60 protein-coding genes (1 of these 60 running past the window's edge) are annotated in these 54872 nt (G+C 63.1%); 32 read left to right on the forward strand and 28 right to left on the reverse strand.

Annotated features, from left to right (window positions below; translation table 11 throughout):
- The first annotated feature begins 51 nt into the window (after positions 1 to 51).
- From BVH06_RS21765 to BVH06_RS21835, 15 genes are all read left to right on the forward strand, one after another.
- Entirely contained in the window at positions 52 to 2319 is a 2268-nt protein-coding gene (locus BVH06_RS21765) for a beta-agarase (protein WP_075935776.1), read from the forward strand.
- A 48-nt stretch (positions 2320 to 2367) separates the two neighbouring features.
- The gene (locus BVH06_RS21770) at positions 2368 to 3513 is read left to right on the forward strand and encodes a serine hydrolase domain-containing protein (protein ID WP_075935777.1); all 1146 of its coding nucleotides are present in this window, start codon (positions 2368 to 2370) and stop codon (positions 3511 to 3513) included.
- A gap of 86 nt (positions 3514 to 3599) precedes the next feature.
- Positions 3600 to 4433 carry an OmpA family protein gene (locus tag BVH06_RS21775; RefSeq protein WP_075935449.1) on the forward strand — a complete coding sequence of 278 codons (834 nt, stop codon included), beginning with the start codon at positions 3600 to 3602 and terminating at the stop codon, positions 4431 to 4433.
- Between the two features lie 48 nt (positions 4434 to 4481).
- Positions 4482 to 5129, forward strand: a complete 648-nt coding sequence (gene pdxH / locus BVH06_RS21780; protein WP_075935450.1) for a pyridoxamine 5'-phosphate oxidase — start codon at positions 4482 to 4484, stop codon at positions 5127 to 5129.
- A gap of 45 nt (positions 5130 to 5174) precedes the next feature.
- The gene (locus BVH06_RS21785) at positions 5175 to 6281 is read left to right on the forward strand and encodes a sugar diacid recognition domain-containing protein (RefSeq protein ID WP_075931347.1); all 1107 of its coding nucleotides are present in this window, start codon (positions 5175 to 5177) and stop codon (positions 6279 to 6281) included.
- Between the two features lie 145 nt (positions 6282 to 6426).
- Positions 6427 to 7785, forward strand: coding sequence for a GntP family permease (locus BVH06_RS21790; protein ID WP_075931346.1), 1359 nt, complete (start codon positions 6427 to 6429; stop codon positions 7783 to 7785).
- A gap of 54 nt (positions 7786 to 7839) precedes the next feature.
- Complete coding sequence (locus BVH06_RS21795) at positions 7840 to 8982, forward strand: glycerate kinase (RefSeq protein WP_075935451.1); 1143 nt, start codon at positions 7840 to 7842, stop codon at positions 8980 to 8982.
- A gap of 187 nt (positions 8983 to 9169) precedes the next feature.
- Positions 9170 to 9634 (forward strand): hypothetical protein, encoded by a 465-nt coding sequence (locus tag BVH06_RS21800; RefSeq protein WP_070887912.1) that lies wholly within the window; start codon positions 9170 to 9172, stop codon positions 9632 to 9634.
- A 467-nt stretch (positions 9635 to 10101) separates the two neighbouring features.
- Positions 10102 to 12894, forward strand: a complete 2793-nt coding sequence (locus BVH06_RS21805) for a monovalent cation/H+ antiporter subunit A (protein ID WP_075931344.1) — start codon at positions 10102 to 10104, stop codon at positions 12892 to 12894.
- Complete coding sequence (locus BVH06_RS21810; protein ID WP_075931343.1) at positions 12894 to 13220, forward strand: Na+/H+ antiporter subunit C; 327 nt, start codon at positions 12894 to 12896, stop codon at positions 13218 to 13220. The genes BVH06_RS21805 and BVH06_RS21810 overlap by 1 nt, the downstream gene beginning before the upstream one ends.
- Complete coding sequence (locus BVH06_RS21815) at positions 13220 to 14722, forward strand: monovalent cation/H+ antiporter subunit D (protein ID WP_075935452.1); 1503 nt, start codon at positions 13220 to 13222, stop codon at positions 14720 to 14722. The genes BVH06_RS21810 and BVH06_RS21815 overlap by 1 nt, the downstream gene beginning before the upstream one ends.
- On the forward strand, positions 14719 to 15222 hold the full coding sequence (locus tag BVH06_RS21820; protein WP_075931341.1) for a Na+/H+ antiporter subunit E: 504 nt from the start codon (positions 14719 to 14721) through the stop codon (positions 15220 to 15222). Before BVH06_RS21815 ends, BVH06_RS21820 begins: the two co-directional genes overlap by 4 nt.
- Positions 15207 to 15476 (forward strand): K+/H+ antiporter subunit F, encoded by a 270-nt coding sequence (locus BVH06_RS21825; RefSeq protein WP_013792415.1) that lies wholly within the window; start codon positions 15207 to 15209, stop codon positions 15474 to 15476. Before BVH06_RS21820 ends, BVH06_RS21825 begins: the two co-directional genes overlap by 16 nt.
- 13 nt (positions 15477 to 15489) lie before the next feature.
- Complete coding sequence (locus tag BVH06_RS21830; RefSeq protein ID WP_075931340.1) at positions 15490 to 15822, forward strand: Na+/H+ antiporter subunit G; 333 nt, start codon at positions 15490 to 15492, stop codon at positions 15820 to 15822.
- Positions 15823 to 15916: 94 nt separating this feature from the next.
- Positions 15917 to 16426, forward strand: coding sequence for a GNAT family N-acetyltransferase (locus BVH06_RS21835; RefSeq protein ID WP_075935453.1), 510 nt, complete (start codon positions 15917 to 15919; stop codon positions 16424 to 16426).
- Here the strand turns inward: BVH06_RS21835 and BVH06_RS21840 are convergent.
- A complete protein-coding gene (locus BVH06_RS21840; RefSeq protein WP_075935454.1) occupies positions 16420 to 18039 on the reverse strand; it encodes an NAD(P)/FAD-dependent oxidoreductase in 1620 nt (539 codons plus the stop codon). The genes BVH06_RS21835 and BVH06_RS21840 overlap by 7 nt on opposite strands.
- A gap of 186 nt (positions 18040 to 18225) precedes the next feature.
- On the opposite strand from BVH06_RS21840, the gene BVH06_RS21845 reads away from it, so the two are divergent.
- Complete coding sequence (locus tag BVH06_RS21845; RefSeq protein WP_075931337.1) at positions 18226 to 18855, forward strand: DUF998 domain-containing protein; 630 nt, start codon at positions 18226 to 18228, stop codon at positions 18853 to 18855.
- Between the two features lie 91 nt (positions 18856 to 18946).
- A complete protein-coding gene (locus BVH06_RS21850; protein ID WP_075935455.1) occupies positions 18947 to 19837 on the forward strand; it encodes a universal stress protein in 891 nt (296 codons plus the stop codon).
- Here the strand turns inward: BVH06_RS21850 and rlmF are convergent.
- Complete coding sequence (rlmF, locus tag BVH06_RS21855) at positions 19834 to 20826, reverse strand: 23S rRNA (adenine(1618)-N(6))-methyltransferase RlmF (RefSeq protein ID WP_075935456.1); 993 nt, start codon at positions 20824 to 20826, stop codon at positions 19834 to 19836. The genes BVH06_RS21850 and rlmF overlap by 4 nt on opposite strands.
- A gap of 178 nt (positions 20827 to 21004) precedes the next feature.
- On the opposite strand from rlmF, the gene BVH06_RS21860 reads away from it, so the two are divergent.
- On the forward strand, positions 21005 to 21472 hold the full coding sequence (locus BVH06_RS21860; RefSeq protein ID WP_075935457.1) for a bacteriohemerythrin: 468 nt from the start codon (positions 21005 to 21007) through the stop codon (positions 21470 to 21472).
- 172 nt (positions 21473 to 21644) lie between these two features.
- On the opposite strand, the gene BVH06_RS21865 is transcribed toward BVH06_RS21860, so the two are convergent.
- From BVH06_RS21865 to BVH06_RS21895, 7 genes are all read right to left on the reverse strand, one after another.
- Positions 21645 to 23474, reverse strand: coding sequence for an SLC13 family permease (locus BVH06_RS21865; RefSeq protein WP_075935458.1), 1830 nt, complete (start codon positions 23472 to 23474; stop codon positions 21645 to 21647).
- Positions 23475 to 23504: 30 nt separating this feature from the next.
- Positions 23505 to 23801 (reverse strand): helix-turn-helix domain-containing protein, encoded by a 297-nt coding sequence (locus BVH06_RS21870; RefSeq protein WP_075935459.1) that lies wholly within the window; start codon positions 23799 to 23801, stop codon positions 23505 to 23507.
- Positions 23802 to 23812: 11 nt separating this feature from the next.
- Positions 23813 to 24262, reverse strand: a complete 450-nt coding sequence (locus BVH06_RS21875; protein WP_075935460.1) for a hypothetical protein — start codon at positions 24260 to 24262, stop codon at positions 23813 to 23815.
- A 45-nt stretch (positions 24263 to 24307) separates the two neighbouring features.
- Positions 24308 to 27139 (reverse strand): valine--tRNA ligase, encoded by a 2832-nt coding sequence (locus tag BVH06_RS21880; protein WP_075935461.1) that lies wholly within the window; start codon positions 27137 to 27139, stop codon positions 24308 to 24310.
- 125 nt (positions 27140 to 27264) lie between these two features.
- Positions 27265 to 27672, reverse strand: coding sequence for a DNA polymerase III subunit chi (locus tag BVH06_RS21885; protein WP_075935462.1), 408 nt, complete (start codon positions 27670 to 27672; stop codon positions 27265 to 27267).
- 9 nt (positions 27673 to 27681) lie between these two features.
- The gene (locus BVH06_RS21890; protein ID WP_075935463.1) at positions 27682 to 28101 is read right to left on the reverse strand and encodes a DNA polymerase III subunit chi; all 420 of its coding nucleotides are present in this window, start codon (positions 28099 to 28101) and stop codon (positions 27682 to 27684) included.
- Between the two features lie 123 nt (positions 28102 to 28224).
- Positions 28225 to 29715 carry a leucyl aminopeptidase gene (locus BVH06_RS21895; RefSeq protein WP_075935464.1) on the reverse strand — a complete coding sequence of 497 codons (1491 nt, stop codon included), beginning with the start codon at positions 29713 to 29715 and terminating at the stop codon, positions 28225 to 28227.
- A 145-nt stretch (positions 29716 to 29860) separates the two neighbouring features.
- Between BVH06_RS21895 and lptF the strand changes: the two genes are divergently transcribed.
- Both lptF and lptG read left to right on the forward strand, forming a co-directional pair.
- Positions 29861 to 30973: an LPS export ABC transporter permease LptF gene (gene lptF, locus BVH06_RS21900; RefSeq protein ID WP_075931328.1), complete on the forward strand. Its 1113-nt coding sequence runs from the start codon at positions 29861 to 29863 to the stop codon at positions 30971 to 30973.
- A complete protein-coding gene (gene lptG / locus BVH06_RS21905) occupies positions 30966 to 32027 on the forward strand; it encodes an LPS export ABC transporter permease LptG (protein ID WP_075931327.1) in 1062 nt (353 codons plus the stop codon). The genes lptF and lptG overlap by 8 nt, the downstream gene beginning before the upstream one ends.
- Before the next feature lie 48 nt (positions 32028 to 32075).
- Here lptG and BVH06_RS21910 read toward each other — a convergent pair whose 3' ends face one another.
- From BVH06_RS21910 to BVH06_RS21920, 3 genes are all read right to left on the reverse strand, one after another.
- Entirely contained in the window at positions 32076 to 32579 is a 504-nt protein-coding gene (locus BVH06_RS21910) for an RDD family protein (RefSeq protein WP_075935465.1), read from the reverse strand.
- A gap of 99 nt (positions 32580 to 32678) precedes the next feature.
- Positions 32679 to 32891, reverse strand: a complete 213-nt coding sequence (locus tag BVH06_RS21915; RefSeq protein ID WP_003284681.1) for a cold-shock protein — start codon at positions 32889 to 32891, stop codon at positions 32679 to 32681.
- A 1020-nt stretch (positions 32892 to 33911) separates the two neighbouring features.
- Complete coding sequence (locus tag BVH06_RS21920) at positions 33912 to 34910, reverse strand: alpha/beta hydrolase (protein WP_256575240.1); 999 nt, start codon at positions 34908 to 34910, stop codon at positions 33912 to 33914.
- Between the two features lie 757 nt (positions 34911 to 35667).
- On the opposite strand from BVH06_RS21920, the gene BVH06_RS21925 reads away from it, so the two are divergent.
- Positions 35668 to 36663 (forward strand): site-specific integrase, encoded by a 996-nt coding sequence (locus BVH06_RS21925; RefSeq protein ID WP_075935467.1) that lies wholly within the window; start codon positions 35668 to 35670, stop codon positions 36661 to 36663.
- Here BVH06_RS21925 and BVH06_RS21930 read toward each other — a convergent pair whose 3' ends face one another.
- From BVH06_RS21930 to BVH06_RS21945, 4 genes are read right to left on the reverse strand one after another with little or no spacing between them, the layout of a single operon-like run.
- Complete coding sequence (locus tag BVH06_RS21930; protein ID WP_075931323.1) at positions 36664 to 36978, reverse strand: hypothetical protein; 315 nt, start codon at positions 36976 to 36978, stop codon at positions 36664 to 36666.
- Positions 36978 to 37283: a hypothetical protein gene (locus tag BVH06_RS21935; protein WP_075935468.1), complete on the reverse strand. Its 306-nt coding sequence runs from the start codon at positions 37281 to 37283 to the stop codon at positions 36978 to 36980. Before BVH06_RS21935 ends, BVH06_RS21930 begins: the two co-directional genes overlap by 1 nt.
- Positions 37280 to 37837, reverse strand: coding sequence for a phage protein NinX family protein (locus tag BVH06_RS21940; protein ID WP_075935469.1), 558 nt, complete (start codon positions 37835 to 37837; stop codon positions 37280 to 37282). The genes BVH06_RS21935 and BVH06_RS21940 overlap by 4 nt, the downstream gene beginning before the upstream one ends.
- Positions 37834 to 39555 (reverse strand): DNA cytosine methyltransferase, encoded by a 1722-nt coding sequence (locus BVH06_RS21945; RefSeq protein ID WP_075935470.1) that lies wholly within the window; start codon positions 39553 to 39555, stop codon positions 37834 to 37836. The genes BVH06_RS21940 and BVH06_RS21945 overlap by 4 nt, the downstream gene beginning before the upstream one ends.
- Before the next feature lie 71 nt (positions 39556 to 39626).
- Here BVH06_RS21945 and BVH06_RS21950 point away from each other — a divergent pair, with 71 nt between their 5' ends.
- Positions 39627 to 40244, forward strand: a complete 618-nt coding sequence (locus BVH06_RS21950; protein WP_075935471.1) for a hypothetical protein — start codon at positions 39627 to 39629, stop codon at positions 40242 to 40244.
- An 8-nt stretch (positions 40245 to 40252) separates the two neighbouring features.
- Here the strand turns inward: BVH06_RS21950 and BVH06_RS21955 are convergent, their stop codons facing one another.
- The 12 genes from BVH06_RS21955 to BVH06_RS22010 all read right to left on the reverse strand — a co-directional run bounded on the left by BVH06_RS21955 (position 40253) and on the right by BVH06_RS22010 (position 46955).
- The gene (locus BVH06_RS21955) at positions 40253 to 40828 is read right to left on the reverse strand and encodes a phosphohydrolase (RefSeq protein ID WP_075935472.1); all 576 of its coding nucleotides are present in this window, start codon (positions 40826 to 40828) and stop codon (positions 40253 to 40255) included.
- Positions 40825 to 41997, reverse strand: coding sequence for a phosphohydrolase (locus tag BVH06_RS21960; RefSeq protein WP_256575241.1), 1173 nt, complete (start codon positions 41995 to 41997; stop codon positions 40825 to 40827). Before BVH06_RS21960 ends, BVH06_RS21955 begins: the two co-directional genes overlap by 4 nt.
- The gene (locus BVH06_RS25575) at positions 41994 to 42719 is read right to left on the reverse strand and encodes a hypothetical protein (RefSeq protein WP_139315705.1); all 726 of its coding nucleotides are present in this window, start codon (positions 42717 to 42719) and stop codon (positions 41994 to 41996) included. The genes BVH06_RS21960 and BVH06_RS25575 overlap by 4 nt, the downstream gene beginning before the upstream one ends.
- A 62-nt stretch (positions 42720 to 42781) precedes the next feature.
- Positions 42782 to 43612, reverse strand: coding sequence for a YfdQ family protein (locus tag BVH06_RS21970; protein ID WP_075935473.1), 831 nt, complete (start codon positions 43610 to 43612; stop codon positions 42782 to 42784).
- A gap of 41 nt (positions 43613 to 43653) precedes the next feature.
- The gene (locus BVH06_RS21975; RefSeq protein WP_075935474.1) at positions 43654 to 43998 is read right to left on the reverse strand and encodes a hypothetical protein; all 345 of its coding nucleotides are present in this window, start codon (positions 43996 to 43998) and stop codon (positions 43654 to 43656) included.
- A gap of 37 nt (positions 43999 to 44035) precedes the next feature.
- Positions 44036 to 44305: a pyocin activator PrtN family protein gene (locus BVH06_RS21980; protein ID WP_075935475.1), complete on the reverse strand. Its 270-nt coding sequence runs from the start codon at positions 44303 to 44305 to the stop codon at positions 44036 to 44038.
- Positions 44302 to 44658 (reverse strand): hypothetical protein, encoded by a 357-nt coding sequence (locus BVH06_RS21985; protein WP_075935476.1) that lies wholly within the window; start codon positions 44656 to 44658, stop codon positions 44302 to 44304. Before BVH06_RS21985 ends, BVH06_RS21980 begins: the two co-directional genes overlap by 4 nt.
- Positions 44655 to 44945 (reverse strand): hypothetical protein, encoded by a 291-nt coding sequence (locus BVH06_RS21990; RefSeq protein ID WP_075935477.1) that lies wholly within the window; start codon positions 44943 to 44945, stop codon positions 44655 to 44657. The genes BVH06_RS21985 and BVH06_RS21990 overlap by 4 nt, the downstream gene beginning before the upstream one ends.
- A gap of 10 nt (positions 44946 to 44955) precedes the next feature.
- On the reverse strand, positions 44956 to 45492 hold the full coding sequence (locus BVH06_RS21995) for a hypothetical protein (RefSeq protein ID WP_075935478.1): 537 nt from the start codon (positions 45490 to 45492) through the stop codon (positions 44956 to 44958).
- Complete coding sequence (locus BVH06_RS22000) at positions 45489 to 45845, reverse strand: hypothetical protein (protein ID WP_075935479.1); 357 nt, start codon at positions 45843 to 45845, stop codon at positions 45489 to 45491. Before BVH06_RS22000 ends, BVH06_RS21995 begins: the two co-directional genes overlap by 4 nt.
- A complete protein-coding gene (locus BVH06_RS22005) occupies positions 45842 to 46039 on the reverse strand; it encodes a hypothetical protein (protein WP_075935480.1) in 198 nt (65 codons plus the stop codon). The genes BVH06_RS22000 and BVH06_RS22005 overlap by 4 nt, the downstream gene beginning before the upstream one ends.
- A 91-nt stretch (positions 46040 to 46130) precedes the next feature.
- Positions 46131 to 46955 carry an XRE family transcriptional regulator gene (locus tag BVH06_RS22010; protein ID WP_256575242.1) on the reverse strand — a complete coding sequence of 275 codons (825 nt, stop codon included), beginning with the start codon at positions 46953 to 46955 and terminating at the stop codon, positions 46131 to 46133.
- A 554-nt stretch (positions 46956 to 47509) separates the two neighbouring features.
- Here BVH06_RS22010 and BVH06_RS22020 point away from each other — a divergent pair.
- The 10 genes from BVH06_RS22020 to BVH06_RS22065 form a co-directional block, all read left to right on the forward strand.
- Complete coding sequence (locus BVH06_RS22020) at positions 47510 to 47995, forward strand: phage regulatory CII family protein (RefSeq protein ID WP_075935483.1); 486 nt, start codon at positions 47510 to 47512, stop codon at positions 47993 to 47995.
- Complete coding sequence (locus BVH06_RS22025) at positions 47988 to 48203, forward strand: TraR/DksA C4-type zinc finger protein (protein WP_075935484.1); 216 nt, start codon at positions 47988 to 47990, stop codon at positions 48201 to 48203. The genes BVH06_RS22020 and BVH06_RS22025 overlap by 8 nt, the downstream gene beginning before the upstream one ends.
- On the forward strand, positions 48196 to 48381 hold the full coding sequence (locus BVH06_RS22030; protein ID WP_075935485.1) for a hypothetical protein: 186 nt from the start codon (positions 48196 to 48198) through the stop codon (positions 48379 to 48381). Before BVH06_RS22025 ends, BVH06_RS22030 begins: the two co-directional genes overlap by 8 nt.
- Complete coding sequence (locus BVH06_RS22035; RefSeq protein ID WP_075935486.1) at positions 48381 to 48614, forward strand: hypothetical protein; 234 nt, start codon at positions 48381 to 48383, stop codon at positions 48612 to 48614. The genes BVH06_RS22030 and BVH06_RS22035 overlap by 1 nt, the downstream gene beginning before the upstream one ends.
- The gene (locus BVH06_RS22040) at positions 48611 to 51382 is read left to right on the forward strand and encodes a bifunctional DNA primase/polymerase (protein ID WP_075935487.1); all 2772 of its coding nucleotides are present in this window, start codon (positions 48611 to 48613) and stop codon (positions 51380 to 51382) included. The genes BVH06_RS22035 and BVH06_RS22040 overlap by 4 nt, the downstream gene beginning before the upstream one ends.
- Before the next feature lie 348 nt (positions 51383 to 51730).
- Entirely contained in the window at positions 51731 to 52306 is a 576-nt protein-coding gene (locus BVH06_RS22045; RefSeq protein WP_075935488.1) for a hypothetical protein, read from the forward strand.
- A gap of 283 nt (positions 52307 to 52589) precedes the next feature.
- Positions 52590 to 52949, forward strand: a complete 360-nt coding sequence (locus tag BVH06_RS22050; protein WP_075935489.1) for a putative holin — start codon at positions 52590 to 52592, stop codon at positions 52947 to 52949.
- Positions 52942 to 53271, forward strand: a complete 330-nt coding sequence (locus BVH06_RS22055) for a phage holin family protein (protein WP_075935490.1) — start codon at positions 52942 to 52944, stop codon at positions 53269 to 53271. The genes BVH06_RS22050 and BVH06_RS22055 overlap by 8 nt, the downstream gene beginning before the upstream one ends.
- A gap of 125 nt (positions 53272 to 53396) precedes the next feature.
- A complete protein-coding gene (locus BVH06_RS22060) occupies positions 53397 to 53906 on the forward strand; it encodes a hypothetical protein (RefSeq protein ID WP_075935491.1) in 510 nt (169 codons plus the stop codon).
- Positions 53842 to 54872, forward strand: partial view of a phage terminase large subunit family protein gene (locus tag BVH06_RS22065; RefSeq protein WP_218189504.1) — the 5' portion only. 1006 nt of this gene lie beyond the right edge of the window; the window shows 1031 of its 2037 coding nt (coding positions 1–1031); its start codon is at positions 53842 to 53844; the stop codon falls past the right edge of the window. The genes BVH06_RS22060 and BVH06_RS22065 overlap by 65 nt, the downstream gene beginning before the upstream one ends.

Genomic DNA, 54872 nt, shown 5'->3' on the forward strand with positions numbered 1-54872 from the left:
AAAGTTCTGTCACTGTGCATCGCTGCAGCCCGTCCTCGACATCCCTTGGCGATGCGGCGTCTGGCGCTGGTCACGCTGCTCGGCCTGCCGGCTCTGGGCCATGCGGCCGATCGCCAGGAGCTGTTCAACTTCGTGCGGCCCATGGACGCCGTGCAGGTGTCTGGTGACAACGCTTACCTGCCCAGCGTCACCGCCGAAAGTGCCGCCCAAGGTGAGATTCTGCGCCGGGTGAGCTTCAATCCCAGTGAACGCCCGACCCTGCGTTTGACGCCGCAAACCGGTACCTGGGACTGGTCCGAGGCGAGCGCCATGAGCCTACGCGTGCAGAACGCCATGGATTGGGCGCTGACCCTGGACGTCACCATCGAAAGCGCCGATGGCAAGCGCCTGACCAGCCAGATCGCTCTGCCAGCCGGCCCGGCGCAGACCCTGTTGATGCCGCTGGGCGCTACCTCGCCGCGCGCACAGGGCATGCGCGCCGGGGCGCCGATGCCATGGCGCTACGATGGCCGCCTGCTGCTGTTGGCGGGAACCGTGAACGGCGAGATCGACGTCAAGAACGTCTCCGCCGTGACGCTGTCGATCCCCAACCCCCAGGCTGCGCAGCACATATTGCTGGGGCGCTTCGGGGTGCGTGGCAGTGACGATCTGGAACAGGCCTACAAGGGTATCGTCGACGGCTACGGACAGTTCAGCCGACGCGACTGGCCGGGCAAGATCAAGAATGACGAACAGTTGCGCCAGGGCGTCGTCCAGGAAGACAAGCAGCTGAAAGCCTGGCAGGCCGACCACCCCAGGCAGGACATCTACGGTGGCTGGATTGGCGGCCCGTCGTTCGAGGCCACTGGGTTTTTCCGCACCGAGAAGCGCGGCGGTCGCTGGTTCCTGGTCACTCCGGAGGGCAATCCCTTCTATTCGCTGGGCGTGAACACGGTAATCGGTACCCAGAGCCAGACCTACATCGAAGGGCGCGAGAAGATGTTCAGCGCGCTGCCGGCAGAGGGCGAGCCGCTGGCCGCGTTCTACGGCAGCAGCGACAGCCAGTCGGACACCGGTGCCAACCGCGGTCGCGATTTCGACAGCGGTCGCTGGTATGACTTCTACAGTGCCAACCTGCAGCGCACCTATGGTGAGCAGAAGCCGCAGGCGTGGCGCGAGCGGGCGCAGAATCGCCTGCAAGCCTGGGGCTTCAACACCCTTGGCAACTGGAGCGACAACGATTTCGCCCTCGACAAGCGCATGCCTTACAGCATTCCGCTGTCGATCCATGGCGACTACGCGACCATCAGCACCGGTATCGACTGGTGGGGCGGCATGCCTGACCCGTTCGATCCGCGCTTCGCCATGGCCGCCGAGCGCGCCATCGCCATCGCCACCCGCGACCACCGTGACGACCCCTGGGTGATGGGGTATTACGCCGACAACGAACTGGCCTGGGCCGGCCGGGCGGAAGATCCGCTGTCACGCTATGCGTTGGCCTACGCCACGCTGCGCCTGACTACCGACGTGCCGGCCAAGCGCGCCTTCCTCAAGCAGTTGCGCGACAAGTACCGCAACCAGGAAGGGCTGTCCAAGGCCTGGGGCATCGATCTCAAGGCCTGGGAGCTGATGGAAGACCCAGGCTTCGAAGCGCCACCGGTCAACCCGGCCTACCCGGCGATCGAAAGCGACATGAAGCGCTTCCTGCGGCTGTTCGCCGATACCTACTTCAAGACCATCGCCGACTCGCTGGACTGGCATACGCCCAACCACCTGCTGCTGGGCGGGCGTTTCTCCGCGAGCATTCCCGAGGCGGTAGAGGCCTGCGCCGAGTATTGCGACGTGCTGAGCTTCAACTTCTACACCCGCGAGCCGCAGCAGGGTTACGACTTCGAGGCCCTGCGCAAACTGGACAAGCCGCTGCTGGTCACCGAATTCCATTTCGGCTCCCGTGATCGCGGGCCGTTCTGGGGTGGCGTCGCCGAGGTGTACAAGGAAGAGGAGCGTGGCCCGGCCTATGCCAACTTCCTGAAGAAGGCCCTGGAAGAGCCACAGATCGTCGGCGTGCACTGGTTCCAGTACCTCGATCAGCCGGTCACCGGGCGCCTGCTCGATGGTGAGAACGGCCATCTGGGGCTGGTGGCGATCACCGATCGGCCATGGGACGGCTTCGTCGGTGCCGTGCGCAAGGCCAACCTCAGCGTGCCGCCGCTGGTGCTCGAGCACGCCGCCAAGGAGCCCGAGCCGAAACCGGATGCTGCGCCTGCGGAGGGTGCGGCACCGGCCGCCGAACCGGCTAGCGAGGGCACCGCGCCAGCCGCCGCCGAGCCCAAGCCTTAATCATCCTGCGCCAGCTGGCCTGGCGCCTTTCCCATGCAGGAGCAGTCTGTGCAGATTCAGGGTTACTTCGACCTCAAGTTCGAAGCGGTAAAAGATGCCTTCGCGGCGCTGTTCGACGACCCCCAAGAGCGCGGCGCGGCGCTCTGCGTGCAGGTGGGCGGCGAAACCGTGGTGGACATCTGGGCCGGTGTCGCTGACAAGGACGGCCAGCAGGCCTGGCACAGCGATACCATCCTCAATCTGTTCTCCTGCACCAAACCCTTTACGGCGGTCACCGCCTTGCAATTGGTGGCCGAAGGCAAACTGGAACTGGATGCGCCAGTGGCCCGCTACTGGCCGGAGTTCGCCGCGGCCGGCAAGGAGCGCATCACTTTGCGTCACCTGCTCAGCCACCAGGCCGGGCTGCCGGCGATTCGCCAGAGCCTGCCGGCCGAAGCACTCTACGATTGGCAAACCATGACCGATGCGCTGGCCGCCGAGGCGCCCTGGTGGGCCTTGGGTGAGGGGCATGGCTACGCGCCGATCACCTTTGGCTGGCTGGTCGGAGAGCTGCTGCGGCGTGTCGAGGGGCGCGAGCCCGGTGAGTCGATCGTTGCCCGTACCGCCAAGCCGCTGGGCCTGGATTTCCACGTCGGCTTGGCCGACGAGGAGTTTCATCGCGTGGCGACCATCAGTCGGGGCAAGGGCAACCTCGGCGACGCGGCGGCGCAGCGGATGCTCAAGACCATGATGAGCGACGCCCAGGCGATGACCACGCGAGCCTTCGCCAACCCGCCGTCGATCATGACCAGCACCAACAAACCCGAGTGGCGACGCATGCAGCAACCCGCCGCCAATGGCCATGGCAATGCGCGCAGCCTGGCCGGTTTCTACAGCGGCCTGCTCGATGGCAGCCTGCTCGACAGCGAACTGCTCGCTGAACTCACCCGCGAGCACAGTGTCGGTGAGGACAGAACATTGCTGACGCCGACCCGTTTCGGCCTCGGTTGCATGCTCGATCAGCCCGCCGTGGCCAATGCCACCTACGGCATGGGCCCAGGTGCCTTCGGCCACCCGGGTGCAGGCGGCACCACCGGCTTCGCCGACCCGCAGCGCGACGTGAGCTTCGGTTTCGTTACGAATAACTTGGGGCCGTTCGTCTTAATGGATCCGCGGGCACAGAAACTTGCGGTTATCTTATGTGAGTGTTTTTAAGAACCGCGCTTAAACTGTTGCGCAGTAACGCTTTTAGCTGACTCCGGGTTACCCGGGTGACTTCGACCGATTAGATGGATGAACCGATGCTTTCCTATAAGACTTGCGCGCTGGCGCTTTGCGTACTGCTGACAGGTTGCTCCCTGTTCGAGAAGAAGGAAGATCCCAAGCCGGTCCCCATGCCGCCGCCGGAAGTCACCCAGGCCTGGCTTGACGAGTACGAGCCGCTGGTGCGTGAAGCCATCAAGGACAGCAACTTCGAAATGGAGCGTCGCGAGAACCTGCTGGTGGTCACCGCGCCGGTCAAGGGCTCCTTCAACCCGGATCGCCCGGGCATGCTCCTGCCGGTCACCCTGGGCCCGATCACCCGCGTGGCCAAGGTAATGGAGAAAGACAGCAAGGTCGGTGTGCTGGTACTCGGCCACGCCGACAGCAGCGGTGCCCTGGAGACCAACCGCGAGCTGAGCCTCGAGCGTGCGCGTGCGTTCACCGCCATCTTCCGCCTCAGCGGTCTCAAGCAGGATCGCCTGATGGTCAAGGGCATGGGCCCGGACATGCCGCGCGCCGCCAACGACAGCGCCAATGGGCGTGAACTCAACCGCCGGGTGGAGATTCTGCTGACCCGCCAGGACACCCTGCAGGCCCTGATCGCCAAATACAGCACCCCGGATCCGGCACCGGCTGCCGCCACCGCCATTGCCGCCGCCGACAAGCCTGCCGAGAAAGCGTCTGCCAAGGCTGACGCCAAACCGGCAGCCAAAACCGTGGCCAAAGCGTCTGCCAAGCCAAAGGCCGCGGCCAAGCCGGTCGCCAAACCGGCGACCAAGGCAGTAGCCAAAGCCGCTGACAAACCGGCTGCCAAGAGCGGCACCAAGCTGGCCGATGCCAAGAAAGTGGTTGCCGCAGATCAAGCCAAATAAGGCTTGTCCCGTTAAGCTAGGGTCTTTGTCGCTTTCGAGAGTACGCTCATGACTCAGACCCTGGCCGACATGCGCCGTGATTACACTCGTGATGGGCTGAGCGAGGATCAGGCGCCGCTGGAGCCCCTCGCGCTGTTCAGAAGCTGGTTCGCCGATGCGGTGAAAACCGAGCAACTGCCCGTAGAACCCAACGCCATGACCCTGGCGACCGTCGACGCCGATGGTCGGCCGCACTGCCGTGTGCTGCTACTCAAGGGGTTGGACGAGCAAGGTTTCACCTTCTTCAGCAATTATCAGAGCGCCAAGGGCGAGCAGTTGCAGGTCAACCCCTTTGCCGCGTTGACCTTCTTCTGGCCGACCCTGGAGCGCCAGGTGCGCATCGAGGGCCGTGTCGAGCGGGTTACGCCCGCCGAATCCGACGCCTACTTCCAGGTTCGTCCGCTGGGCAGCCGCCTGGGCGCCTGGGCGTCGCCGCAGAGCCGGGTGATTCATGACCGCGGTGAGCTCGAAGGTCTGCTTGCGCAAACCGAACGGCGCTTCGCCGACCATGCGCCGGAGTGTCCGCCGCATTGGGGCGGTTATCGTCTGCTGCCCGAGCGCATCGAGTTCTGGCAGGGTCGTGCCAGCCGTCTGCATGATCGTCTCGACTATCGCCGCGAAGGCGAAGCCTGGTTGCGCCAGCGCCTGGCGCCCTGACGTCCTCGGGCCGGCACTGTCGGCCTCTATCACGCAGACTCCAGTATGCTCGAGCTCGATTCCACCCTGGCCCAGCACATCGTTGATCGCGCCATGGCCATCCTGCCGTACAACATCAATGTGATGGATGCCCAGGGCATGATCATCGGCAGCGGCGACCCACTGCGGCTGCATACCCGCCATGAAGGTGCCCAATTGGTGCTGGCTAACCGTCGGGTGGTGGAGATCGACGAGCAGGCCGCGACCTGCCTGCGCGGCGTGCGCCCAGGGGTGAATCTGCCGCTGCTGCACGCCGACGAGCTGATTGGCGTGCTCGGCATCACCGGTGATCCCGAGGTGGTAAGGCCCTATGCCGAGCTGGTGCGCATGGCCGCGGAGATGCTGGTCGAGCAGCGTCAGGTGCAGGCCGAGCGCCATTGGCAGCGGCATCAGCTGGATTCCTGGCTGCGCCAGTTGTTCGATCCGGTGGTCAGTGTCACGGCACTGGCTGCCGATGCCGAACGGCAGGGGTTGGCACTGAGTTGGCCGCGTCAGGTGTGCCTGCTGGAACTGCAGGAACAGGGCGAGCCCCTGGCGCAGCGGGCGCGCCTGCTCGCCGCCCTGGCTGGCAAGAAGGAGCATTTGTGTGCGCCGCTGGGGATGCGCGAGCTGGTCTGGTGTCGGCCTCTCGTGGCGGGCCAGGATGACCGGCAATGGCTGGAGGCGGCGGATCAGCGAAGCTGGGGCGTGACGCGCCTGCTGGTCAGCGATCCGCTGCACTCCCTCGAGCAGTTGCGCCAGGCCTGCCTGGCACTGCGTGATCTGCAAGCCTTCGCTACGGCGCGACACCCATCGTTGCGGGTGCTGGCACTCGACGAGCATCGCCTGGCCACCTTGCTACATGCCCAGCGCCACAGCTGGTTGCTGCAGGGCTGGCTGGCGCCATTGCGGCAGGTGCTGGCGCAGGATGCCAACGGCGTGCTGCGCGCTACCCTCGAGGCCTGGTGCGCCCATGACGGTCAGGTGCAGAGCTGCGCCGACGCCTTGGGCATCCACCGCAACACCCTGCGCTATCGCCTGGAGCGAATCGGCGAACTCAGCGGTGTCGAACTGACACGTCTGGATCGGCGCCTGCAACTGTCGCTTGGGCTGGGGCTGATAGAGCCCGAGTGACCTCTCGGGCGTTAGTGGTGCGGGTGCACAATATGGGCTTTTCGTTGCGCTTTGTTGTTGTGCGAGTGAACAGGGTGTCGTCCCTCGTTACTGGGCGACAATGCCGAGCACCTGGCAACTCACATAACAACAAGAGGAAACCGGCATGGTTCTGGTTCTGATCCTGGTCGCACTGATCGCCTTTATCGTGGTGTCGACCACGCGTCTCAAGCTGCATCCCTTTCTTGCCTTGCTGATTGCCGCGATCGTCGCGGGCTTCGCCTATGGGTTACCTCATCAGGACATTCTCAAGACTGTCGCTACGGGCTTCGGCGGCATTCTGGGCAACATCGGCGTGGTGATCGTGCTGGGCACCATCATCGGCGTGATTCTCGAGCGCAGCGGCGCGGCCATTACCCTGGCCGAGACGGTGATCAAGCTGCTGGGAGAACGCTTCCCGACGCTGACCATGTCGATCATCGGCTACATCGTGTCGATTCCGGTGTTCTGTGATTCCGGCTACATCATCCTCAACTCCCTTAAAAACGCCCTGGCTGCGCGCATGAAAGTGTCGGTGATCGCCATGAGCGTTGCCCTGGCGACCGGGTTGTATGCCACTCACACCTTCGTGCCGCCGACTCCAGGGCCGATCGCAGCGGCCGGCAACCTCGGTCTCGAGTCGAGCCTGGGCCTGGTGATCGCCGTGGGCCTGTTCGTGGCCATGGTTTCCGCGCTCGCCGGCTTGTTGTGGGCCAACCGTTTCGTTGGCAAGGATATCGCGCTGGAAGACGACGGCACACCGATGCCCGGTGCCGAGGATTTCGAGGCGCTGAAGGCAAAGTACGGCGTGCTGCCTAGCGCCACCCAGGCCTTCGCGCCGATTCTGGTACCCATCGCACTGATCTGCCTGGGTTCGATCTCGGTGTTCCCCAGCCGCCCGCTGGGCGACGGCACGCTGCAGGCGGTGCTGAGCTTCCTGGGGCAGCCGGTGGTGGCGCTGCTGGTCGGCTTGGTGCTGGCCTGCACGCTGCTGCGGGGTAACGGCAAGCGTCAGCAGCTACATGACCGGGTGACCGATGGCATCCTGTCCGCTGCGCCGATCATCCTGATCACCGGTGCTGGTGGGGCATTCGGCGCCGTGCTCAGCGCCTCGCCGCTGGGCGCCTATCTGGGCAGCACGCTGTCCGCGCTGGGTATCGGTTTGTTCATGCCGTTCCTGGTCGCCGCTGCGCTGAAGACCGCACAGGGTTCTACTACCGTAGCTATGGTCACCACCTCGGCGATGGTCGCACCACTGCTTGGGCAGATCGGCCTGGACAGCGAAATGGGTCGCGTACTCACCGTTCTGGCCATCGGCGCCGGAGGCATGACCGTTTCGCACGCCAACGACAGCTACTTCTGGGTCGTCACCCAGTTCAGTCGCATGCCGGTGGCCGTTGCCTACCGCGCACAAACCATGGCTACGCTGATTCAGGGCCTGGTGGGTATTACCACGGTATGGCTGCTGAGCCTGGTTCTCCTGTAAGCCTGTTCAATCGCGGCGCTCGAGGGCGCCGCGCTGTTTTTCGAGGTCGTCTGCATGAAAATCGTCATCGCTCCTGATTCCTTCAAGGAGAGCCTGAGCGCGCCCGAGGTGGCCCAGGCCATCGCTCGCGGCTGGCTAGCCGTATACCCGGACGCCGAGATCGCCCTCTGCCCCATGGCCGATGGTGGGGAGGGCACCGTGGATGCGGTACTTGCGGCAACGGGAGGTGAACGTCGCGAACTGTCCGTGATGGGGCCGCTGGCCACTCCGGTGAATGCCCATTGGGGCTGGTTGGGCGACGGCACGGCAGTGATCGAGATGGCCGCTGCCAGCGGACTGCACTGGGTACCGAGCGCCCAGCGCGATGCTCGGGTGACCAGTAGTTACGGAACGGGCGAATTGATCACTGCCGCTCTGGATGCCGGGGCCACGCGAATCATCCTCGGTCTTGGTGGCAGCGCTACCAACGATGGTGGCAGCGGGCTGCTGCGGGCGCTGGGCGTACGTTTTCTCGACGCGGTCGGCAATGAGCTGTGCCCAGGTGGCGCGGCTCTGGCTTCGCTGCAACGCGTTGACCTCAGCGGGTTGGACGAGCGGCTACAGGGCGTGCAGGTCGACGTCGCGGCGGATGTGGATAATCCACTGTGCGGGCCCAAAGGCGCATCGGCGGTGTTCGGCCCGCAGAAGGGCGCGAGCCCGGAGCAGGTGGAAGAGCTCGATGCAGCCCTGGCACGCCTGGCCGAAGTGGTCGGTGAGGCACTGAGTGAGGACTTCAGTACATTTCCCGGCGTCGGTGCCGCCGGCGGCCTGGGCTTCGCCGCCAAGGCATTTCTCGGCGCACGCTTTCGTCCCGGCATCGAATTGGTCGCCGAGCTTTCCGGGCTGGCCGATGCCATACGTGGCGCCGATCTGGTCATTACCGGAGAAGGGCGTCTGGATGCCCAGAGCCTGCATGGCAAGACGCCGGTTGGGGTCGCACGTGTGGCTAAAGCTCAGGGCGTACCGGTGATCGCTCTGGCCGGCAGCCTGGGCGAAGGCTATCAAGCGGTACGTGACGCCGGCATCGAAGCCTGTTTCAGCCTCGCCCCTGGGCCGATCACCCTGGAGCATGCCTGTGCCAATGCCGGGCCCGAGCTCGAAGCGCGTGCAGCCGATCTGGCCAGGTTCTGGCGCCTCGCTCGAGGCGCGCGCCCCTAGCGATCGATCCTTCCGCCTGCGCGGCGGTTGTGACGATTACCCGGCTCGGCTGTCTATACTGCTGTCGGGTGGCGAACTGGCCACCCTGTACGGCTGCTGAACAGATGACGCAATTTGTCAGCAATCACAGTGACCGTCCTGGCGGCCAAGCTGTCATAGGGTTATCAGTCCAGTCTGGAGAATCGTCATGCTTAAACCTGGTCTTTTCGCTGTCCTGTTTGCTGCAGCGACGCTCACCCTCGGCGGCTGCGCATCCAGCCTGACCGGCGACAGCTATTCGCGCGATGAAGCGCGTGCCGTACAGACCGTGCGCATGGGCACTATCGAATCCCTGCGCCCCGTGAAGATCGAAGGCACCAAAACGCCGATCGGTGGCGGCGCGGGCGCGGTGATTGGCGGCGTGGCCGGCAGCGGCGTTGGTGGCGGCCGCGGCTCGGCGGTGGCAGCCGTAATTGGTGCGGTAGCTGGTGGCCTGTTGGGCGCCGCGGCTGAAGAGGGCATCACCCGCACCCAGGGTGTGGAAATCACCGTGCGTGAAGATGACGGCAGCATGCGTGCTTATGTGCAGGCAGTCGAAGAGAACCAGATCTTCCGTGTAGGCGATCGTGTACGCATCATGACCGTCAACGGCACCAGCCGCGTGACTCATTAACGGCGACATGGCGTAATGCGTACCAGGGCCGAATCAGTTCGCTGATTCGGCCTTTTCGTTTGCGCGGCGTGAAGCCCGGATTAGAGAGGCTGGTGGTCGGTGCCTAGGCAAATCGCAAAGCGCACTGGAGATAGTTTTAGTAATAATTCTATCCATGACGCCGAGTCGATAGCTAAGCATAATCGAAGGCGTTTCTTGGCTGGATTTTCAGGGCTTCGTCTGGAAAAACAAGTCGAACGCTCAGGGTCATTCGTCAGTCAGTTGCAGCGGGCCGCACGTTATGCGGAGACCAGATCGTAACTGGCTTGGTAATGCTCCGAGCCGCACTGCCGCAAGTGGTTTTTCCATTTGCCGGGTTGGCATCACGCACACCATTGCAGGGATCGGCCGGACGCCGGCGACCGCATTCTGGCACACACTAACTGGCCGTCAGGCTACATGGCGGGCGTGTACAAGGGGTTTAGTGTATGGCGCTTGCGCTGATCATCGCCTTACCATTTTTGGGTATCTTTCTTCCGCTGCTGGCTGACCGCATGGGGCGGTCGCTCTGCGCACTGGCCGCTGCGCTCGGCCCAGCCGCCGCCTTGGTGTTGCTGTGGCTGCAGCAGCCGGCCGTATTCGCCGGCGACGTGCAGGTGGTCAGCTATCCATGGCTGCCGGAGTTGGGGCTCAACCTGAGCCTGCGCCTCGATGGCCTGGGCTTTCTGTTCGCCCTGATGATTCTCGGCATCGGCCTGCTGGTTATTCTGTATGCCCGCTATTACCTGAGCAAGCAGGAGCCCATGGGGCGTTTCTTCGCCTATCTGCTGCTGTTCATGGGCGCCATGCTGGGCGTGGTGCTGTCGGAGAACATGCTGCTGATGCTGGTGTTTTGGGAACTGACCAGTCTGTCATCGTTCCTGTTGATCAGCTTCTGGAGCAGCAGCTCGGATGCCCGTCGGGGCTCGCGTATGGCGTTGACCGTCACGGGCGGCGGTGGCTTGGCGCTTTTAGCCGGCATTCTGCTGCTGGGCAACATCGTCGGCAGTTTCGAGTTGAGCGAGGTGTTGGCGGCGGGCGATACCATCCGCAGCCACGGGATGTATCCCATCACCCTGATCCTGATCCTGCTCGGAGTATTCACCAAGTCGGCGCAGTTCCCGTTCCACTTCTGGCTGCCCCAGGCCATGGCGGCGCCCACCCCGGTTTCCGCTTACCTGCATTCGGCAACGATGGTCAAAGCGGGCGTTTTCCTGCTGGCCCGTTTCTACCCGGCCTTGGCGGGCACGGAGTGGTGGTTCTACCTGGTCAGCATGACCGGTATGGCGACCCTGCTGTTCGGCGCGATCATGGCGTTGTTCCAGCATGATCTCAAAGGGCTGCTGGCCTACTCGACGATCAGCCACCTGGGCCTGATCACTCTGCTGTTCGGTTTCAATACCGACCTGTCTTCGGTCGCCGCGGTGTTCCATATCATCAACCACGCGACCTTCAAGGCCTCGCTGTTCATGGCGGCCGGCATCATCGATCACGAGACCGGCAGCCGCGACATGCGCCGTATCGCCGGTTTGTGGAAGTACATGCCGCATACTGCCGTGCTGGCCATGGTGGCCGCTTCGGCGATGGCCGGCGTGCCGCTGCTCAACGGCTTTCTCAGCAAGGAGATGTTCTTCACCGAGACGCTCAATCAGGACCTGCTGGGTATCTTCAACTGGATGATTCCCACCGTGGCGACCTTGGCCGGCATCTTCTCGGTAGCCTATTCCTTACGTTTCATCCACGACGTGTTCTTCAACGGCGAACCGAAGGATCTGCCCAAGTATCCGCCCCACGAGCCGCCGCGCTACATGAAGATTCCGGTAGAAATCCTGGTGTTCCTGTGCCTGCTGGTCGGCATGCTGCCGGCATACACCGTGGCGCCGTTGCTGGCCTCGGCAGCAAGCGCCACCCTGGGTGGGGCAGTGCCGTACTACAGTCTGGCGATCTGGCACGGCTTCAATGTGCCGCTGGGCATGAGCGTGGTCGCGCTGATCGGTGGCATTATCGTCTATGCCTGCCGCGAGCCACTGTTCCGCTGGTACAACGGTATGCCCGAGGTGGACGCCAAGGAGCTGTTCGAGTTGCTCAACGCGCGCCTGGTGAAGAGCGCGCGCTGGGTGACCAAACTCCTGGAAAGCGGCTCCCAACAGCGTTATGTGGCCTTCCTGTTGCTCAGCGCGCTGATCCTGATCATCACCGCGCTGTCGCCGATGGAATCGCTCAGTGGTGATGTGGCCCTGACGCCGCTCGATGGCATCACCGTCCTGGGCATGGCCGTGCTGTGCGTGATGGCCGTGTTGACCGTGGCTTTCCACCGCAATCGCCTCAAGGCGCTGATGACCCTGAGCTGCGCAGGCCTGATGGTGGCCCTGGCATTTGCCCGCTATTCGGCGCCGGACCTGGCCTTGACCCAGTTGTCGGTGGAGGTGGTGACCATCATTCTGCTGGTGCTGGCGCTGTTCTTCATGCCTGATCGCACGCCCGTGGAGTCGAGCAGCCTGCGTGGCCTGCGCGACGTACTGCTGGCCGGTGGCACTGGCATCGCCGTGGCGCTGCTGGCCTATGCGGTGATGACCCGGCCGTACGACAGCATCTCGTCGTTCTTCATCGAGAACAGCGTCAGCGGTGGCGGCGGCACCAACGTGGTCAACGTGATTCTGGTCGACTTCCGCGGCTTCGATACTCTAGGCGAGATCAGCGTGCTGGCCATCGCCGCGATCGGCATCTACGGCCTGCTGGCGGGCCTGCACCTGCCCCATCCGCTTACCGATCCGAACGGCAAGCCCTGGTCGCGGGACAGCCACCCGATGGTGCTCGACAGCATTGCGCGCATCCTGTTGCCGATGGCGTTGCTGGTGTCGGCGTTCATCTTCCTGCGCGGGCACAACCTTCCCGGCGGCGGCTTCATCGCCGGACTGATCACCGCCATCGCGCTAATCCTGCAGTACGTGGCCCACGGCGTGGAGTGGACTCAGCGGCGTATGCCCTGGAGCTACCACAGCATCGCGGGCCTAGGTGTGCTGATCGCCGGGCTGACCGGCCTGGGCAGCCTGGCTTTCGGCGCGCCGTTCCTGACCTCGGCATTCGATTATTTCCATCTGCCACTGGTAGGCAAGTTCGAACTGGCCACCGCACTGCTCTTCGACCTGGGCGTCTACCTGGCGGTGGTCGGTTCCACGCTGCTGATCCTCTCCAACATTGGCCACGTCAGCCAGGATGAAACCAGCAAGGAGGTGCTCTGATGGAAGCGCTATTCGCCATCACTCTTGGTGTACTGGCCGCCAGCGGTGTTTATCTGCTGATGCGCGCACGCATCTACCCGGTGGTCATGGGCCTCACCCTGATCTCCTATGCGGTGAACCTGTTCCTCTTCGCCATGGGCCGCTTGAGCACAGGCGTGCCCGCGGTAATCGGCAAGAGTGCCGAGTACGGCGACCCGATTCCCCAGGCGCTGGTGCTGACCGCCATCGTCATCGGCTTTGCCATGACCGCCTTCGTGGTGGTGCTGTCGTTGCGTGCCCTCGGTGAACTGCGTACCGACCACGTTGACGGCGAGGAGTCGCGCTGATGAATCATGCGTTGATCCTGCCGATCCTCATCCCGCTGTTCACTGGCAGCCTGTTGCTGATTCGCTCGCAATTGTCGATTACCGCCAAGCGCTGGGTGTCGCTGTTGGCCACTTGGTCGCTGCTGCCGCTGAGCGTCTGGCTGGTGCTGCAGGCAGACGCCGGTGCGCTGCAGGTCTACGCCCTGGGCAACTGGCAGGCGCCGTTCGGTATCGTTCTGCTGCTCGATCGCCTGGCAGCGCTAATGCTGCTGGTGACCGCGGCGCTGGCCAGTTTCGCCGTGCTTTACGCGGTACGTGGCGACGACGAACGTGGCCCCAACTTCCACGCGCTGATGCAGTTCCAACTGGTCGGCATCAACGGCGCTTTCCTGACGGGCGATCTGTTCAACCTGTTCGTATTCTTCGAGATCCTGCTGATCGCCTCCTACTCGCTGCTGGTCTACGGCGGCGGGCCGAAGCGCATCAAGGCCGGCATGCACTATGTGGTGCTCAATCTGGTGGCATCCTCGTTCTTTCTGATCGGCATTGGCATCCTCTACGGCCTGCTCGGTACGCTGAACATCGCCGACCTGGCATTGAAGGTGGCCGAAGCCGATCCGGACCGCCAGCATCTGCTCGCTGCTGCCGGCTATCTGCTGTTGATCGTATTCGGCCTGAAGGGCGCCATTCTGCCGCTGTATTTCTGGCTGCCCAATGCCTATGCAGCGGCCACGGCGCCGGTTGCGGCGTTGTTCGCGATAATGACCAAGGTCGGGTTGTACGCGATCATTCGCGTGTTCACCCTGGTGTTCGGCAGCGAGGCGGGGCAACTGGCTCATCTGGTCGATTACCTGCTGTGGCCGCTAGCGGCGCTGACCCTGCTACTTGGTGTGACTGGCGCGCTGGCAGCGCGCAGCCTCGGTCGGCTGATCGGCTACCTGGTGATCGTGTCGGTCGGCACCCTGTTGGCGGGCTTTGCGCTGGGCAGCGTGCAGAGCCTCAGTGCAGCGCTCTATTACCTGATTCACAGCACCTGGATCTGCGGTGGCCTGTTCCTCTTGGCCGATATGCTGGCCCGTCAGCGCGGCGAAATCGGCCTGCGCCTGCGCAAGGGGCCGCAACTGCTGCAACCCAAGCTGCTTGGCGGGCTTTTCTTCATCGGCGCGATCTCGGTGGCCGGCCTGCCGCCGTTCTCCGGTTTCCTAGGCAAGCTGATGCTGCTGCGCTCGGTGGAAACCGGCTGGCAGGCACTGGTGCTCTGGCCGGTGGTGCTGATCGGCGGCCTGGGCATGATCATCGCCCTTGCGCGTGCCGGCAGCACGCTGTTCTGGCGCTGCACGGGCGAGCCTGCGTCGAATGCCGAGTTCGATCGCATCCGCGCGCTGGCGACCATTTGCCTGCTGGCGGGCGGGCCACTGTTGGTAGCGGCAGCGCAACCGGTTCACGAGTACACCGACGCCGTCGCCCAGCAGTTGCTGGATGTGAATAGCTACCTGCAGATCGTGCGCGGAGGTGAGCGATGAGCCTGTCCCGTCTATTCCCCCATCCCATGCTCACCGTGCTGCTCACGGTGATCTGGCTGCTGATGGTCAATGCGCCGAGCGTCGGCCATCTGCTGCTGGGCGCGTTTCTCGGTTGGGGCATCGCCCTGTTGTGCAGTGGCTTCATGCTCGACGTGCCGCGCCTGCGCCGCCCGGTGCTGCTGTGCCGTTACCTGCTGATGGTGCTGTGGGACATCGTCATCGCCAACCTGCATGTCGCCCGCCTGGTACTTGGCCCCACCCGCAAACTGCGCCCGGCATTCGTCGAGGTGCCCATGGAGATCGAGAACGAATTCATGCTCTCGGTGCTGGCCTGTATCGTATCGCTGACGCCCGGCACCGTGTCCTCGGGCCTGAGCAGCGACCACAAGACCCTGCTGCTGCACGGCCTGGATGTGGCCGACGACCAGGCGTTGATCGCCGAGGTGAAGTCGCGCTATGAAGCCCCGCTGATGGAGATTTTCGAATGCTCGCCTACGTGATTCCCTTCTGCATGGCGCTAATGGGCGTCGCCGTGACGCTCAACGTGATCCGCCTGGTGCGAGGCCCGGACATGCCCGACCGGGTGCTGGCGCTGGACACCCTGTATATCAACGCACTGGCGTTGATCGTGGTGTTCGGCATCTGGCTGCAATCGGATCTGTTCTTCGAGGCGGCGCTATTGATCGCCGTCATGGGATTCGTTGGTACCGTGGCGGTGGGCAAGCATCTGCTGCACGGCGAAATCATCGACTGAGGAGGTTGTTGCCATGCCATTCTGGATCGAAGCACTGGTGGCGTTTTTCTTACTGGTCGGCTGCTCGTTCGCGCTGATCGGCGCCATCGGCCTGTATCGTCTGCCGGACTTCTTCACGCGCCTGCATGGCCCGACCAAGGCCACTACCCTGGGAGTGGGCAGCATGGTGGTGGCGTCGATGATCTTCTTCAGCAGTCACACCGAAGGGCTGAGCTTCCATGAGCTGCTGATCACGCTGTTCCTGTTCATCACCGCACCGGTCAGCGCCCACATGCTCGCCAAGTCGGCGATGCAGGAAAAGGTCAAGCTGGTGCGTCGCACCCGCGGGCGACCCTGGGAATCCTGAACTGGGTTGCCGTTTTGCTGCACGACTGTGCCTGCCGACAGGATTGAGTACGGCCTAGACTGCCACCGTTCCCATTCCCCATGAGATTCGGCAGATGCAGTGGCAGCATCGGGCGGCGAACGCCGCCGACATCGAAGCGCTCCTCGCGCTGATCTTCGAACATGGCCCCAACCCCTGGAACCACCTGCCGCCGGCCGAGGTGACCGCTCACCTGCGTGGCATCGCCGATGGCAGCAGCCAAGTGCTGCTGGCCGAGGGGCAGGGCACGCTACTGGGTTTCGTCAGCCATGTGCGTACCCGGCGCTTTCGCTCTCATCAACCTGACACTCGTGCCGATGCCGAACACGCTTACATCTGCGAAGCGGTGACCCATCGCGATGCCGCAGGGCAGGGAATCGGCTCGGCGTTGCTGCGCCAGGTGGTGGCGGACATCGAGGCGGCGGGCATTGTCGATATCTACATCGACCGCCATGAACAGAACGCCGCCTCGGCCGGCATGATGCGCAAGGCCGGCTTCGTCGAGGTTGCCACGTTCGCCGATCCCCAGCGCCGGCCCAATGGCTCGCGGCGCACCACCCTGTGTCGCTGGCAGACGCCCTATTGAGCCTGCTCACCCATCAGCGCGCGTGCCAGACCTTCGGCGACACGGATCCCGTCGACTCCGGCAGACAGGATGCCACCGGCATAGCCCGCACCTTCACCGGCCGGGAACAGGCCGCGTACGTTGAGGCTCTGCAGGTCTTCGCCACGGGTAATGCGCAGTGGCGATGAGGTGCGCGTTTCGATGCCGGTCAGCACGGCGTCGTGTAGGTCAAAGCCCCTGATCTGCTTGGCGAAGGCAGGCAACGCTTCACGAATCGCTTCGATGGCGAAGTCCGGCAGCGAGGGTGCCAGGTCACCAAGCTTGATGCCCGGTTTGTAGGAGGGCTCGACGCTGCCCAGTGCGGTGCTCGGCTTGCCGGCGATGAAGTCGCCGACCAGTTGGCCCGGCGCCTCGTAGTTGCTGCCGCCGAGTACGTAGGCGTGGGATTCGAGCTGCTCCTGCAGTTCGACGCCAGCCAGCGGGCCGCCGGGATAATCCTGCTCCGGGGTGATGCCGACCACGATGCCCGAGTTGGCATTGCGTTCGTTACGCGAGTACTGGCTCATGCCGTTGGTGACCACCCGGTGCGGCTCGCTGGTGGCCGCTACCACGGTTCCGCCTGGGCACATGCAGAAGCTGTAAACCGAGCGGCCGTTCTTGGCGTGGTGCACCAGCTTGTAGTCGGCTGCGCCGAGTTTCGGGTGGCCGGCATATTTGCCGAGGCGCGCACGGTCGATCAGCGACTGCGGGTGCTCGATGCGAAAGCCCACGGAGAACGGCTTGGCTTCCATGAACACGCCACGCTTGTGCAGGGCTCGGAAAGTGTCGCGCGAGCTGTGGCCAAGGGCCAGGATGACGTGGCGGCTGTGCACCTGCTCGCCATTCTCCAACTCGACACCGACCAGTTGACCGTCTTCGATCAATACGTCGCTGACACGCTGCTGGAAGCGCACCTCGCCGCCGAGGGCCTTGATCTCTTCGCGCATGGTAGCTACCACGCCGGTCAGGCGGAAGGTGCCGATATGCGGCTTGCTGACGTAGAGAATCTCCTCCGGCGCGCCAGCCTTGACGAACTCTTCCAGCACCTTGCGCCCGTAGTGGTTGGGATCCTTGATCTGGCTGTACAGCTTGCCGTCGGAAAAGGTGCCCGCGCCGCCCTCGCCAAACTGCACGTTGGACTCGGGATCGAGCACTTTCTTGCGCCACAGGCCCCAGGTGTCCTTGGTGCGCTGACGCACTTCCTTGCCACGTTCGAGCACGATGGGTTTGAGGCCCATCTGCGCGAGGAGCAGCGCCGCGAAAATGCCGCATGGCCCGAAGCCGATCACCAGCGGGCGCTGGGCAGGATGTTGTTCGGCGCTGACGCTCAGCGGCTTGTAGCTCACGTCAGGAGCGATGCCGAGATTGCGGTCGTTGGCGAAGCGCGCCAGCAGCGCAGCCTCGTCGCGCGCACTGAAATCCAGGGTGTAGATGAACGGCATGTCACCGGACTTCTTACGGGCATCGTAGCTGCGCTTGAACACGCTGAATTCGAGCAATTCGTTGTCGTCGATGCCCAGGCGCTCGACCAGTGCCGGGCGCAGGGCGTCATCGGCATGATCGAGTGGCAGTTTGAGTTCGGTGATGCGCAGCATGAGATCGTCCTTTCAGGGCCGGAGGCAACCCGGCAGCTTTTCGAGGGCGGCGATTATGGACGAAAAACCTTCGACAGGCTGCAGTTCGCGTAAAGCAGTCGACGGGTAGCTGCGCGATTCGATGTGTCGCGAGTCTTCAGAGCCACGTCACTGAACGGACGTTCACGCCACGGAAAGGAAACTCGCATGCATTCGAACAGGACGCTCAAGCTGGGGTATTTCGCAGGATTGATCACGCCCTTGTGGCTGATTCTAGGCGTGGCTGTCGCTGGTTCGCTTTATCCCGGTTATAGCCACGTCGACCAGGCCATGAGCGTGTTGGGTGCCGAAGGCGCGCCTACGCAAACCCTCTCGCCAGCGATCAACAATTTTCCACTGGGTGTGCTGTTTCTGTTGTTCGGTACAGCCGTGGCGCTGAGTTTCCGCAGCCGCTGGGCGCGCCTGAGCGGCCTGCTGATCATGCTTCATGGCCTGGGCAGCTTCGGCACGGGCTACTTCGCCTGTGACGCGGGTTGTGCGCCCGAAAATCCCTCGGCCAGCCAGAACCTGCACAACCTGGCAGGGCTGATCATGGCGTTCAGCCTGTTGCTGGCGGGGGCGCTCTGGGTGTGGCTGGGCCGCCGTCTGCTCACCTCGCCAGGCTTCGCCCTGTTTTCGCTGTTCTGCACGTTGGCAGCTCTTGGCGCCTTGCCACTGATGGCCGCTGCACTGGAGAGTGGTCACGGCTTCGGCCTTTATCAACGCATCAACTACGGCGCATCGCTGCTGTGGGTTGCCGGGCTGGCATGGATGCTGATGCGTCGTCCCTCAATCTGACTCGTGTTTGCTTACGATTTGTCGATGTTTCTCTATGCGCAGAGTTGCTAGGGTCTTAGGCCTATCTTCTGTGGGGATATCGAGGTGTGCGATGAGCAGACAACCCTGGGCCGAGGGAACGCCGGCGAGCGTGTTGCTGGCCACTGACCTGAGTGTGCGGTGCGACCGCGCGCTGGACCGTGCGGTGCAACTGGCCGGTGAATGGCAGGCGTTGCTGGTAGGCGTGAATGTGCTGGAAGTCGGCCAGGGGCCGGATTTGGTATTGGGCTGGCTGGGTGATCGGGATGACGCCAGCCTGGCACGTTTCGCCGAGCAGCAGTTGCAGCAGGATCTGTCGGGCCTGGATGTGCAGGTGCGCCTGCGCGTCGAACGGGGTGAGCCCGTACAGGCCATTGCCAAGGCGGCACGAGAGACCGGTAGCGCACTGGTGGTCACCGGCGTGGCGAGCAACGCATTATGGGGCCGCCTGCTGCTCGGCTCTACGGTCGAGTTGCTGGCCCGGCAATTGCCGCAGCCCTTGCTGGTGGTGCGTCGGCGGCCACGAGGGCGCTATGGGCGCATCATCGTGGCTACCGATTTCTCCGATTCGTCGCTCCATGCGTTGCATGCGGCTGCTTGCTACTTCCCGGATCGCGAGCTGGTGCTCTATCACGCCACCGAAGCGCCGATGTCCGACCGTCTGGAACGAGTGATCGATGAGCGGACACGCCAGTACATCGAGGAGGGCGATTACGCCGCCTTTCTTGCCTCCAGCGATCTGCCTGATGAGGTGCGCAAGCGTACCCGTATTGTCATCGAGCAGGGCTCGCTGGCCGCTTCACTGAGTCACTACGTGCGTGAGCATGGCGTCGATCTGGTGGTGATGGGCACCCATGGGCGCAGCGGACTGATGAACGTATTACTGGGCAGCGCGGCCAGCGAACTGCTGCAGTGGGTGCCGTGCGATACCCTGATCGTGCGCGCGCCGCGCGCTGACGACTAAGCGCTGCTGCGCTCGTTCATCCAGCGCTGGCGCTGTTCGGCAGTATGAAAGGTCCAGGCCACGAAGCGGCTCTGCTTCTGGCCTTGGCTCATTTCTACCGTGCGGGTGTTCGCGGCGCCGACCTTCTTCAGCGTGGCGTATACGCCGGGCAGATTGCCTGCCTTGGAGATCAGCGTGCTGAACCACAGTACCTGGTCACGATGCTCGGCGCTTTCGCCGATCAACCGCGCCACGAACGCCGCTTCGCCACCCGGGCACCACAGCTCGGCTGCCTGGCCGCCAAAGTTGAGCACCGGCAGTTTACGCTTCGGGTCGAGCTTGCCGAGGTTGCGCCATTTGCGCTTGCTGCCGCTGCTGGCTTCGGCTGCCGAGGCGTGGAAGGGTGGGTTGCAGAGGGTGAGCTCGAAACGTTCGTCGCTCTGCAACAGATTGCTGAAGACGTGCCCGGCATCCGCCTGCAGGCGTAGCTCGATCTGATCGCGCAGGCCAGAGTTCGCGTGCACGATGGCCGTTGCCGAGGCAATGGCCTCGGGCGCGATGTCCGCGCCCAGAAAACGCCAGCCGTATTCGCGGTTACCCAGCAGCGGGTAGATGCAGTTGGCACCCACGCCGATATCCAGCGCCCGTACGGCCGCGCCGCGGGGAATTTCACCGCGGTTGTCATCGGCCAGCAGATCGGCCAGATAGTGCAGGTAGTCAGCGCGCCCCGGAATCGGCGGGCACAGGTAGTCGGCGGGAATATCCCAGTGATTGATACCGTAGAACTGCTTGAGAAGCGCGCGGTTGAACACCTTCACGGCCGCCGGGTTGGCGAAGTCGATGCTCTGGTTGCCGTAGGGGTTGACGATCACGAACGCGCCCAGCTCCGGGCTGGCCTTGATCAACGCCGGAAAGTCATAACGGCCCTGATGGCGATTGCGGGGGTGCAGCTGGCCTTTTTCAGGCGAGGCGGGCGGTTTCGACGGACGTTTGGCGGGCATGCTGATCATTGCGCAGGTGACGGGCCGGGCATTTTCCCACAGCCGCTGGCGCCGTGCTCGGTGTCTTGAATGTGAAGCGGCCCTCGTACCCAGATGCGCGCCTGGGTATGCACTGATCCAGGTCAACCGGCAACCGCTCGGCCGACTCTAGACTGGCCCCATCCAGGGGAATGACAGGGGCGCGGCCATGGCCTATCTCAGTTGGAGTGATGACCTGAACACCGGAATCGCGGTGATCGACGGTCAGCACCGACGCATCGTCGACATGATCAACGAGCTGTATGCGGCGCAGCACAATGGTGCGCGGGAGAACGTAGCGCTGGTGATCGAAGAACTGGTGGATTACACCAGCTCCCATTTCGCCTTCGAGGAGGCGATGCTCGAGGAAGCGGGATACGTATTCACCAAGGCGCACAAGCGGGTGCACGAGCTGTTCATCCGCCGCGTCGAGGACTACCGCGTGCGGTTCCGGCAAGGCGAAGATGTCTGCGACGAACTACGCAGCCTGCTGGGCCGCTGGCTGTTCGGGCACATCCGCAACGACGACCAGAACTACGTGGCGGCAGTCACCGAAAATCTGCGGCGTCTGGCGGCCGACAAGGCCGAGGATGGTTGGCTGAACCGTGCCAAGCGGCGCTTCTTTCGCGCCGCGTAGTGTGCGGTTCCAAACGACAAGCGGACGGTGAGAAGAGCTTTTGTGGAAGAGGCCGGGCGGCGATCCGCTTTAGCCTCGATTTTGCCTGGCTATGCGTAAAGCACTCGCGGCTAAAGCCCCTCCCACGAAATCGCGAACGGCCGCTTCCCTTTGATCCCGCCGCTGCCCTGAGCTACAGCGGAAATATCCACGGCACCATCACCACGCTGACGATCATCACCAGAATGGTGAACGGCACACCGATACGCACGAAATCTCCGAAGCGGTACTGACCAGGCCCCAGCACCAGGGTGTTCACCGGCGAGGAAATGGGTGTCATGAAGGCGGCCGAGGCGGCGAGGGCGACGGTCATGGCGAATGGCAGTGGCGACACGCCCAATGCCTGGGCGGTGGCGATGGCCACGGGCGCCATCAGCACGGCAGTCGCGGTGTTGGAGATGAACAGGCCGATCAGGGCGGTAACCGCGAACAGGCTGGCGAGGATCACCCGTGGCCCGGCGTTGCCGAGGGCGCCGACCAGGCCGTTAACTGCCAGGTCGATGCCGCCGGTTTTCTGCAGGGCCAGGGCGAACGGCAGCATGCCGACGATCAGGATCAGGCTCGGCCAGTGGATGGAACGGTAGGCGCTGGGCATGTCGATACAGCGGAAGGCGCCCATCAGCAGGCAACCGATCAGCGCGGCCATGACGTTGGGGACCAGGCCGCTGATCATCAGGGCGACCATCACCGCCAAGCTCAGCAAGGCATAGGGCGCCTTGCGCGCGGCGGGCGCCACCTCGTCCACTTCGGCGGGCAGGCTGAGCACCAGAAAATCACGGTTGAGGCTCTGCAAGTGGTGGATCTGCTTCCAACTGCCGGCCACCAACAGGGTGTCGGCGTGGGTCAGTTTTTCGTCCACCAGCAGGCCCTCCAGCGCTTGGCCATGACGGCGCAGGCCGACCACGTTGAGCTTGTAGCGGCTGCGCAGCCCAAGCTCCTGAATGGTCTTGCCCGGCAACTGGGATTCTGGCGGCAGCGCCACTTCGGCAAGGCCCAGCTCGTGGGAGTGCACGCTGTAGTAGGAGTTGCGTAACGGCAGCGCCTCCAGGCCCAGTTCCTGATAGGCGCCGAGCACCGCAATGGCCGGGCTGGCCAGGTCGACCAGTAGTACGTCGCCGGGTAGCAACTGGGTATTGCCGGTGGCCATCAAGAGCAGGGTGCGGAACTGCCGCTGGCGCTCCACCGCGATCACGTTGATGCCGTACTGTGAACGCAGCTGCAGCTCGTCCAGCGCCTGATTGGCCAGGGGCGAGTCGGCACGTACCTGCAGGCGCCGTTCCCGTTCACTAAGGCGGTAGCTGTCGGCCAGATCGGCGAGCGTCAGGCGTGGCGGCGCCGAGGCGTCACTATCGACGTCGCGCTGCAGCCAGCGCCGCGTGGCGAGCATGTAGAGCACGCCAAGCACCAGCACGGCGAGGCCGATGGGCGTGAAGCTGAAGAAACTGAAACCCGGCAGCCCAGCCCGCAGCAGCTCACTGTGCACCACCATGTTAGGCGGCGTAGCTACCAGGGTCAGCATGCCGCTGATCAGGCCGGCGAAGGCCAACGGCATCATCAATCGCCCCGGCGCGATCTTCAGCCGCGCCGCCACGCCGAGCACTACCGGAATGAAGATCGCCACCACGCCAGTCGAACTCATCACCGAGCCAAGGCCGGCGACGGCCACCATCAGCAGCACCAGCAGGCGGGTTTCACTGCTGCCAGCCTTCGCTACCAGCCAGTCGCCTAGGCGATAAGCAATGCCGGTACGTACCAGGCCCTCGCCGATCACGAACAGCGCGGCGATCAGGATCACGCTGGGGTCGGCGAAGCCGGCCAGGGTTTCCTGAATGGTCAGCACGCCGGTCAGCGGCAGGGCGATGAGTATCATCAAGGCGACCACGTCCATGCGCGGTTTGTTGATGACGAACAGCACCACTGCGGTGAACAGCAGGCCGAGCACCAGAAGCAAATCGAGGGTCATGGTCAGTCCTTTTGGCCGCTGCGCAGTGTCTCAGGGATAGCCGAGAACAGCCTTGATCTGCTGCAGGTTGGCGGCGATCCAGCGTTTGTCGATGGCGCCCCAGTCGCGGATCACGTAATGGCCGGCATTGTTACGCTCGCCGTCCTGCTGCTGGAATTCGCAGTGGATGTCCAGCTCCTCCAGCGCGCTCAGGGTGTCCTGGGCCGTGCGACGGGGCATTCCGGTGGCGGCCATCAGGGCTGGCACGCTATCGGCGGTGCCACTGTCGATCAACCAGGCCACGTAGAGGCGGCGGTAGAAGCTGGTCTTGGTCTTGCTGACGTCCATTGTGCGTCCTTTCAGTAAGCCAAGCGGCGGCGCAGGTTGCGATGCCGGGAGGCGAAGAACAACTGCAGAAAGCCTTTTACCAGCGCAGTGGCCAACAGTGGCCTCACCGTCAACCGGTCAACGAGCAGAGTGCCTTCACCCCAGGCCTGCAGCTGCCGTTCATGGCGCCACAGGCGCATGCCGGTCATTGGCGACTGCTCGACAAACCTTAGGCCCGGTTCCAGCTCCAGCAGCGTCAGGCGCGAGGTGCCGATGGGCAGCAGGCCAAACAGCCATAGCCAGCTGGTGAACAGGATTTGGCCCGTGTGCAAGTCCGTGTCGGCCAAGTTGCGCGTGCCGCGGGGCACGCTCATCCATAGCCAGGGACGCATCTCGGCGCGCAGACAGCGCACGTCGGTGATCCAGCCCCAGACGGTGTCGGGCGGTGCGTTGAGCCGTACTTCGAAGCGCAGCTCGATCATCCGCAACTCCATGAAAAAGGCCCGCACGCGGCGGGCCTTTACCTGTTACAGGCTGGCGATCTTGCCGCGCTGCTCCACCAGGTTGGCCAGCGCCTGTTCGGCCTCGGCCAGCTTGGCGCGTTCCTTCTCCAGTACTTCAGCCGGAGCCTTGGCGACGAAGCCCTCGTTGGCCAGCTTGCCGCCGACCCGTTTGGCTTCACCTTCCAGGCGCTGGATTTCCTTGTCCAGGCGCGCCAGTTCGGCTTCCTTGTCGATCAGGCCGGCCATCGGCACCAGCACCTGCATGTCGCCGACCAGGGCGGTGGCGGACATCGGCGCTTGTTCGCCAGCAGCCAGCACCTTCACCGACTCGAACTTGGCCAGCTTGTTGAGCAGCGGGGCGTTGTCGTTGAGGCGGCGCAGGTCGGAGGCCGAGGCGTTGGCGAGGATGACGTCGATGCGCTTGGCCATGGAGATCTTCATCTCGCCACGGATCTGCCGTACGCCGAGCATCAGTTGCTTGACCCACTCGATGTCGCCCTCGGCCGCCGCGTCGATGCGGCTTTCGTTGGCCACCGGCCAGGGTTGCAGCATCAGCGTTTCGCCGCTGACGCCGGCCTGGCCCTTGATACGCTGCCAGATCTCTTCGGTGATGAACGGCATGAACGGGTGAGCCAGACGCAGGATCACTTCCAGCACACGCACCAGCGTGCGGCGGGTGCCGCGCTGGCGCTCGATGGGCGCGTTCTCGTCCCACAGCACCGGCTTGACCAGCTCCAGGTACCAGGCGCAGTACTCGTCCCAGACGAATTCGTAGAGTGCCTGGGTGGCCAGGTCGAAGCGGAAGGCGTCGAGGTGTCGGGTCACGTCCTGCTCGCAACGCTGCAGCGCGGAGATGATCCAGCGATCGACCGGCGACAGATCGACTTGTTCACCATTCACACCGGTGTCCTGGCCATCGGTGTTCTCGATGACGAAGTTGGCGGCGTTCCACAGCTTGTTGCAGAAGTTGCGATAGCCCTCGACGCGGCCCATGTCGAACTTCACGTCGCGCCCGGTGGTGGCCAGCGAACAGAAGGTGAAACGCAGGGCGTCGGTGCCGTAGCTGGCGATGCCTTCCGGGAATTCGGCCTTGGTCTGCTTGGCGATCTTCTCGGCGAGCTTGGGCTGCATCATGCCGCTGGTGCGTTTGGCCAGCAGGGTTTCCAGGTCGATGCCGTCGACGATGTCCAGCGGGTCGAGCACGTTGCCCTTGGACTTGGACATCTTCTGGCCCTGGCCGTCGCGCACCAGGCCGTGCACGTAGACGGTCTTGAACGGGATCTGTCCGGTCAGGTGGGTGGACATCATGATCATCCGGGCGACCCAGAAGAAGATGATGTCGAAACCGGTGACCAGCACGTCGGTGGGGTGGAAGGTCTTCAGGAAGTCGGTCTGCTCGGGCCAGCCGAGGGTCGAGAAGGTCCACAGACCGGAGCTGAACCAGGTATCCAGGACGTCATCGTCCTGGCGCAGGGCGATGTCGCCCAGGCTGTGCTTGGCACGCACTTCGGCTTCGTCGCGGCCCACGTAGACGTTGCCGGCTTCGTCGTACCAGGCCGGAATGCGGTGGCCCCACCACAGCTGACGGCTGATGCACCAGTCCTGGATGTCGCGCATCCAGCTGAAGTACATGTTTTCGTACTGCTTGGGCACGAACTGGATTTCGCCGCTCTCGACCACCGCGATGGCCTTTTCGGCCAGCGGTTTGGTGGAGACGTACCACTGATCGGTCAGCCATGGCTCGATGACGGTGCCGGAGCGGTCGCCCTTGGGCACCTTCAGGGCATGGTCATCGATCTTGTCCAGGAGGCCCAGGGTGTCGATGTCGGCGACGATGCGTTTGCGTGCCTCGAAGCGATCCAGGCCGGCGTAGGCAGCTGGCAGGCTGGCGTCGAGCAGGGCGTTGACGCTGCCGTCGAGGTTGAAGATCTGCGCGCCCGGCAGGACGGCGGCGTCCTTGTCGAAGATGTTGATCAGCGGCAGGTTGTGGCGCTTGCCGACTTCGTAGTCGTTGAAGTCGTGGGCCGGGGTGATCTTCACGCAGCCGGTGCCGAACTCCGGGTCGCAATAATCGTCGGCGATGATTGGGATGCGGCGCCCCACCAGCGGCAGCTCGACGTATTGGCCAATCAGCGCTTTGTAGCGTTCGTCCTCCGGGTGCACGGCAACGGCGGCGTCACCGAGCAGGGTTTCCGGGCGGGTGGTGGCGACGATCAGGTAGTCGTTGCCTTCGGCGGTCTTGTTACCGTCGGCCAGCGGGTAGCGCAGGTTCCACAGGTGGCCTTTCTCGTCGTGGTTTTCCACCTCGAGGTCGGAGATCGCGGTGTGGAACTTGGTGTCCCAGTTGACCAGGCGCTTGCCGCGGTAGATCAGGCCGTCATCAAACAGGCGCACGAAGGCTTCCTTGACCGCTTCGGACAGGCCGTCGTCCATGGTGAAGCGCTCGCGCGACCAGTCCACCGAGCTGCCCAGTCGGCGGATCTGCCGGGTGATGGTGCCGCCGGACTCGTTCTTCCATTCCCAGACCTTGTCGAGGAACTTCTCGCGGCCCAGGTCGTGGCGGTCGATGCCTTGAGCGGCCAGTTGACGCTCCACCACCATCTGGGTGGCGATACCGGCGTGGTCGGTGCCCGGCTGCCACAGGGTGTTGCGGCCCTGCATGCGGCGGAAACGGATCAGCGCGTCCATGATCGCGTTGTTGAAGCCGTGGCCCATGTGCAGGCTGCCGGTGACGTTCGGCGGCGGGATCATGATGGTGTAGGGCTCACCCGAACCCTGCGGAGCGAAGTAGCCTTTCGCCTCCCAGTTTTCGTACAGGGCGGTTTCGATGGCGTGGGGCTGGTAGGTCTTGTCCATGCGCGGCGGGACCCTTCTGGCGTCTGATCGGAAAAGCCGAGCAGTATAACCAACCGCCGCGCAGTTTTCTTCCGCTCTCGCGGCTATCGGTCGAGCGGGAAAACGCTGTCAGGGCAGGGGGAGGGTCAGCGACGTGGAGGCAGCAGGCGGTTGAGGCGCGCCTGCAGGCGGCGCTTGAGTTCGGCCTCGATCTGCGGCACGAAGTCGTCGATCACATCCTGCAGCAGCAGTTGTGCCGCGGCGCGCAGCTCGGTGTCCAGGCGATTGATCTCGTTGTCACGGCCAATGGCGCGTTGCACGGTCTGGCGCAGCTCGTCCTCGGAAGCTATGCCGGCGGCGCTGACCGGAACGGCGGGTTGCGCGGCGAGAACCGGTTCGGGGGCGCGTACCACGTCGGAGAGTACGGGGATGTCGTCCGGGTCGAACTTGTCAGTGAGTAGCGGCGGGTCGAGGTCGTCATCGAGCAGTTCGCGAATCGATTCGAGATCGCTCAGCAGGGCGCCGGGTTTGTGGGGAGGGTTCAGGTTGTCCATGGCAGGGGTCTACAGTTCGACACGTTTGGGATCATAGCCGCGCTGCCGGTAACTGCGGAAATTCTCCCGGCAGGCGGTCAGCAGGTCGGGTTCCTGGTTGACGATCTCGATCACCCGGCTGAAACGGTCGATATGCGGGCTGAGCGTGCTGCTGAGGTTGATCAGCACTGCTTGCTGCGCCGCGGGCTCTTCGTCCAGGCCGATCACCACCGGTCCGTGCGGATCATCCTGATGCAGGCCGTGGGGGATGAAGCTTTCCTGGCGGGCTCGCCAGAGCAGCTCGTCGAGTTCGTTGCATTGCGCGCTGTCGCGACCGCGCAGGAACACCGGCAAGCCGGCTCGCCAGGCTTTGCCGGCAAGCTGGCAGGCAGCGCGCAGGCGTTCGGATGGGGTGGCCGACGACAGTACGTAGAATTCGATTCGGGGCATGGCGGCAAGTGTCGGGCTTCAAGCGGCAAGCTTCAAGCGAAAAGCGTATTGAGCGGTTTCAGATAGGGCAGGTTGGGCGGCGGACGAGGGTGGCCAGAGCGGCCACCCTCGGGGCGCTGCTGATCAGGCCGGTACGCGGTCGAGCAGGTACTGGGTGAGCAGCGGCACCGGGCGGCCAGTGGCGCCTTTGTCCTTGCCGCCGCTGACCCAGGCGGTACCGGCGATGTCCAGGTGAGCCCATTTGTAGGCTTTGGTGAAGCGCGACAGGAAGCAGCCAGCAGTGATGGTGCCAGCTTTCGCCCCGCCGATATTGGCGATGTCGGCGAACGGGCTATCCAGTTGCTCCTGGTATTCGTCGTACAGCGGCAATTGCCAGGCGCGGTCGTCAGCCTGGCGGCCGGCGGCGAGGATCTGGTTGACCAGTTCGTCGTCATTGCCCATCAGACCGGAAACGTTGCTGCCCAGAGCGACGATGCAGGCGCCGGTGAGGGTGGCGATGTCGATCACCGATTGCGGCTTGAAGCGCTCGGCGTAGGTCAGGGTATCGCACAGCACCAGGCGACCTTCGGCGTCGGTGTTGAGGATTTCCACGGTCTGGCCGCTCATGGTGGTGACGATGTCGCCGGGGCGCGTCGCACCGCCGCTGGGCATGTTCTCGGCACAGGCCAGCAGGCAAACCAGGTTGATCGGCAACTGCAGTTCGAGCACAGCGCGCAGAGTGCCGAACACGCTGGCGGCGCCGCCCATGTCGTACTTCATTTCATCCATGTTGGCGGCCGGCTTGATGCTGATGCCGCCGGTGTCGAAGGTGATGCCCTTGCCTACCAGGGCGTGGGGCTTGTCGCCTTTCTTGCCGCCGTTGTACTGAATGACGATCATCCGCGGCGGCTGCTCGCTGCCCTGGCCCACGGCCAGGAAGGCGCCGGCGCCGAGGGTTTGCAGCTTCTTCTCGTCGAGGATTTCGACCTTGAGGTTCTTGTGCGCCTTGCCCAGTTCCCTGGCCTGCTCGGCGAGGTAGCTGGGGTGGCAGATGTTCGGCGGCAGGTTGCCCAGGTCCTTGGTCAGCGCCATGCCGATGGCGATGGCGCGCGCCTCGCGGGTGGCGCGCTCGACGGCGGCAGTATCGGCCTTGTCGGTGATCAGGGTGATCTTCTTAAGAGCACCGGGCGTCGCCTTCTGGCTCTTGAAACGATCGAACTGGTAGCCGGCATCCGCCAGGCTTTCCACCAGCAGGCGGGCCTTGCCGTAGGCATCGCGGCCTTTTACCTGTACGTCTTGCAGGGCCAGCAGGGCATCGCTGCCGGCAAGATTCTTCAGCACGCCATAAACGGCAGCGATCAATTTGCGCAGTTGGCGGTCAGACAGTTCGGCGTCCTTGCCCGTGCCGACTAGCAGCACGCGCTCGGCCTTGAGGTTGGCAACGCCATGCGCCAGCAGGGTCTGGCCGGGCTTGCCCGCCAGGTCGCCGCGCTTGAGCAGGGCGGCGATGGCGCCGCCGCTGGCTGCGTCCACCGCCTTGGCGGTGGCGCCGAGTTTGCCACCTTCACCTACAGGGATGACCAGAGTGGCGGTTTTCAGTGTTTCCGGGCGAGCGCTTTTGACGATAAATTCCATGCGTGGTGTCCCCAAGACAACGAGTCGCGAATGCAGGATAATGGACGACAATTTTTTCGGCCGGTTCGCTTGAAAGTGCGGGCCAGCATGCAGTTCGGCTAGTTTGAGCACAGCCGCCTGAGCCTGACAACCCTGGAGTGTCTGTTTGATCGTCTTCCGATATTTGTCCCGAGAGGTTCTGGTTACCCTGAGTGCGGTGAGTGCCGTACTGCTGGTAATCATCATGAGTGGCCGCTTCATCAAGTACCTGGCCCAGGCGGCCCAGGGGATACTCGATCCCAGCGTGCTGTTCCTGATCATGGGTTTTCGCCTGCCCGGCTTCCTGCAACTGATTCTGCCCCTGGGCCTGTTCCTGGGCTTCCTGCTGGCTTACGGGCGGCTGTACTTGGATAGCGAAATGACCGTGCTGTCCGCCACCGGCATGAGCCAGCAACGGCTGTTCCTCTATAGCCTCGCGCCTGCCACCGTGGTAGCGCTGCTGGTGGCCTGGCTGAGCATGGGCCTGGCGCCGCAGGGCGTGACCCAGGTCGCCAGGATCTTCAATCAGCAGGACGCCCTGACCGAGTTCGATACCCTGGTGCCCGGGCGTTTCCAGTCGATGCGCGACGGCACGCGCGTTACCTACACCCGTGATCTGTCGGATGACCGTACTGAGCTGGGCGGCATTTTCATCTCCGACAAGCGCGTGTCCCGCGAGGGCGACAAGGATCGCGGCATCAGTGTGCTGGTCGCCGAAAGTGGCCGCCAGGAGGTTCAGCCCGATGGCAGCCGGTACCTGATCCTGGAAAACGGCTACCGCTATGACGGCAATCCAGGGCAGGCCGATTACCGGGTGATCCAGTACGACACCTATGGCGTGCTGCTGCCCAAGCCGTCGGTGGCGGCGGACATCAGCGAGCGCGAGGCGATTCCGACTTCGCAGCTGTTCGGCAGCGACGAGCCGCGCATGCAGTCCGAGCTGCAGTGGCGTATCTCCATCCCGTTGCTGGTGTTCATCGTCACCCTGATGGCCGTACCGCTGTCGCGGGTCAACCCGCGTCAGGGCCGTTTCCTCAAGCTGCTGCCGGCCATTCTCCTGTACATGACTTATCTCGGCTTGCTGGTAGCGGCTCGCAGTGCGCTGGACAAGGGGCGTATCCCGCCCTACATCGGGCTGTGGGGCGTGCACCTGTTGTTCCTGCTGGTTGGCCTGGCGTTGCTCTATTGGGAGCCGTTGCGTCTGAAGTTGGTAAGCCGTCGGGAGATCGCTCGTGGTTAAGCTGGATCGCTACATCGGCGTGCAGGTGCTGTTCGCCATTCTGGCTGTGCTCGGCATCATCGTCGGCCTGGCCCTGCTGTTCGCGCTCATCGATGAACTGGGCGATATCGAAGGCAGCTATGGCATCGGCGACGCGCTTTGGTACGTGCTGCTGACCGCACCGCGGCGCATCTACGACATGCTGCCGATGGCGGCGTTGGTGGGCTGTCTGATCGGCTTGGGTACGTTGGCCAGCAACAGCGAACTGACCATCATGCGTGCGGCCGGTGTGTCGATCGGGCGCATCGTCTGGGGTGTGATGAAGCCCATGCTGGCGCTGATGCTGGTCGGCATTCTGATCGGCGAGTACGTGGCGCCCTGGACCGAAAACCAGGCCCAGGCCAGCCGTGCCATGGCTCAGGGCGGCGGCGAAGCGCAGACTGCCAAGCGCGGCATGTGGCACCGTCAGGGGCAGGAGTTCGTGCACATCAACGCCGTGCAGCCAGGTGGCGTGCTGTTCGGGGTGACTCGCTACCGCTTCGATGACGACCGCCGTCTGGAGTCGTCCAGCTTCGCGCGTCGTGCCACTTATGAGGGCAGCTACTGGGAGCTGGAGGACGTGGCAACCACGCTGTTCCACGACCGCCGCACCGAAGTCGTCAAGGCGCCGACCGAGCGCTGGGACATCGAGCTCAGCCCTCAGTTGCTCGGCACCGTGGTGCTGGAGCCCGAGGCGCTGTCGATCACTGGCTTGTGGAACTACATCCACTACCTGAAAGAACAAGGCCTGAACAACGGCAATTACTGGCTGGCATTCTGGACCAAGGTGCTGCAGCCGCTGGTGACTGCTGCGCTGGTACTGATGGCGATTTCCTTCATCTTCGGCCCGCTGCGCTCGGTCACCCTGGGGCAGCGCGTGTTCACCGGTGTTCTTGTGGGCTTCGTGTTCCGCATCGCCCAGGATCTGCTCGGCCCGTCGAGCCTGGTGTTCGGCTTCTCGCCACTGGTGGCGGTGCTGCTTCCAGCCAGCATCTGCGCCATTGCCGGCCTCTGGTTGCTGCGCCGGGCGGGGTGATCCAGCGCGCCTTTCCCGCTGATGGGAAGGGCGCGTGCTTTCACTTTTTTAAGCCTTTCCGTTGCGATGCGCGTGCTTGGGCAGGCGCACGACGACGCTATCGGAATACAGGTCATGCCAGGTGCGGTTGCGCTTGTCGACCAGTGCCCACAGAAAGCCCAGGCCCAATGCCAGCCATGACAGGATGGCGATCAGGAAGCGCAACAGCGCCTGCCAGAGGGTGATCGCCGTACCATCGGCATTCTGCACGCGAATGCCCCACACCTGCATGCCCAGGGTCTGGCCGCCGTGGGTCCAGAATTTGGCGAAGAACCCGAACAGGCTCAGCAGCAGCACGGTGGAAAGCAGTGGGTCATGGTCCAGTGCGCCGGCATCTGCCCACTGCCGCAGTTGCGCCTCGCCATAGATGGCCATCTGGATCAGCTTGTAGATGAAGCCCACTACGATCATCAGGGCGATGCACAGGAAGCCGTCATACAGCACGGCGGCCAGGCGCCGTCCCAGGCCTGCCGGAGGAAAGTCGCCTTGTGGGCGTAGTGCTGATTTCGGCATAAGGTCGTTCGCATGAATAAGGGCGGTTGGAGCGCGGATACTAAGTTGCAGGCATAAAAAAACCCCTGACGTGAGTCAGGGGTTTTTTCAAGCAGCGGCTTATTCCTGGATTTGAACCTGGTCAGCCTGCATGCCTTTTTGACCTTGTACAGCAACGAAGCTAACTTTCTGGCCTTCTTTCAGGCTCTTGAAGCCGTTACCTTCGATAGCGCGGAAATGTACGAACAGATCCGGACCGCTTTCTGGAGTGATAAAACCAAAACCTTTCTCGTCGTTAAACCACTTGACGGTACCGTTCTGACGATTCGACATGTCTCTTTTCCTTGGAACTAGAGTTGATGACAGCCTCCATGTGTAGAGGACTGAAGACTGGTTGCAAGGAGTGATGGAAGTCGAACGGGATGTAGCGGATCTAGGGCGATCTACTGCATCAGGTCACGATTCTCGGCGACCCATGCAAACACAGTGGCTGAACTCTACGCTAACTTTTGCGCAAATGCCAACCCCTCGGGCACGCGAAAACCCGCGTGATCTTCGCGAGGCTCTGGTGCACGTTTCGTATGGGTTCTTATAATGGCTCAAGCATGTGCATCAAGGCGATACACGGCACTGTTTTAGTGCGAGTTGTCACAAGTTGGCAACAGTTGAAGGATATAGCATGCCCTGGGCGACCTTATCCAGGGCGGGCAGCATTGTGCACATTATGGCAGTTACGCGCAAGCAGCGGATTGCCTGATTGTTACGGTTATACCATCGGTGCGGCACAGGGCAGATCATGGTTGTTGCGTGGTACTGCTTACGCCATTCGCTTGGGCCAAGGGAGGCTGTGCCTGGGTATCCACCAAGCGTGGACTCCAGTCTTTGCGGGCTGCATGGGCTCGGCGGCGAACCGGTGTTTCACTGCGCGGGCGCCAGTGAGTGGGGCTGACGGTTCAGGGGCTCGCCATGAGCGTGCACGAATTGCTCAGCTGCCCGGGGCAGGTATGCCTCGTCCCAGGCGTTTCGTGGCCAGGTGCTTCATGGCGTCAGCGGGCATTTCCCCTGTTCATGGCGTTGATATCGGTCGGATCCGATCCGGCGACACAAACGCGAGTGGCTGCATCGGCTCCGTGCCAGGTTCCGCCGGTATCTTGTATCAGGCCCTGAATTATTGAGCCGCTAAAGGGCGCCTCTAAAAACTATCCGTGTGTCAGCGCGGCGTTAAAAACAGGCTCAAAATGCTCATTTACAGTACGTAAACTCCGCTCTTTCGCCTGTTTTTGCCTTGCGCTGGCTGCCTCACCAACGTTTTAAGAGAGGCCCTGAAGTCGTGCACGACAGGTTGGGCTTTGATTATTCGCGGTCCTGATTACATGGGGCGCATACCTTCTGCAAGAATCGATCAAGTTCCTCGCTGAGTTCTTCGTCTTCAGGCGCTGAACCGAAGCCTCCATGCGGCATTGCCTCGAAAACATGCAATTCTGCGGCAACGCCCGCTTGCCGAAGACGGCGGTGCATCCGCACGGCATTGGATAAAAACAGATCACGGGTACCCGATTGCAGAAATGTAGATGGCCATCCATCGAGGTCGGCAAATAGTGGTGACAGATAGGGGTGCGCGAGATCTGCCCCATTGGCATAAAGAAGGTTGCACGCCATCAGTGAGCTTGGTAAGCGCACATCCACGAGCCGATTGACCTCAAAGCTATCGCCTGACTCGGTAAGATCGACCTCTGGTGACAAAAGCACTAAGCCCGCAGGCAGGGGGATTTCCATGTCGCGAGCCTTGGCAACGAGCGCGGCAGCGAGATTGCCGCCAGCGGATTGGCCGCCGACGACAACCTGACTGTGTTGTTGCAGGACGTGTTGGTACGTCGCCACGCAGTCGTCTAATGCCGCCGGGAAGGGGTGGTCGGGAGGTAGGCGATAGTCGACGGAATAGCAGCGGATGTTATGGCGTTCGGCGATTATGCGTCCTGCCTCGCGGCATGCACTACCGCCACCGCTGATCAATGCGCCGCCATGCAGATGGATGTAGGCCGATTTCGAGCAATGGTTCGCGGCAGGCGTGGCGATATGAACTTGCGCATGTCCGATCTGCACGGTCTCGACCGTTGCACTGGATGCGGTCGCACGCGCCTCTAGCATTGCGTCATATTGGGCCCCAATCACTCGTTGAAGCGCCCGCCATGCATCATGATCTGACAGTGCGGGCAATGTATGGCCTGCGTTGTAGGGCATGCCCTCGGGGCTGACGAGTTTGGCCAATACCGCGCGTGCCTCGTCGCTGATTGAGCGAGGAAACGGCATGATGCGCTCCGGCACTTTCAGTCCATCCGGTTGCTTATCCAAGGTTTATCCCCTGCTTGTACTGGTTGGCCCTGAGGTGTGGAAAACGCCAGTTTCCGCTGTCATGGCGCTGCTACTTGCGGGTGGCCATCGTGTATCTGGTGTTCAGATGCAATCGCTGCGCTCGCGTCGACGCTCGCCCGAACAAGGCAGTCCCTAGCATCACCGCGGTGCAATCTCTGGGCAGGTCGTTCGCCCGCGGCTTGCCCGTAACGCTGCGCAGTGCCGGCTGCAAAGCCGTCCAGGGTGGTATGGACGAGCAATCATAAGCAGGCCGCCGAGCAGTAGCCAGCTTCAGAAAGCAATTGGCTGTCGATATGGCACTGTGCAGTCTTCGTTCTTCGAAATGAGCTGTCGTTGCCGTCAGGTTCATGGGGGCTGTGATTGAGTGCCGTAAGCTGGAGGCGTCTACGGGCGGGGCTTCAGGCTCAAGTCGACAGTGAGCGCATTGGTCGGTGGGGCTGCTCGAGGCTCGCGTGCGTAGCCTGGAATCGGGTTCCGCCGGGGGCGCCTATTCGAGTGTCGCACCAGTTTTACGCCGACCATAAAAAAGGCCTTGGAGATCAAGGCCTTTTTTGATTGTTTGGTGCCCCGGGGGAGACTCTCCCCAAAGCGGGCAGCATTGTGCACATAACGGCAGTTGCGTGCAAGTGGCGGATTACCTGATTGTTACGGTTATACGGTCGGTACAGGAGAGGGCAGCAAATGGCTGTTGCGTGGTACTGTTTACGCCATTTTTACGCCAAGGGAGGCGGTAGGCGTGGCGTCATTCAGGAAGCGCAGTGGCGGCTGGCGGGCCGAGATTGCCAAGCGCGGTATCAGGGAGTCGCAGACCTTTTCAACTAAGGCTCAGGCACAGGCCTGGGCTACACAGCGCGAAGCTGAGATTCTGGCCGGCGTGCCGGGCCATGTTACGGGCGTGGACTCGACTCTGTCAGATGCGCTCATGCGGTACAAGCGCGAGGTGTCGCCGAGCAAGGCGGGCCAACGCTGGGAAGAGATCCGCCTAGACAAGCTGAACAACGAGCTGCCGTTCGTGGGCCTGCGAATCGGCGAAGTGACGGTCGACCAGATTGCAGAATGGCGTGATGCCCGGTTGAAGTCGTTGAAGGCGCCGAGCGTGCGGCGCGAGATGACGCTGCTGTCATCTGTTTTCGAGATCGCCAAGCGCGAATGGCGCTGGTGCTCGGCCAACCCTGTGCGGGAAGTAAAGCGCCCAGGTAACGGGCGGCCTCGCGATCGGCGAGTGCTGGCTGATGAGGAGCACCGGCTGCTGACCCGGTTCGGCTATATAGAAGGTCAGGTGCCGGTGACGCTGCTGCAGGAATTGGCCTACGCCTTCCTGATCGCGCTGGAAACAGCCATGCGCCAGGGCGAAATACTGTCGCTCACCAAGAAGAACACGAACCTGGCGCGGCGGTATGTTCGGCTGGATCTGACGAAGAACGGCGACAGCCGCGACGTACCGCTGAGCAAACGGGCGGTCGAGCTGCTGGCGGTGCTGGTGGATGCTGCTGAGGGAGATGAGCTGTTCAAGCTCAGCAGTGGCACAGCTGATGCGATGTTCCGGCGTATTCGGGATGAGCTGGGGATTGTCGATCTGCGGTTTCACGATACCCGGCATGAGGCGACCACCAGGTTGGCGAGAAAGCTCGATGTGCTCGACCTGGCCAGGATGACTGGCCACCGTGATCCGCGATCGCTGATGGTGTACTACAACGCCACGGCCACCGAAGTGGCCGGCCGGCTGGATTGATCAGGCAGCCTTGCGGCGCTGCCTGGGGGTAGGGAGCTTGCTGCGGTTCTGCCTGGCCCAGGTGATGACTTCGGCGGCGAACCAGCGCTTTGCCGCTCGAGCGCCGGTCAGGCAGGGCTGCAGCGGACTGGGGAAGTCTGGCCTGGTGACCACGCGGCGCTCAGTTGTGTCAGCCGCCAGCTTCAAGTAGCTGGCAATATCCTCGGCAGTCCAGAGTTCATCAGCCTGATTGACACGCGGGCCGCTTAGCTGGTCTACCAGTTGCTTGAGAGCAGCTAGCAGCTCGGAGGGTTGTGGATCTGGTTGAGGGCCCATTACCGCTTACCTCCCTTTTTACGATTCTTGCGGGTGCCGCCGTGCGCGGTGGCTCGCCAGCTGACGAATGTGGCTAGGTTGCCGGCCTCGTTACCGAGGTCGTCGATAGTCTGATCCATGATCACGTACAGCTCATCGAGGTTGGCTTTCTGGATGATCTTGGTGCTTTCGATCAGCACGCGGCCGTCAGGCGTCTTGATGCAGTACTCGACCTGCCAGCGCATGGGTTTGCGCGGGATGGTGCCTGTGTGGCTCGCGCCGCGGCCCTGTGGCATTTCGGTGCTGTGGAAGATGGTGCAGGTCATGCAGGACCGCCTTCTGGCATCGCCAGTACCGTGCCCACGGGGTAGTAGTCGTGCGGGCCCATGCCGGGGTGAGCCTCCGCGTTGAGGTCGCGAATTTCTGGCCAGCGTTTCTCGTCCTTCAGCTCGCGCATCGCAATGCCCATCACGGACTCGCCCGGGTTGGTTGTGTATGTCCGAAGCGGGAGTAGCTGGGCAGGAATCAGTGCGACAGGGCCGATCTTCATGCTCACGATTGTGCGCATGGCTGCCGTGAGCATGTCGTTAGCTGTGTGCCCGCAGCGAATCCCAGCCTCAAGGTAGCTCGCTCCATTGCATTGGAAGTCCAGGTGCAGGCGCACCCGCCGGCCGTGTTTTACCAGCAGCGGCCAGGCTTGCGCTGCGTCCTTCTCTGGCCACCAGCGCGTGGCGCGACCGTTGATGTTGGCGAACACGCCCGGGCCGCTGCCGTATTGCCCGGGCTTGATATAGAGGTTGAGCCCTTCGGCGGTGCCCACCGCCCAGGCGAGGGCGGGGCCGCTGAGGGTGGAGGTTTGCAGTTCGACGAGCTGGGTCATGCCGCCACCTCGCTCTGCTGCTGGTCCACCAGGTTAGCGCGCACCAGGGCGGCGGCTACTGGTGGGCAGACGCTGTTGCCGCACATGCGTACCTGGGCGTCCTTCGGCAGCTTGGGATTGGTGAGGGTGCGGTTGTGGATGTAGTCGGCTGGAAAGCCCTGGGCGGCGTAGAGCTCGTGGGGCTCTAGCATGCGCATGCCGATATCGACGATCTCGTACGGCTCGCCCTTGATCATCACCAAGCCGAGGTGATCCTTGGTGGTGATGGTGTGCAGGGGCTCGCTCAGGGTCTGGCCGGTGCCGTTCTCGTAGTACTTGATGAGGAAGGCCCGCACTTCGCCGAGGTGATTACCCGAGGCGGTAACGGTGTGCAACGGTTCGGTCACTGGCTGGCCGTCGCGGCTGGTGCCTCGCAGCTTGACCATGTGGCTGGTGACCAGGGCGTTATGGTCGCGGGTCGTCACTGTGGGGGCCGGATCGGTCATCGCAGAGCCCGGGCCTTTGTAGTTGCCGCCGTAGTGCTTGGCCAGGAACGCTGCGACCAAGCCGATCGGCGCTGCGCCGCCCGGCTTTTTGATGTAGCTGTTGGCGGTCACGGTGGGCAGTGGTGTTTCCACCGATGTGCCGCGGTCGTTTGAGCGGAATTTGGTGATCACTGGGGCGATGAGCGCCTGCTGCGAGCCCTGGGCGGTGACGGTCCAAAGAGGCTTCTCGACGCTGGCTACGCGGGGCTGCTGCCCAGCACGCTCGCCGTTACGGGTGTTGGCAATGAAAGGTGCCAGGGTCGGCACCAAAAGCCCGGTGCCGCGCTTGCTGGTGATGGTCTGCAGCGGCTCGCCCAGTGGCTGGCCGCGGAAGTAGTCATAACCGTGGTTGACCTTCACCAGGTAGGGCTCGGCATTGTCGATGACGTAGCGCTGTATCCCGCGGGCGATACGGCGCAGTGTGTTCTCAGCCAGCGGCCGGCGAACGCCCAGGGCCTTGCCTTCCTCGGGCGTGAGGAAGATAGACGGGCAGGGGAGCGACCAGTCGATGATGTCCGCCGCCAGGCGCTGGGGTGCGGCCTGTTTGGCCTTGACCTCGATGCTGGTTGCGGCCAGGTGAGTCGGCTCAGGCCATACGATCGGCATACCGTCGCAGCGCGCAATCAGAAAAAGGCGTTTGCGGATGGTGGCGGCGCCGAACTGGTTCGCGCGCAGCTCGCGCCATTCCACCTGGTAGCCGTGGCGGCGCAGGGCATTCACGAAGCTCTTGAAGGTGCGGCCTTTGTTCTTCGGGCAGGGGCGACCCTCGGCGAGCGGCCCCCAAGTGACGAACTCCTCGACGTTCTCCAGCATGATCACGCGGGGGCGCACGGTGGCGGCGTAGCGGATGGCAACCCAGGCGAGGCCGCGAATCTCCTTCTTGACCGGCTTGCCGCCCTTGGCCTTGCTGAAGTGCTTGCAGTCTGGGCTGAACCACGCGAGGTCGACAGGTCGGCCGTTGGTGATTTCGCGAGGGTCCACCTCCCACACACTCTCGCAGTAGTGCTTTGTGTGCGGATGGTTGATCTCGTGCATCGCGATCGCTTCGGGGTCGTGGTTGATGGCGATATCGACCGCGCGCCCGAGTGCCATTTCGATGCCGGTGGACGCACCGCCGCCGCCGGCGAAGTTGTCGATGACCAGGCCGCCGAAGTTGAAGCTGGGTTGTGGGTGAATGCGGTAGGTGCGGTTCATGCTGCACCTCGCTGGACATAGTGGCGAGGTGCCGGCAAGCTCCATCGAAACATGGATGCTTGGATGATGGCATGAGCGGCGATTTTGCAAAAAAGGCGAGCAAGGGATGGCAGTTTTTCCAAAGAGCTTGGTTCTTGCCAGTTGCGGTGATAGCTCTTTTCCTTTTGGTCTGGGCGCTTATTTACGCTCCGTGGGACAGTCCTGCCGCCCCGGCCTGGGTGCAGGCAATTGGCTCGGTAGCCGCTATTTTGAGTGCGGTAGGCATCAGCTATTGGCAATACCACCAAACTAGCCGGACAAATGAAGATGCAGCGCGTGAATATATGCGCCGGGCTCATTTGGATAGCGCTTACGCGAACGGATTTATCGAAGCGTTGAGCATGGTTATGGTTGACGGGAAGATTCCTCGTAACCGGCTCGATCGAATGATCCGTCTTGTAAAGGCTGTTTACGAGGATATGAGGGTGTATAGCCATATCCAAATGCCTGACCAGCGTTTTGCGGCTAACTGGCAGACTTACTTGAGATCGCTTCGTCATTTCATTGAGGAAATTGAGCGTGATTACGCTGACGAAACTGGACGCACTCAGGTAGATGCCGCGCGTCATCTGGAAATTTTTCAGAGTTCGTCGCAGATGCTCAATGAGGCTTATGACAGATTCATGGTTGGAACAGCGCGAGATAATTGACATTACTTTCATGCCTGAGCCCTCGCACGGTGGTTGGTGCTGAGAAGGCTCATCAGCCGCTGGAAGTAGCGGTCGCGGGCTTCCTCTGCACTCCATGGTTTGATGCGCCACGCGGGCAGCTCGATGCCCTGGATGCAGTCCCAAGCGTCGGGGTGGGCGGGCATTAGGTCGCGGCGTTCGACGGCGAGCATGTACATGTCGGCCTCTTTCACCTGGTCGGGTAGCTCGGGCTCAAGGTCGAAGCGTTCGCAAATGGCGAGCCAGATGCGCTGCTCGACCTGGCCGTAGACGTCATCGACGGCCATGTCCTGGGCGTAGCCGCGCATGGCCAGCTTGAGTGGGCGCGTCATGTCGCCGATGTAGGCTTCGGTGGCGTCGTGGAGCAGGGCGTGCAGTTGGTGCTCGGGCTCGACCAGCTCGTGTGTGCGGAAGCAGTGCTCGGCAACCGAGTAGTGCTTGCTGGTGTGGCCGTTGAAGCGGCAGAGCCGGGCCAGGCTGAAGGCGAGGTCGTTCGGGTGGACCATTTCGGCGGTAGGCTCGAGCAGGTCGAAACGAATGCCTCGGTTGGTAAGGATCCACGTCATGGCTGCTGACCCTCCGCGCCACTGTAGGCGGATGTGTCGCGCATGACTTCGATAGCCCTGAGCATTACTGCCTTTTCAGTCTTAGGCATTGGTACCAAGCTCAGGCCTGCTTCTAAATGTGCGAGGCCGAGTGGCGTTGATTCGCCCAGCAGGCCGGCGAGAGCTTCGCGAAGCTGGCGAATTTTTTGTTCGGCTTCGCGCATTGGGTGCTTAGGGCATTGGCGGATGTGCTCGGTGAGTACCTGCTCGCCGGCTGCTGGGGTGTCCTGCGGGTATTCGTGCGCGCAGTAGACGCAGGTGAGAACCCGTCCGGTGGCGCCTGTCACCAGGTCGTGGTCGAAGGGCACAGTGAAGCCGGCCGCATTGCGGTGGCCGCCGCCGCCGTATTGTTTGGCGATCTCGGATACGTCGAGGCCTTCGGGCAGGCTGCGCAGGGAGAAGACGCGGCCATTCGGGGTGTCGCTGTAGCAGGCGGCGAAGGGTTCGCCTTTGGCCAGGATGTGACCGGCGTCGCTGGCCATGAAGTGCGGGCAGTTCAAGGCTGGGACGTTGTGGCCGCCGATGGTGAGACGCCGGGCGTTCGGCACCAGGTCGGCCACGTTCTTGTCGTGTGCTCTCAAGATCGCATGGCCATCGTCACGAAGCTCCAAGGCAAGCCGCTTCATCAGGCCGTCCCAGAGGTCGAAGTCCTGGGAATAGCTGAACACCGCTGCCATGACTTCTTTGGTGCCGGGCAGAGCGAAGCGCCAAAGGTCGCGATCTTCAATGTGGTTGATCAAGTGCGGGCGTGGCTCGTCCGGGATGAGGTAGTCCCAGGTCAAGCCGGCGCCGCTGCGCTCCATGTCGAATACCTTGCCGACGCGCTGCTCTGTCGTGCGCCATTCAGCGAACGTGGGGGGCGCCGGCTGCAGGCGTGCCAGTGCTTCGGCTGCCGTCTTGTGGTGGTCGATGATGAGGATCGAGCGGGCTTGGTGACCGAGCAGCACCAGCAGTTCGTAGGGGTAGGAGAAGTCGACGATGATCACGTCGCGACCTTCTACGTCTGGTGCCGGCTGGCCGTAGTGGCCAGCAACGAAGTCGACGTGGTCGGCGCCCAGCGCCTTACGCACGGCCCAGGCGGCGCCGAAGCCATCGGCGCAGTTTGCGTGGTAGATGCACAGGGTTTTCATGCGGCGGCCTCCTGCTTGGCGACGTGCTGCATGGCTGTCTCGTAGCTCATGAGCATACGGTGGCCAGGGCTCTCGTCGAATTCGTGGTTGGTCAGGTACAGGGTGTGCTGTTTGTCCAGCGCGTCGCCGGGCTGCCAGTTGTCGACGATCTTGCTGAGCCCCAGCGCTTTGGCGATGCGGGCCGCGTTGTAGGTTTTGCCGCAGGCCTGCGGCCCCTGGACGATCACGCTGCGCCCGTTATTGGCTGCTGCAGTTGGTGCGGCCTCCAGTTGCTGCTGGCGTGATACCAATGCCTGCAGCTGCTCGCGGGTGGCGTTGGTGTCGCGTTCGCGTTGGATGTTGCCCAGGTGCTTATGGACTTCGGCAGCCTTCTCCAGCTGCTTGATCGCGCGGCGGACCCACAGCAGTTCGTGGTCGCTAAGGCAGCGCTGGGCGAACAGCTTGACCCGGGCGTCTGCGTCTTGGCTGATCGATTCGAGGGCGTGCTGGTGGTCGTGAACCAGTTTCAGGCGCTGGCCCTTGAGGCTGGTGATTTCCAGTGCCTGGGCGGTGATGCTGTGCCGCAATTCGTCGATCCGCGGCTGGCGGGCTTGGCTGCCCGCGCTGTAGCCCTGGGCGCGGATGCGTGCTTTGGTGGTGCGGCTGATCACCAGGTGAAGGGCGATGCCGATAGCCAGGCCGGTGATAAGGCCGATGGCGAGTAGTTGAATGGTCGGGTGCATGTGCTGTGCCTCGAAGGTTGTAGAGGGCCGGCGTGGTAGGCGCCGGCCGGTTGCTGCGGTGGTTACTTGCCGAGCTGGAAGGTGCCGATGGTCAGTGGCACGTACTCGCCGATCTTCTGGTCGAGCACTTCCTTGAATTCCTGAGCGAATTCTTCGCGCTGGGCTTCTTCGCCCACCCAGCGCAGCTTGAGTACCGGGGCGTTGTCGCCGGTGATGACGGACAGGCGCAGGGTGATGAGCGCGGGCGCCAGGCCCTCGTAGGGCACGGTGGTGAAGTGGAAGCTGGTCGGCAGGATTTCCTGGCTCTTGGCTTCGATTTCATCCATGGCGCTGCGGCTGGCGGAGAGGTCGCCCACCGAGCTGTCGCGCTGGCTGGTGGCCTTGATGGTCATGCGGCGGATGCCGTTGATGGCGGCAGCGATGTCGAGCTTGTCTTGGTTTGCATTCGCTTCGATGTTGCGTGCCCAGTCTTCCAGCCACTCGGCCAGCGTCTGCTGGCTCAGCTTCTGGCCCACGATGGCCTCTACGGCCTTGAAGGCTGCAGTAGGCTTGAGCGTGAGGGTGGCGGTGTCATCGCCGTGGCCTGGATTGTCGGGATTGCCCAGGTTGAACATTACCTTGGCGCTCATCCTTTCCTGATCAATGAAGCCGGCCGGGGCGGAATTGGCGTCATCCACCAGGTGATCGGTGACGTACCCGGAATAGTCCGTGATGGAGTGGGTCTCGAGGCCACCGCGGAAGCGGTAGCGGCTGGCTTCGTACGGCTCGAGGTTTAGCGTGCGAGCTGCCTCGGGGAGAACGGCCAGTTGTGTGCCGCCGCCGAGCACGATGCGGATCTGAGCAGCCAGCAGGGCCTGGGCTTCGATGTGCTGCAGGGTTTCTTTGTTGAGCATGGAGCGGGTTCCTTCTTGGTAAGTGGGGGGTGTGCGGTGAATCAGTCGCGTGCCACGACCGGGGCGTCTTCACGCTTGAAGAGCTGGTCGGTGGGGTTGGTCTGGAACAGCTGCAGGCCATCCGGCGTGACGAACAGCGGTGTGTCTAGGGCGAGGTCTTCGCCTTTCTTGCCGCGCTTGGTGGGCTGCACGAATGCCAGCTTGTGGTTCACGCTCACCTGGTTGCTTTGGGCGATCTGCTTGAGGCTGAAGGTGAGGGTGACCGAGCCGGCCTTGCCGGTGTCGATGACGCCTGCGGCCACGTCGCTCAGGGCGCGGCCTACCTGCTCGGCGAAGACGCCGGCATTCAGTGAGCCGATGAAGTCGGCGGTATCGGTTGCTTTCATGTGCTGTGCCTCTTGGTGGTGACCTTGGTGGGGCCGGTTATGCCGCTTGTTTGGCGGCGTGTTCTTGCTGGCGGTCGAGCCATTTGGCGAGGGTGGGCAGGTAGATGACCCAGGGTGACCGCTTGGAATTGGGGTCCAGCTTCCAGAGCTGGAGCTGTTGCAGGCCGCCGGCGGCGATCTTGCGGCGCAGGTAGGCGACGCTTTTGATGTGCGGCAGGTGGTCGGCCAGCAGCTGCTCGGCGGTGATGTAGTTGGCCGAGTAGCGTTGGCGCAGTTGCTCGAGCGTGGTTTGCGGGACCTCCGTCATGGCTTGGCCTGCGGCTCGAAGCGCGTGGCGACCAGCTGGACCAGGCCCTCGATGGACTTGGCGCGCTGGCGATACACCGGCTCGCCGGCGGCGTTGACGACCAGGGCGAGGTAGGGCGACTGGGTTTGCGGCTCCAGCGAGACGTAGGGCAGGTGGCCGAGCGGCGTTACGCGCACCAGCTCGGCGTACAGCCGGCCGAGCTCTTCGCGGTGCGGGTAGGCTGCGTTGAGGCGCTCGATGGCCTCGGCACTGGTGGCCGCCAGAGTCTTGCCGCTGAGGGCGGTGGGGTGCTCGACGTGCACGCTAGCCAGCTTGAGGGCGCCGATGGCGTGGCTGATTGCACTGTTGCTCATGCTTGGCTCCCTGCCTGTTGCGGCTGCTTGGTGGTGACGGTGATACCCAGTTGCTTGGCGAGCCAAGTCACGCCGGCTTCGGTGGCCATCACCACGCCGTAATGGCTGTAGGTGTTGAAGCGCTTGTTCCAGCGGCTGCGTGGGTCGACGAACAGGCGGCCCTCGGTGCGTGGGCCGATCACCAGTTCACCGGCGGTGTTGAGGATGCGCAGCTCGCGCAGGCGGCTGCGCAACTCGCGGTCGCGCAGGCCCAGCACCTGGGCGGTAGCTTTCAGGTCGCGGTTCATGGCAGTTACCTCAGGCGGCGAGCTGCTGAATGTGCTCGGCGAGCGAGAGGTACACGTCTTGCGAGCTGCCCATTGCCAGGTGCGTGTTGGTGCCTTGGGCGGCAACGGCTACGAACCGCGATCCATCTGGACTGGCGTGTACGTTGACGATGGTCCCGGTGGTGAGCGTGGTGCTGCCGCCTTGGCGACACACCGTGCGAAGGGTGCGTTCGTCGTCGGTGCCCAGGGTTGCCGTGGGGTTATGGGCAGGCTCGCTTTCAGGGCGTGGAATGCCGGTGTCGAGCCGGCCGTTGGCCAGGTCTTCGATGAACAGCTTGGCTTGATTGAAGAAGCCGGCCTCGAGCGGGTCGAGCGTCAGTTCGCCGGTGATGTCCGCCAGGGTGGCGCGCAGGCGGATGCGGTGCTCGCTGCACTCCGCGTCGATGTGCACGCGGATTGCCTGGCTGCTGTCGCCCGGGCGGGCCAGCTTGAGGATGACGCTGCCGCCGTGGATCAGTGCGGCGCGCAGGAGATCGTTCGATGCGAGGGTGAGGATGAGGTAGATCATTGCACCACCTCCGACTGGGTCGCTTCCTGTGCGAGGGTGTCGCGGCCGAGTTGCTGCAGGTCGAGGTAAGGCTCGAGTTCTGCCAGCAGCCCCTGGAGCGCCGTGTGGGCTCGCTGACTAACCTCTACCGGCAATCTGTCGTCGTATTCGGCGCCAGTGTGCTCGTAGGTGGTATCGAACCGGATGACTGTTTTATGTTCGCCGCTGTAGTCGGTGTCGGCAGCGAAAACGCGTACGTTGATGCGGCGGCAGTGGCCCGATATCTCGGTGAATACGTGCCACTTGCCCTGGCTGTTGATCTGCAGGGCAAGCCATGTGATCTGAAGGATCAGGGTTTGGATGGTGGGGTTCATGCCGCACCTCCCTGGAAGCCACTGAAGTCTTCGAAGGCGGGCAGGGTGTGGCTGCGCAGTTGAGGGCGGCCGCAGACGATCATCACCAGTTGGCCGGTGGCCTGCTGGATGCTGCGAACGATGGTGGGGTTAGAGGCCGCTGCCGGGTGGATCACCACCGGGCAGCGGGTTTTGCTGTGCTGTGCCTGATTCATTGCCGTAAGCCCTTGGTAAGTGGGTACGGCAAAATATGTACTAATGGTTCATGTCAGTCAAGAACCTAAAGTACATATTTCCTATGGCACATCAAAATGCTGAAGGTGGCGCCTTTGCATCTATCACTCTGCCAATGATCTGGACGTTGGAATCAATCCGGATCGGGGGGTACTGGTCATTTAGAGGTTTGAGGTACTCAACGCCTGCGTCCCTAATGTAGGACTTGAAGGTGGTCTCTCCGGTGTCGATCAGTTTGGCGATGTACAGCTTGCCGCTAATGAGTTCGAAGCCTTCTGGCTGCACCAAGATTCGCGTGCCCTCTGAGAAAGAAAAGCCAGACCGTGAGGTCATTGAGTCCCCGCGTACTGTGAGCCAGTAGCCGCACTCACCTGCGTTTGCGCTCGACTCAAGAATATCCTCGCCATCCCCAGGCATGTAGTTGTCGCATGCTTCAGCCCAGTTGCCGGCTGCGATCCAGCTAATTAGTGGGTAGGTCCTAACCTTCTTGTATTCAGGTTGGGCTTCCTCAACGTTGTCGTTGAATTCAACGCTCGGACCGCTGACAGTCGGGCCAGGCTGGGACTGCTGCCCCTGACCATATAAAAGCCATTCAACGCGGATGTTGAGAGCGCTCGCGATAGTAATAGCGAGCTCGCGCCTAGGAATCGCCTCAGCGTTCAACCACTTACTGGCGGCTTTAGGGGTCACCCCTGTTAGGGATGCGAGGCGCGCGCCCATACCCCAGTCCGAAAAACCTGCAGCACGTGCTGCATTTTTCAGGCGGATTGAGAACGCTTCGTTTGATGTCGGGGAATATTGAACCATAGGTTCATCATCGCACGAGCTTGTCTGTACTATCAGTTCCTGTTTAATATGTACTTCAGGTTCATTGTTCGGGCCGATTGGAGGCTCCATGATTACCCTTAAGCAAGCTATTGATGACGCAGGTGGCGCAGCGGTAGCCGCTGCAGTGTGTGAGGTCAGTCCTCGGGCTATCTACAAGTGGCTTGCGGCTAGCTCGCTCCCTCGTACCGAGTACACCGGCGAGACCGATTACGCGATGCGTATTTGCGCAGCGGCTTCAGCGAGGGGAATAACCATCGACCCTCAAGCCCTGAAGAACGCAGCGGCGCCTCGGCGCGTCGCTTGAATCACCCGCCACCACTTACCACCGCATTGCGGGGTGGCGCTGCCGGCACCGTGGCCTTACCAGCGGATCGGGGCCGGCAGTAAGCAGAGCGACAAACCTGACGCTGCGGCGGCAGGTGCAATAGAGGCCGGAACCAGGGTTCCACTTACCAAGGTATTCACCCTGACCCGGCGTTCCGGTAGAGCGGTTACCAGCCGCTCCACCTCAACAACCGAATTACCCGGGGCACAGCACGTACATCGGGGTTTTCGGCTGCTGTGGCCATAGGATAGGGCGCTGCCCGTCCTGTGGCTATGGTAGTTAGCGGGGTTTACTACCAATGAGCACCAACACAGCACTATCGGGCGGGCCAGTGCGCTCGCTCGCGGCGGCGATCGATCTGGATTGCCGCGAGTTCAAAGGCGGCCACACGGCGGTGTGCGCCATCCTCGAGGAGCCTTATGGCCCTTTCCAGAAACGCCTCTCCACTTCCTACCCTGAGCACCACCTGAACACCCTGCAGCTGGCCCGCGTGGTCGAGCTGACGCGCGGCCCGATGGTGCGCGAGTGGTTCGAGCAGGTGTTCGGCGTGGTGACCTACCAGCCCAAGCCGGTGCAGGCCAGCCAGGATGCGCTGAAGCAACTGAGCCGGCTGCTGGAGAAAGAGGGCAAGTTCGTCGGCAGCCTGGTGGGCGGTGCGGCGGACAACCAGTGGAACGCTGACGAGGTGGCTGCCCTCGAGGAGCATGGCTATGCGCTGATCGGCAAGCTGCTGGGCATTATGGCCGGCGCGCGCGAAGCGATGGAGGGCCGCAGCGATGGCTGATGCAATCGACCTCGCGAGCGAACGCGAAGAACACCTGCGGGCTGGGGCGATCCTGGCTCACCGCAAGGCGGTAGCGCCGGCCTACACCATCAGTGCAGAGCATTGTGAGAGCTGCGGTATCGAGATTCCGCCAGCGCGGCGCCTGGCGGTGCCGGGGTGCCAGACGTGTGTGGATTGTCAGAGCCTGCGGGAGGTGCGCCGTGGGTGAATCCAAGATCAAGCCATGCCACTGCTCGTATGAGGGCGCGCTGGCTGGCATCAACCACCAAGGCGTTTACTTGTCGCTGACCTGTCCAGAATGCCGCCGCTCGGTTCAGGCCTTCACCATGGAGGGCCTGATCGAAGCTTGGAACGAGCCTGCAAAGCCTAAGCAGGAGGTGAGCTGATGGGATACCTCAACCCTTTACTGAATCTCCCTGCTGGGAAGGCGTTGCTTAATCTTCCAGAGGCGGATCGGGCTCGCCTCGAGCCGGTATTCCGCCAATTGCGTGAGCAGGCCAATGCTGAGGCTGAGAACGCGTGGCGTCGCCGTAAAGGCCCGATGGCCGCTTATTGGCGTGCTGTCGCCACCTATGCCCGACACATCGCGCATGCCTTGAGGAAAGGGGCTGCCGAATGACCAAGGCTTCAACCACTTCCCCGGCCCCCATCGCTGCCTGGGCGCGACGTTACATCGAGCACTTCAAACTGGCCCTGGTGCCGATCCCCGAGGGCGAAAAAGGCCCAACTGGTAAGGGCTGGAACAAGCCCGGCGGCTATATCACTGACGCGGCGAAGGCCGAGGCGCACTGGACGAAACACCCGAAACAGAACATGGGTGTGTTGCTCGGTGCGAGCGGTGTCTGCTCGCTGGACGTCGACCACGTGGAGTGGACGCGCCAGGTGCTGAGCGACCTGCTGGGGATGAGCCTGGACGATGTGGCCGCCGAACACGCGACCAGCGTGGGTAACCCTGAGCGCTTCCGCATCATGTTCGCCGTGCCGGCCGGCTGCGAGTTCAGCCGGCATTCGCTTGTGTGGCCCAACCCGGAAGACCCGGACGGCTCGAAGCACAAGCTGGCCATCAGGTCGGTGAAGCGCGCGCAGGAGATCGGCGACAAGGACTTGGAAGCGGAGATGCGCGCCAAGGCCAAGGCGCTGGCACCGGTGACGGTGTTCGAGCTGCGTGGCGGCGATGTGCAGGACGTGCTGCCGCCCTCGATCCACCCCGGTACCGGCCAGCCCTACACCTGGCGAACGGCGCCGAGCGGTGAGGCGTTCGGCGAGCTGCCGCGCGACCTGGTGAACATCTGGACCAACTGGGAGGTGTTCAAGCGCATGGCATTGGACGCCTGCCCGTGGGCGCCGAAAGCGCCGGAGCCGGCTGCTAAGAAGGGCGCCGCGGCAAAGCCGGTGCCGGCCGGCACGAGCGGCAAGGGCGAGTCGGTGGTGGATGCCTATAACCGCGCCTACGACGCCGCGGGCCTGCTGCAGGCCGCTGGTTACATGAGGCGTGGCAAGAAGTGGCTCTACCCGGGCAGCTCGACGGGCCTGCCGGGTATCTCGATCAACGATGAAGGCCGGGTGTATTCGCACCACGGGGCGGACCCGTTGGCGAACGGCCACTGGAATGACCCGTTCGATGTGTTCTGCCTACTCGAGCACGATGGCGACCAGAAGGCGGCGGTGAAGGCCGCGGCGAAGCTGCTCGGGGTGGATCACGCGAGCAAGCGCAAGCAGGTGACGAAGCAGAGCGGCCCGAAGGCGGATGCGCCGCCGGCGGACGCAGGGCCCGAGTTGCCGCCGCAGGCTGATGACCTTCCCCCGGCCCCATCTGACGCAGAGGGCGACAGCGAGGCCGGCACCACCAGCACCGGGGGGCCGGGGGGAGGTTTCTCGTTGGCCTGGCTGCTGCGCCGTTATGCGCTGATCGAGGGCACCACGCATGTGTGGGATATCGATGCGGCGAAGAAGATCAAGAAGTCGGGCTTCATCGCGCACATCGGCAAAGAGTCGTTCAAGGAATGGGAGGCGGTCACCGACAAGCGCAAGAAGCGGGTGAGCGAGGAATGGGTGAAGGATAACGAGCGCACCCAAGCGCTGGCCGGCAAGGCGCTGGGCGACTTCTCGATGCCGATGATGACGCGCTATGTGTACATCGACGGGACGAAGGACGCCTGGGACTACGCGAAGAAACGGCGGATCGCCGAGGGCGCGGTGAAGATGGCCCTGGGCGATGCGTACAGCTTGTGGCTGAACAGCCCCGATCGGCGCGTGGTGGACATGAACCACATCGTGTTCGACCCGACGATGACGCATGACCCCGAGGTTTATATCAACACGTTCGAGGGCTTGCCGCTGCAGCCTGAGCGCAACGATGCGGCGTGCGAGAACCTGATCTGGCTGGTGTCGTTCCTGTGCAACCACGCCGAGGACGCCACGCAGTGGCTGTCGCGCTTCCTCGCTTACCCGCTGCAGCACACGGGCGCGAAGCTGGATACGGCGGTGCTGATGCACTCGACGACCGAGGGCTCGGGCAAGAGCCTGTTGTTCTCGGTGGTGATGGGGCGCATCTACGGGCAGTACTCGGCCACGGTGGGCCAGACGCAGCTGGAAGGCTCGTTCAACGCCTGGCAGAGCGGAAAGATGTGGGCGGTGTTCGAGGAGGTTGTGAGCCGCGACCAGAAGTACAACCAGGTGGGGAAGATCAAGCAGCTGATCACCGGGCAGACGGTGCGCATCGAGTCCAAATTCGTGAACGGCTGGGAGGAGGCGTCGCACATGAATGCGGTGTTCCTCTCGAACGAGATCGTGCCTTGGCCGATCAGCGACAGCGACCGGCGGTTCTTGGTGATGTGGCCAGAGGCGAAACTGCCGGAGGAACGACAGAAGGCGATCAAGCACGAGCTGGATAACGGCGGGGTCGAGGCGTTCTACGCCTGGCTGCTGGCCTATGACCTGGGCAACTTCGACAAGCAGACCAAGCCGCCCGTTACGCCGGCCCGTGAGCGCCTGGTGGCGTTGAGCCGGGCGCCGTGGCAGACGTTCATGCACCTGTGGCGGCTTGGCGAGCTGGGCGCGAACCTGTGGGGTGCGTGCTTGAGCAGCGACCTGTATTCGATGTTCCTCGAGTGGTGTCAGCGGGGCAAGGAGCATTCGATGAGCCAGACGAAGTTCTCGCTGTTCATCACGACGATGGACGTGGACAAGACGCGGGCCATCCCCTGGACGGATCGCAACACGCGGCGGTTCGCGGCGTTCTTCTTCCCGAAGGATGAGGAGTCCTTCCTGCCACCATCCACGACTGCGGCCGAGCTGGGCAAGCATGTGGTCGAGTGGCGCGCGCGTGCCCGCAAGGCGGGGTGGCACGTGGACAAGTGGGACCACGTGCAGGAGGCCGCGGCATGACTACGGCCAAAAGTGTGTTGGGTGTGTCGGGTATGTGTTGGGTTGGTTTTGGCAACCCAACACACATTGCGCCCAGTAATTCCGGGCGCTGTGGCGGTGTGTGTTGGGTGTGTTGGGTTTACGCGCCCGCGCGCGTACGTATGCGGAAAAAATCACTTTCCCTTTCAAGGGGTAACCCTTCAAGCGGCTGCGTTTTTTCTCCACGCGAGGCTCTGAAAAACCTTACCAACCCAACACACCCAACACACATTGCTTTAAAGCATTGTTTTGAAAGGGTTTTAGTTGTGTTGGGTGTGTGTTGGGTTGAGCGTTTTTGTGTTGGGTTGGGTTTTGAGCGGGGGATGGGCGATGAATGAGGTGATCGAGGCGCTGTTGGTGGCGTGGGGCAACGAGGTGATCAGCCCGGCCCTGGATGTGAGCATCCGCTCGCCATTGGGCACGATGGGTGAGGAGGGCGGGCGTTCGGTTGGTGGGTCGCGGTGCCTGTCGAGCGTTGAGTGTGAGGTTGTAGTGAGCCGGGCTTCGGCTGCCGTCGGCAGGGGCATCGCGCTACTCGCCAAAAACGAAGTGGATGGCGGCCTGGGGTCGAAGGGAAGGTCGCTGCAGTTTCTGGCGCTGGTGCGATACACGTCGCGGCCGAAGCTGGCGGTAGCCGCGCAGTGCCACACGCTGGGTATCAGCGTGCGAACTTATCGCACGCGGGTTGGCGAGCTGCATCAGGAGCTGGCCAAGGTGCTGCCGGGCGTAGCGGCCGAGCGAGATGTGGCAGAGCGTGGCACCGATGCAGCCGCAGCTGCTCGATCGCGGGCGCGTGCCGTGCGGTTGGCTGGGAAGGATGAGGCCAAGCGCCTGGAACTGTTGAAGGCGACCGGCAGGGCGAATCGGGATGCCTATCGGGTGGGGGTTAAAGTTGGTGGCCTATGACCGTTCGTCGGGGTGGTTTGTCGTGAACCGTGCGCGAACCGTGCGTGAACCCTGCGTGAATCGTTCAAGCGAAAACAGCCCGTTGCGGGCGTTGCATGTCGGGGGGTAAAAGGTGCCCAGGCTTTATTGCGGTGCCCGCGATAAACACCCTGCACGGTGCTGTGCAACTCGACGGTCGCTCCCCCGCGCCGTCACCGCCCCTTCGGGGGCAACCTTTCCGAAGCCCTGCCGACTTGGCGGGGCTTCTTCGTTTCAGGCCCTTGGCCCCTTGGGAGTATTCGTGATGGCCGAGCCAGCAGTCGCAGCGATAGGTGTCGCCGGTGCGCTGGGTGCCGGGCTGTCGGGCTTCTTCGCTGGTGTCGATGGCAACGCGGCTACCGGCGCGCTGTGCGGGGCGCTGGTGTTCGTGATGGCCCGCCCTGACCTGAAGCTGCTCGAGCGAATCGTGTACTTCTTCGTCAGCCTGCTGATGGGCTACCTGTTCAGCCCGGCTCTGTCCGAACTTGAGTTCCAAGGCATCCGGCCATTCGCCTACTCAGGGCCTGCCGCATTTGCGGCGGCGGCTCTGGTGGTGACCGTCACTGTGGTGGCGATCAAGAAGCGCGGGCCACCGCCGTCTGTAACGGGAGACGCTGATGGCTAGTTTGATCATGACCCAGGCCACCTTCTGGTTGTGCGTGGTGCTCTTCGTTCGGTTGTTCACCTTCCAGCGTGGCGCGCTGCGATTTCGCCGCTCGATGTCGTGCCTGGCTTACGTGACTATGGCCAGCTCGGGTGCCGCGGTGATCCACATCCTGCAGGGCGATCTGGTGTTGCCTGGGCATGCGTGGCCGCTGGTGGTGCTGCTCACGATCTTCACCGGGCTGGTCGTTCGGGCGCGCGGCAACCTGGCCGCGGTGCTGCGGCCCAGCGCATCGGGCTGGAACGGTCTCGAACGCCGGCGGCGGGGTGAGCCACGCCCCTGACAGAAAAAGGTACTCCCGGCGGGGGTCGCCTCATGCGGCGACGTAGACCGCGGAAAATTCTCAGATAGACGGACATATAGGGGGTTCCGCTTCCGGTTGTCTGTCTCGGGCCTTTGGAGTGGTTCATGCCTTCGCAGAAAGAGATCGCTGAGCACCTGGACATGAGCGAGCGCAACTGCCGCGATGTGCTCAAGGCGCTCGACATCGACTGGACCGTCTCCAGCCTCGACCAGATCCGCACCGCCTACATTCGCGACCTGCGCGAGAAGGCTGCCGGCCGCGGTGGCAGCCAGGTCGAAGCGCTCAACTCAGCGCGCATTGAAGAATCCACGGTGAAGGCCGCCAACGGCCGCCTGACCTATCACGAAAAATTGGGGACGCTGGTACCGGCTGCTGATGCGGCGTCGGCTTTACGTGACTGGGCAGGATTCGCCAACCGCGAGTATCAGAGCGGCGTGGAGAAGATCGTCCAGCAGTTGGAGGCCGAGCATCAGATCAGCATCGACCGCGACGGGGTGAGCCGCATTGCTGGATCTACAGTCAGCCGAATTGGAGGCTATGCGGATAAACTTGGCCGTCGTATTGCTGGACGCGGCCCTGCAATTCAACCCGCCGAAGGATCAGCCGACAGCTGAGTACATCGAGAACGAGTTCTATCTGCCCGCCGAGGCGGGCGTGCTCCACGGCCTCTACGAGTTCTACTACACCCCGTACTTCCTTGGCGTTGCCGCGGCCCTCGATGACCCGGAGGTGAAGGAAGTCGACCTGATGAAGGCCGCCCAGATCGGGTGGACGTACTTCCTAATCGCCTTCATCTTCAAGCGCATCACTGGCCGGCCCATGCCGATCATGGTGCTGTTCGCCAAGGAGGGGGACGGCAAGTCGTTCCACGACGAGAAGCTGGTGCCGGCCATCAGGGCCAACGAGGCAGTCGGGCGCCTGGTCGATGTGGAGACCGCGAAGAAATCCGGCAACCGCTGGAACCACAAAGGCTTCCCGGGCGGCTTCCTGAAACTGGTCGCGTCCAACTCGCCTGGTAACGTCAAGTCGACATCCAGCGTCGGCCTGGCCGTGGTCGAGGAACCTGACGACACCAGCGACGACGTGAAGGGGCAGGGGGATGCCATCGGCCTGCTCGAGGAGCGGGTCAAGCGCTACCCAGGATCGAAAACCGTGGTGGGCGGTACGCCATCGCTCAAGGGGCTCTCGAAGACGGAGCAGCGCCTCAAGCAGACTGACCAGCGCGTGCTGCCGATCGTGTGCCACGAGTGCGGCGAAAGCCACGTGCTGGACTTCGAACACATCACCTACCTGAGTGGCAGCCCCGAGGCTGGGGACATACCGCACGAGGTATACGGCTACGCCAAGCTTGAAACTGCGAAGTACGGGTGCCCGCACTGCGCCTGCATGTGGGATGACTACCAGCGCAAAGACAACATCCGCCGCACCTGCTTTGACGCGTTAGAGCGTGGCGATCCAATGCGCGGCTGGGTGGCCACGGCGCCGTTCTACGGCAAGGCTGGCTTCATGGAGCTCAGCGAGCTCTACGCCTGCCTGCCAGGCACCACGCTGGCAGATCTGGTTCGCGAGAAGTTGGCAGC

The organism is Pseudomonas sp. PA27(2017) (genome assembly GCF_001945445.1).
Classification (GTDB): Bacteria; Pseudomonadota; Gammaproteobacteria; order Pseudomonadales; family Pseudomonadaceae; genus Aquipseudomonas.

Coding starts and splice junctions, on each gene's coding strand:
- BVH06_RS21850 (WP_075935455.1), top strand. CDS start 18,947: ATGAGCAGACAACCCTGGGCCGAGGGAACGCCGGCGAGCGTGTTGCTG.
- BVH06_RS21830 (WP_075931340.1), top strand. CDS start 15,490: ATGCCATTCTGGATCGAAGCACTGGTGGCGTTTTTCTTACTGGTCGGC.
- BVH06_RS22060 (WP_075935491.1), top strand. CDS start 53,397: ATGCCTTCGCAGAAAGAGATCGCTGAGCACCTGGACATGAGCGAGCGC.
- BVH06_RS21990 (WP_075935477.1), bottom strand. CDS start 44,945: ATGAACCGCGACCTGAAAGCTACCGCCCAGGTGCTGGGCCTGCGCGAC.
- BVH06_RS21860 (WP_075935457.1), top strand. CDS start 21,005: ATGGCCTATCTCAGTTGGAGTGATGACCTGAACACCGGAATCGCGGTG.
- BVH06_RS22050 (WP_075935489.1), top strand. CDS start 52,590: ATGGCCGAGCCAGCAGTCGCAGCGATAGGTGTCGCCGGTGCGCTGGGT.
- BVH06_RS21795 (WP_075935451.1), top strand. CDS start 7,840: ATGAAAATCGTCATCGCTCCTGATTCCTTCAAGGAGAGCCTGAGCGCG.
- BVH06_RS21975 (WP_075935474.1), bottom strand. CDS start 43,998: ATGAAAGCAACCGATACCGCCGACTTCATCGGCTCACTGAATGCCGGC.
- BVH06_RS22035 (WP_075935486.1), top strand. CDS start 48,381: ATGGGATACCTCAACCCTTTACTGAATCTCCCTGCTGGGAAGGCGTTG.
- BVH06_RS21915 (WP_003284681.1), bottom strand. CDS start 32,891: ATGTCGAATCGTCAGAACGGTACCGTCAAGTGGTTTAACGACGAGAAA.
- BVH06_RS21785 (WP_075931347.1), top strand. CDS start 5,175: ATGCTCGAGCTCGATTCCACCCTGGCCCAGCACATCGTTGATCGCGCC.
- BVH06_RS21835 (WP_075935453.1), top strand. CDS start 15,917: ATGCAGTGGCAGCATCGGGCGGCGAACGCCGCCGACATCGAAGCGCTC.
- BVH06_RS21995 (WP_075935478.1), bottom strand. CDS start 45,492: ATGATCTACCTCATCCTCACCCTCGCATCGAACGATCTCCTGCGCGCC.
- BVH06_RS21940 (WP_075935469.1), bottom strand. CDS start 37,837: ATGACCCAGCTCGTCGAACTGCAAACCTCCACCCTCAGCGGCCCCGCC.
- BVH06_RS21955 (WP_075935472.1), bottom strand. CDS start 40,828: ATGACGTGGATCCTTACCAACCGAGGCATTCGTTTCGACCTGCTCGAG.
- BVH06_RS21840 (WP_075935454.1), bottom strand. CDS start 18,039: ATGCTGCGCATCACCGAACTCAAACTGCCACTCGATCATGCCGATGAC.
- BVH06_RS22020 (WP_075935483.1), top strand. CDS start 47,510: ATGAGCACCAACACAGCACTATCGGGCGGGCCAGTGCGCTCGCTCGCG.
- rlmF (WP_075935456.1), bottom strand. CDS start 20,826: ATGATCAGCATGCCCGCCAAACGTCCGTCGAAACCGCCCGCCTCGCCT.
- BVH06_RS21815 (WP_075935452.1), top strand. CDS start 13,220: ATGAATCATGCGTTGATCCTGCCGATCCTCATCCCGCTGTTCACTGGC.
- BVH06_RS21870 (WP_075935459.1), bottom strand. CDS start 23,801: ATGGACGTCAGCAAGACCAAGACCAGCTTCTACCGCCGCCTCTACGTG.
- BVH06_RS21885 (WP_075935462.1), bottom strand. CDS start 27,672: ATGGACAACCTGAACCCTCCCCACAAACCCGGCGCCCTGCTGAGCGAT.
- BVH06_RS21945 (WP_075935470.1), bottom strand. CDS start 39,555: ATGAACCGCACCTACCGCATTCACCCACAACCCAGCTTCAACTTCGGC.
- BVH06_RS22040 (WP_075935487.1), top strand. CDS start 48,611: ATGACCAAGGCTTCAACCACTTCCCCGGCCCCCATCGCTGCCTGGGCG.
- BVH06_RS21865 (WP_075935458.1), bottom strand. CDS start 23,474: ATGACCCTCGATTTGCTTCTGGTGCTCGGCCTGCTGTTCACCGCAGTG.
- pdxH (WP_075935450.1), top strand. CDS start 4,482: ATGACTCAGACCCTGGCCGACATGCGCCGTGATTACACTCGTGATGGG.
- BVH06_RS21805 (WP_075931344.1), top strand. CDS start 10,102: ATGGCGCTTGCGCTGATCATCGCCTTACCATTTTTGGGTATCTTTCTT.
- BVH06_RS21880 (WP_075935461.1), bottom strand. CDS start 27,139: ATGGACAAGACCTACCAGCCCCACGCCATCGAAACCGCCCTGTACGAA.
- BVH06_RS25575 (WP_139315705.1), bottom strand. CDS start 42,719: ATGCACCCGACCATTCAACTACTCGCCATCGGCCTTATCACCGGCCTG.
- BVH06_RS21935 (WP_075935468.1), bottom strand. CDS start 37,283: ATGACCTGCACCATCTTCCACAGCACCGAAATGCCACAGGGCCGCGGC.
- BVH06_RS21980 (WP_075935475.1), bottom strand. CDS start 44,305: ATGACGGAGGTCCCGCAAACCACGCTCGAGCAACTGCGCCAACGCTAC.
- BVH06_RS21950 (WP_075935471.1), top strand. CDS start 39,627: ATGAGCGGCGATTTTGCAAAAAAGGCGAGCAAGGGATGGCAGTTTTTC.
- BVH06_RS21910 (WP_075935465.1), bottom strand. CDS start 32,579: ATGCCGAAATCAGCACTACGCCCACAAGGCGACTTTCCTCCGGCAGGC.
- BVH06_RS22000 (WP_075935479.1), bottom strand. CDS start 45,845: ATGAACCCCACCATCCAAACCCTGATCCTTCAGATCACATGGCTTGCC.
- BVH06_RS21890 (WP_075935463.1), bottom strand. CDS start 28,101: ATGCCCCGAATCGAATTCTACGTACTGTCGTCGGCCACCCCATCCGAA.
- BVH06_RS21985 (WP_075935476.1), bottom strand. CDS start 44,658: ATGAGCAACAGTGCAATCAGCCACGCCATCGGCGCCCTCAAGCTGGCT.
- BVH06_RS21930 (WP_075931323.1), bottom strand. CDS start 36,978: ATGGGCCCTCAACCAGATCCACAACCCTCCGAGCTGCTAGCTGCTCTC.
- BVH06_RS22005 (WP_075935480.1), bottom strand. CDS start 46,039: ATGAATCAGGCACAGCACAGCAAAACCCGCTGCCCGGTGGTGATCCAC.
- BVH06_RS22055 (WP_075935490.1), top strand. CDS start 52,942: ATGGCTAGTTTGATCATGACCCAGGCCACCTTCTGGTTGTGCGTGGTG.
- BVH06_RS22025 (WP_075935484.1), top strand. CDS start 47,988: ATGGCTGATGCAATCGACCTCGCGAGCGAACGCGAAGAACACCTGCGG.
- BVH06_RS21765 (WP_075935776.1), top strand. CDS start 52: ATGCGGCGTCTGGCGCTGGTCACGCTGCTCGGCCTGCCGGCTCTGGGC.
- BVH06_RS21970 (WP_075935473.1), bottom strand. CDS start 43,612: ATGCTCAACAAAGAAACCCTGCAGCACATCGAAGCCCAGGCCCTGCTG.
- BVH06_RS21960 (WP_256575241.1), bottom strand. CDS start 41,997: ATGAAAACCCTGTGCATCTACCACGCAAACTGCGCCGATGGCTTCGGC.
- BVH06_RS21845 (WP_075931337.1), top strand. CDS start 18,226: ATGCATTCGAACAGGACGCTCAAGCTGGGGTATTTCGCAGGATTGATC.
- BVH06_RS21810 (WP_075931343.1), top strand. CDS start 12,894: ATGGAAGCGCTATTCGCCATCACTCTTGGTGTACTGGCCGCCAGCGGT.
- BVH06_RS21800 (WP_070887912.1), top strand. CDS start 9,170: ATGCTTAAACCTGGTCTTTTCGCTGTCCTGTTTGCTGCAGCGACGCTC.
- BVH06_RS21820 (WP_075931341.1), top strand. CDS start 14,719: ATGAGCCTGTCCCGTCTATTCCCCCATCCCATGCTCACCGTGCTGCTC.
- BVH06_RS22045 (WP_075935488.1), top strand. CDS start 51,731: ATGAATGAGGTGATCGAGGCGCTGTTGGTGGCGTGGGGCAACGAGGTG.
- BVH06_RS22010 (WP_256575242.1), bottom strand. CDS start 46,955: ATGGAGCCTCCAATCGGCCCGAACAATGAACCTGAAGTACATATTAAA.
- BVH06_RS21895 (WP_075935464.1), bottom strand. CDS start 29,715: ATGGAATTTATCGTCAAAAGCGCTCGCCCGGAAACACTGAAAACCGCC.
- BVH06_RS21790 (WP_075931346.1), top strand. CDS start 6,427: ATGGTTCTGGTTCTGATCCTGGTCGCACTGATCGCCTTTATCGTGGTG.
- BVH06_RS21875 (WP_075935460.1), bottom strand. CDS start 24,262: ATGATCGAGCTGCGCTTCGAAGTACGGCTCAACGCACCGCCCGACACC.
- BVH06_RS21825 (WP_013792415.1), top strand. CDS start 15,207: ATGCTCGCCTACGTGATTCCCTTCTGCATGGCGCTAATGGGCGTCGCC.
- BVH06_RS21775 (WP_075935449.1), top strand. CDS start 3,600: ATGCTTTCCTATAAGACTTGCGCGCTGGCGCTTTGCGTACTGCTGACA.